Below are 57,671 nucleotides of genomic sequence, written 5' to 3'. Positions count from 1 at the left end.
GCATATTAGTGATACTAGCTACACTTTATCCTTTTAATTTTTCCTTTAACAGTAATTTGTCTTGGCAACAACTTATTGAGAGTTTCAACAATACCAGTCTATTCCAAGACCAGGTAAACAATGTTTTGTTATTTATGCCTGTTGGTTTCACGGTAACTAATGTGTTACAAAAAACCAGGATGAAACCAATAGTCAAAATTTTTATAGTTATCCTAGCTAGTGCAGGCTTATCATTTACAGTTGAATTATTGCAAGTATTCCTACCTTCCAGACAACCTACCCCTGAAGATATTCTTAACAACACTATTGGGGGATGTTTTGGTTTTCTCAGCTTTTATACTTATAATTCTCGAACCATAACACACCAAAATATTAGAGTTAGGCATTCTGCTCAAAAAATAACAGCTTTCTTTGCGGGATACATATTTCTAACATTCATTCTGGCAATATTATGGCAAAATACAACTAATTTGAGTACCTGGAGTTTAAATTATCATCTACTACTTGGCAATGAGCAAATAGGTGATCGACCTTGGCAAGGATATATTTACAAAGTTGACATTGCTGATAAATCTGTAACAGAAAAAGAAGTGTCACAGATATTTACAGATGAAACATACTTTACTAATATTGGAGATTCTCTGCTAGCTTCTTATCAATTAAATAATGAATGTTGCTATCAAGATCAGACAGGGAAACTTTCGAGACTAGTATGGCGGGGAAAACCTACGGAAACTCAATTCGGTGAGGGCGTATTTTTCAATTCCACTAACTGGCTAGAATCATCTGCGGCTGTCACATCTTTGAACAAAAAAATCAGTGAAACCTCAGAATTTACCATCAGTACCACTGTTGCTAGTGGTAACACAAACCAAACGGGACCAGCTCGTATTGTCTCAATTTCCAGGAATAGCGTTCGGCGTAATTTTACACTAGGACAACAGGGAAGTGACTTAGACTTGCGGATACGAACACCAATTACAGGTAAAAACGGTTCGGAGTTCAAACTGAATGTTCCTGGTATTTTTGCGGACACTAATCCTCATCACATAGTCGTCACTTATTCCAAAGCAACTGTTCAAGTCTATGTAGACAAATTACAGAATTATTACTCTTTTAATTTACTAGAGTTGATGCCAAAAGAGCATAAAATATTCTACTACGCACTAACTTTTATTCCTCTAGGATTTTGCTTAGCCCTCGTAACTACTTTGGCAAAAAGAAGAGTAATTTTTTATCGGTTATTACTGCTGAATGGAATAATATTACCTTCAGTGATCCTCGAAAGTGTTTTGGTCAGTGAAAGCGGTAAGAGTATCAGCTTGAACAGTATTATACTAAGTGTGTTTTTTACAACTGTGACGATGCTGTTATTTAAAGTGCGCTCTGCTTAGTTAAGTCATGCCATATTCTAGGGCAAGTTCTAGCTCCACTCATTTTGTCGGTTGGGATGCTCAAAGTTTTTTTCGGTTGAGTACTTGACGAACGTAATCATAGTTGATATCATGTAAAGATTAATCGGGGCGTAGCGCAGCTTGGTAGCGCGCCACTTTGGGGTAGTGGAGGTCGTGGGTTCAAATCCCGCCGCTCCGATTTGTAAAACCTTGTTTTATTAGGGGGGTAAGAGCGATAGCTGAAGTTCTTATCCAAGATATAGACACTAAGTTGCTTCAGGATCTGGAAAAGCAAGCGTTGCTGAATGGGCGCTCGTCACTAGCTAAAATATTTATCCACATAGACTAAATCATCTTGATTATTCAGAGCAAAAGCATTAAGCATGCCAGAACCACCGGCACTCGGTGTGCGAAATGTTTTCATGCGGCTTAGTTTATTAATAGTTGCTCTTGTCGCACAAGTAAACTATGACATTTGAAAAAATTAGTCAACTAAAAGGAGTCCACCTACCAAATGGCTGGTGGACTGGACACCTCAGATATTAAATAACTATCAATTATTAATTATTTAAAAAGAAAGAACCCAGAACAGTATTATTCTAAATTCTGACAACTGAGTTCTTCTAATTAATATCATTTTCAATGTCCTTGAACTGATCCACTCCTGATTCAGGAGCAGCTTGTGCAGCTTTAGGAATAGGAATCACCGGATTATTAATAGCAACCATTAACGGTGAGGTAGTAGCAGGCGTAGATGCTGTTTGTGCCTGTTTTACTGATTGTTTATCAGCTATTTGCAGTTCTGGAGTAGGTAGTAAACCAGATACGGCACTAATCACACAAGCAGCAACGGCTGCACCGCCACATAACCATTTCAGTTGCGCACGACGATGCAAACGAGTCAAAACTTGTTCGACTGTTTTTTCTACTGGCACAGTTTCTGGCACGGGAATATTCCGCACACTATGCCTCAGTTTTAATAATCTGGCATACAAGTGTTTCGCGGTTGGATCAGTTGCCAACCATTCTTCCACTTGTTTACGTTCGGCAGCAGTCACCTCACCGTCGAGGTATGCACTTAATAACTCGAAGCGATCGCGCTTCACCATATCCATAGCACCCGTTAATTCATTGGTATGCCTATCATTCCCCGAAGGCAATTCTAGATTGTCTTGCGAGTGGGAATAGTCTTGAGACTGTGAATCAGTAGTCATCTTAACATTATTACCAATTCCTACACGGGTTATAAAGAGTAAATGACCTTGAGAATTTGATTAACTTTTCTCTGATGGCAGAAATTAGCCAGATTTTTTGATAATTCTTAATGAATTATTAAATTCTGCCATTTACCTTCCCAGAAGTACTGTAATTTTAAATATCTAGATAATTTTGCAGTTGAGCTTGCAACCTAGACCTTGCCCTAGCGATTCTGGACTTTACAGTTCCAAGAGAGACGCCAGTGATTTCGGCAATTTCTTCATATGCCAAGCCTTCGATCTCCCGCAGAACAATGGTAGTGCGAAAAACTTCAGGTAGGTCAGCGATCGCCAGACGCAATTGCTCATAAAATTCTCTAGTTGTCAGTTCTTCCTCAGGTCCTGGTGTATCGCCAGCAATTTCCCAATCCATCTCACCATCATCAACAGAACGGGGAGCATCTAGCGATAAAGGACTGACTACGCGCTTGCGTTTACGTAACTCATCATAAAACAAGTTAGTAGCAATGCGACTTAACCAACCCCGGAACTTAGCTGGTTCTTGTAATCGGTTAATATTCCGATATACTCGAATCCAAACCTCTTGAGCTAAATCTGCTCTATCCGCCCAATCAGGAGCAAGATGGTACAAAACTCGATCAACTTGAGATTGATAGCGGCGTAAAAGTTCCGCAAACGCAGCACGATCAGGGCGCAATCCTGCTTGACAGCGCAATATTAAGTCGTGATTGGTGAGTTTGTCAACTTGCACCAATGCTTCTGGGAGCCTCGTATCAACCGTTGACCAGGATACACTAATTGATTGACTCATAGATCGTACTGGGTTTATGTCTTCCCTATCTATTAGACCTGCTAATAGCCCAGAAGTTCCCATAATGAGTGCCGGATTTATGACTGGAACATCCCAACTCTACTTTTGCATCGTCACCACAATTTGTGTGTTCGTCTTTGTCTGTGGTTGGTCGCTGGGGCGAACCTGCAAAAATAAATTCAGGGAAAATGTAATTGTCACCGCTAGCAATATTTTTTCTAACATAGTTCTTCTCTCACCCACACTAAAGCATGATTGATTGCACTACTTGTAAAGTTCCGTAATGTAGATGACTAAAGTTGAATTTTTTATGTATGCAGTCGAACTACAAAACTCACCTAGAGAAGTCAAGGCAATTTTTCATCGCTATAGCCCTAGTTTGCCCGGTGTTCAGAAAAATTTCATGAGGGAATTGATAAAAGTTTGTGAATTTTTCATGACTGGACTTGTCGCTCTAATTACCGTCATAAGTTGCTATTCAAGCGGTAGCAAGAGAAAATGGTAAATACAATTGGCGCAGAAAAGCTGTGTATGCTAGAGAGAAAAAAAGATGGCAATGAACACTAATGAATTGGTAAAGAGGATTGTAATGTTGCTCTGTTTTAGTACAGCAATCTTATCTTTAGCTGTGAATTGGAGTATCAATAATAATGTGACTAATTCTGACAAATCCAGAACAAGAGGGAGCGCACAAGCAAGACAGGCGGTAGCAAAACCGAAATCATCTCCTCCATTGTCTTTTTTAAACTTCTCCGCTACACAAGCATCGAATCGCCAAGCAACTGACGAAACAAAACTCGTTGTCGATTTGAGCGATCGCCGCGTTTATGTTTACCATTCGGGTGAGGTGATTGCCAGTTACCCAACAGGTATAGGTAAAAAAGGATGGGAGACACCAACAGGTTCGTTCCAAATCATCAATAAACAACTTCATCCGATTTGGCGTCATCCCATTACTGGTAAAGTGTTTGAAGCAGGAGCCGATAGTCCATTAGGCGACCGATGGATTGGTTTTTGGTCAGATGGACACAGTCAAATTGGCTTTCATGGCACACCAGATGATGACTTAGTTGGTACTGCTGTATCTCATGGTTGTTTGAGAATGCGTAATCCTGACGTTCGTTTATTATACAAACAAGTAAAATTAGGCACAGCAGTAGAAGTTCGTTCCTAAGTAGAGACGAGATAGATCGCTTATCTAATGTGTTTTTTGCTCAAATTGGGGTGCGTAAGTTTCCAACAAAGCACTAACTTGACGCAGTACTTCATTACCAGTAGTTTTGCCCACAACAGGTTTTCTGTCATCATTAGGGCGATTCAGACTGCGAGAGATCGCTTCTGATACTTGCTGGGAAATCAGTTCTTGAAGTTCTGCTTTACCGTGTTGACGTTGGAAATTCGCACCTTCTTCGGTAGTTGCATACAAAGGAGGCAAGCGATTAAGGGCGTAAGCCGCAATATCACCCACATCTAGAGAACTTTCGCTGGTAGCTTCAATTTCTGCTACGCGGGCGATCGCTTCTGTTAGTACAAGTTCTTCCATGACATTAATAAACTGTTTGCGTGGTACCGCCACCACTTCACCAGTTAATAGAGATCCCATCAGCCGATCCAACGCCATATACTCTTCAATCGACAGTTCACTGGCGTTGTCACAAATTCGCCCAACTTCTGCTTCCATTACTGGTGTAAGATAACCATCCTGGAGTGCTTGTTCTACAATTTTTTCGATACTCATAACGCTCATTAATATTCAGCCATCCAACCAAGGTAGGGACGGTACCAATCCAATTTATTTTGCCCAAAACCTCGTAACTAACAAACAAGTTACGTATAAAGACAATTATTTTTGCCTCTACTAATTAACTGCTTTGTCTCGCCAAGGTATTGGATCGACAGATTTGCCATTGACATATAGACCCCAGTGCAAATGGGGACCAGTTGAAGCGCCCGTTGAACCTACCGCGCCAATTAATTGACCTGGTTTGACGATATCGCCTTCTTTGACATTTATGCGACTTAAGTGCATAAAAATACTAGTCACTCCTTGACCGTGGTCAACGCCAACTACGTTACCGTGAACCCGGAATCCTTGAGACACCCTTCCCACCAAAGCGACTTTTCCTGCTGCTGGTGCAACTACAGGCGAACCCGCTGCACCTGCGTAGTCAACGCCACGATGGTAGTAGTCTTTAGCAAATTTACCATTATAGTAGCGACGTACACCATAATTTGTGGACAATCGTCCAGCATTTGGCTTGATAAAAGAACCATTCCAATATTTTTCTGGTGTTTGCAGCGCTTTGAGAGCACCTACTCGTTGAAGTTCATACTCTGTTGCCTTCAGCCCTGCTTTTCCAGGTGGTAGATTAATGCGTTGTACGGGGAATTTGCGATCGCGCACTTGTACCGACAAATTTTGCTCCTGACCATTCCCGGTAACGCGGATTGTTCTGGTTCCGGCATTTTCCAAGGGTGTGGTGGGGATCAAGGCTCGATACTGATTCGGCGCAATTTCAAACGCTGGGTATGTATTTTCACCAGTAGCTACTGTCACATTGTTACTATTTGTTGAGTTCTCAAGATTAACTACAACCGATAGTGTATCACCTAATCGCGGCGATGGGGGACTTACATTTACTTGTAAAGCATTTACAGGTAAAACTAAAGCGAGAGGAACAGCGAACATTCCCGCTACCAAACTTGTTGCACGTTTAATTTTTACAGAGGGGACACCGTTTGGGAGCAATTTCTTCCCTGAATTACTAGCGCGATCTTTAACAGTCATAGAAAGTTACGAAAAATCCAATCCTTATGATGAGAAACAGACTAGCTTATGATTATTACTAGTTCCCACCTTCGAGTAGTGTTTTTAAAATGATGCTCACGGATTGTGGATGGCAACCAAATTTTGCTCTTGCCAGCGTTGATAGGCTTGTTCGTCACCACCAAAAGAGTCAAGTGATACTTGACGCTCAGGCATTGGCTTAAGCGGTGCATTAATAGGCGAGTATTTGCACATACAAATCACGATCATGTCAAATTCACCCATTGGAACATCAGGCGTGTAAGTTTCCACTTTCGTCACTTCCCAATCACTCTTGCGGTAGTGAGTTGTGCTTGCTGGATACCGCGAGTCGGCAAGCTGTTCTACTCGGATAAATTCTGGTAAGCGATAGCCCGGTTCGGGCAATGCCCCATCTGAACAATCATAATGTTCAGCTAGGTTTTTGGTCAAAGAACCCGTGTGAGCGTACTTTCGCTCATGAGCGCCAGGTTGGCGTTTCTCGGCACGGAAAACAATCCACTTACGCATCGTCTTTTTCCTCATCGGTATCATAGTAAGATTTTGGGAATTCGGTTTTCCCATCAAACACGCAATCAAATGGCAACGTGCTGTCGCCCGTTTCTTCTACATCAACTAGTCGCCAGTTATACTTTTGAGCCATTTCTTCACAGCAATCAGTGTCAACTACTGCATGGCGGGATTTATCTTCTTCCTCGTCATATCTTGGCTTTGGCATTATTTATATTTATATTTATTAAGCAGAATATTTGAGCAATAAGTAACAAATTAATCGTCGAAACTTACTCCAAAATCCACGTCCAGTACTTCTTCAATTTTGCGAAGTGTTTCTTCGGCGATCGCCTCTTCACGCCCGTTCACGATCTGATACCAGTAAGTTCGACTAAATCCAACTGCTTCACATATTTCTGAAATTGCTTTGCCAGAATTTTTTTGAGCTTGAGCAATTTGTTTCGGAAGCAGGGGCGTTTCAATCTCTTTGCGCTCAATTCTTCTAACTTTCACAGCCATATTTAACTCACCTCCATAACTCTACTATAAGTGCAAAGTAACTACTTTACAAGTGCAAAGTAAGCACTTATATTAGAAAGCGCCTCCGTCTCGTCAACTAAAGCGTCAACAATGGAAGTTTACTCTGACTAAACGGCTTTATGAGCAGCGGCTCTGAGCGAGAGGAGGTTCTTAATCTCTTCCGATTCATTGACTGGGTAATGACACTTCCAACTGAGTTAGAACGAGATTTTAAACAAGAGTTAAATAACTACGAGGAGTCAAGGCGTATGCCTTACATTACAAGTATAGAGCGAAGTGGTATTAGGCAAGGACTGTTAAAAGGCATTGAACTGGGTTTAAAGCTGAAATTTGGTTCGGAGGGGTTAGGTATATTGCCAGAAATCTCTGTTATTGAAGATATCAATTTATTACAAGCAATTCTGGAAGGGTTAAGCCTGATACCGGAAATCTCATATATTCAGGATTTGGAGCAATTGAGAGCGATTCTGGCAGGGCTGGAAACAGTGAGTACGGTTGAGGAGTTACGTCAAATTGATCAGAACACGACTGTGTAGCTTGACAAAATGGAAGAAATGGTATAAGAAACTGTAGGAGCAAACTAACCAAATAGCGATCGCCTCGCATCGGCAGATTCAGTGTCAAAGACACTTTGATTAGAAGCGGCATTGGAGCGATCACACATCAAACCTACTTTTTTCATCGCACTTAGGGAACTCCAAAAAATAAATTATCCAGTTATTGTAGGGTGCGTTAGCGCAGAGAGTACGGCACCATCTTCTGACAACGCGGGAGTGCGTTACGGTGTTCCACCTAACGCACCCTACAAACTTGGGTATTTTTTTAATTGGAAGTCCCTTATTCGCTATTCTTTATTTTTTCTACCAAACATGCGTAGATAAAAGTTACACAGCCTTGACGACTAGAAGTTTCTGCTCGACAAATAAAGTTCACCTGCGCAAACTGGAAAAAGTAGGGTAACTACACAGAATTTAGTATTATATTTTACATTTGACTTTTGATTGCCACTCCCCATCACCCCATCTTCCCATCATTGCTCGCTGCGTAGCTTCTTCATTTCCTCAGGTGTGAAGGGATTCTTACCTGCACGTAGGGCATTAACCCAACCTTGACGTTGTGATTTCTGTTGAGCATCACCAGTTGATTCTATAAATGCTTGAAAGTCTTCAATTGCTCCCTTGGTGTCGCCAGTTAGCGCCCTAGCAAAACCACGGCTATCCCGATTATTTCCATCTGTTGGAGCTTTGGCAACTGCTTTTTCACAGGCAAACATTACATTAGCGGCATCGCCATGCCTGCTACCATGCCAACAGAGGCTGTTCCAAGAATCAGCAGAGATTTCCAGTTTTGGGTCTAGCTTCTGAGCCTCTGCATAAGTTGCAATAGCTTTTTTGACATTACCCTGAACTGCAAGAAACACTCCTTCGGTAACTAGAGCTTTTGCTGCAAGGTGGTTTGCTACTGCTTCTGGGTTATTGTCTAAGGCTTGTGCATCTAGAGCAAGGTCTAAGTTGGGAGCCAGTTGCTGTGCTTTTTTGAACTTAGCAACTGCGCCCTCAATATCGCCTTGTCTCGCCAGTTCTTTGCCTTGAAAAGTAAATGCGATCGCTGCTTTTGCCTCAGGATTAAGTTCTAATTCGGGGTTCCATTCCTGTGCTTTTTTGAACTTAGCAACTGCGCCTTCAAAATCACCGTTGCTGGCTAACTCCTCACCTTGGGCAACCAAAGTTTGAGCTGCTGCAATCAGATTAGACTGGTTTTGACATTGCTGTAGTTGTTCTAGAGTCTGAGGATCGTTAGGAAGGTCAGATTTAAGCCAATCGCACCCGCTCGCCAGTAGTTCATCTAGATCCAAACTATTCAGAATAACTGTGCCGTCATTCTTGCCCAAGGCTAGCATCTTGCCGTCCGGGCTGAAACTCATGCTAGTAAAGACTAAATCACTTTGACTCTTGAAGGTCTTGAGTTCCCTGCCGTCGTCAATGCTCCAAAGTTTAACGGTTCCGTCTGAACTATGTGAGGCAATGGTTGTGCCATCGGGGCTAAATCTCACGCTAGAAACCCAATCGTTATGTCCTTTGAGAGTTTTGATTTCTCTGCCATCAGTGCTCCAGAGTTTCACTGTGTTGCCAAAGCTAGCTAAGGCAATGGTTCTACCATCGGGGCTAAAACTCACGCTACTGACATGACTATCACGTCCCATCCTAAAAGTTTTGAGCAAAGTACCTTCCAAGCTCCAGAGCTTCACTGTATAGTCCCAACTAGCCGATGCCAGTATCTTGCCGTCTGGGTTGAAACTCACGCTACTGACTATTGCGTTGTGCCCCTTGAGACTTTTCAGTTCTTTGCCGTCAGTACTCCAAAGTTTGATTGTACCATCTTGAGTGCCTAATGCTAGAATTTTGCCGTCTGGGCTAAAATCCAGGTCTTGCACAGATCTTTGTGCATAAGTGCCATGTCCCTTGAAAGTTGTTAACAAGCGACCGTCAGTACTCCAGAGTTTTATTGGACCGTCATTACTAGCTAATGCCAGCATCTTGCCGTCCGGGCTGAAACTGATGACATTCACATAATTGCCGCCGTGACTTAAGGTTTTAAGCAAGATACCGTTGCGGCTCCAGAGTTTCACAGTTTTGTCATTATTAACAGTAGCAATTATCTTGCCATCGAGACTAAAACTCACTTTCTCTACACCATTAGGTCCTCTAGTTTGCTTCGCCTTAAGGATTTTAGGCTCCAAACCGTCAAGCTTCCAGAGTTTCACAGTGTTGTCTTTAGCTGCCGTAACCAGCATCTTGCCGTCGGGACTGAACCTTATGCTAGTGACATTGTGATTCGCCTTAAGAGTTCTGAACTTAGCGTTATCAAGGCTCCAAAGCTTCACCGTGTTCTTATCATTTACTGTAGCTAAGATCTTGCCATCGGGGCTAAAACTTATACTACCAAACATGCGACCATCATTCCAATCTGCTCTCAAGGTTTTAAGTAAGATACCGTTGTGGCTCCAAAGTTTAACGGTACTCAAATTGGCTCTCAAACTGGCTATAGCTAGCATCTTGCCGTCCGGGCTGAAACTTACACCAGTGGTCCATTCCTTGAACCTAGCGCCTTTTTGTTCATCAACTTTGATCCCTTCAACAACTTTGAGCAAAACCCCGTTAATGTTCCACACTGCCATACTCCCATCAGAACCAATTGCAGCCAGCATTTTGCCGTCGGGGCTAAAACTTAGAGTGGTTTCTGTACTATAAACTCTACCGTAGCCCTGTCCTTTGAAGGTTCTGAGTACGCGACCATCAAGACTCCAAAGTTTCACTGTGCCGTTATCACTAGCCGAGGCAAGCATCTTACCGTTGGGGCTGAAACTTACCCTAGTGTCTTCATCTATGATTTCCTCGCCCTTTCCTTTAAACGTTCTTAGCAAGCGACCATCAAGATCCCAGAGTTTTATTGTACTCCTATAACTGGCTGTAGCCAATATCTTACCGTCGGGGCTGAAACTCACGTCAGCGAAGTTACGATCGTTAGGCTTCCGAATTGTTCTGACTTTCCTACCATCACGGCTCCAAATTTGAATGGTATCTAGACTGGCTGTAGCCAGCATCTTACCATCAGGGCTGAAAGTCGCACTATGCCCCTGCAAACGAATACGCTCTTTGATTCCGTAAACCGCCTGTTGCAACGCCAGCACAATTCGCATTCGAGTATCAGCATTTACCCCTGATGCCCGTTTCAATTGATATCCTGCCTGTATACTTTTGATCAACGCCTCAAACTCTTGATTTGAGTTAAACAGTGCTTCTGAAGTTGCACTTAGGTTACTCAACTCCGCATTGGTTCGACCTATTTCGGCTCGCCGCCATTGCCAAACAGCTCCCAGAGCTAGCATCGAGACTACTGCCAAGCCACTAGCAAGGGCTAATATAGTACGCTTCCTTCGGTATTCCTGCTGCTTGCGCTCTCTATCCCGTAGTTCCAAGCTCAGTTGGATGAAAGCTCGCTCCAACGCGCTTACTTCGAGCGATCGCGACTGTAACCAACCCTCAGCCTCTGCCAACGGCGTGCCTCGCAACAATGCGCCATCATCCCTACCGCTAGCCTCCCATTGACGTATCACCACCCGCAACCGCTCTTGCCAAGTACGGAAGCTGCGGTCAACATCTAGCCACAGGCGCAGGCGTTCCCATCCCCCAATCAAAGCTTCATGCACAATCTCGACGGTTTCTTCTCCCGTTCCCCCGTCACTGCTGCTGACTACTAAACGAGCATTTGCCAAGCGCGTTACTAAATCCCAGTTTTCTTCTCCCACCTCTATGCGAGTAGCCAAACGACGGGTGTCCTCCGTGTTATCACCTGGACGCACCAACTGGATGAACAGCCGCCGCACCCGTTCCTTTTCTTCCTCGTTCAGCTTGCCATACGCCTCTTCAGCATAACGAGCCAATGCTGCTTCTACACCGCCAATTTCCTCGTAAGCGGCATGAGTCAACTGGGCATCTCGCTGTTTTGTCCATAGTTCATGCAGGGCAAACTCTAATAACGGCAAATCCCCTGGTTCTGCACTAACTGCATCCAAAATACGTTCCGTCAGCCCTTGCTCAATCCTCACCCCCAACATCGTCGCTGGCTGTTCTACTGCTGCTTGCAGTTCTTCCTGGTTCATGGGACCTAGTTTCAGGTCAGCATACTGCAACGCATCAGCAAAGGGGCGGTAAGAAAGAGCTTGTCCTAAAAAATCTGCCCTTAGAGTGATGACGAGAGTGAAATCAGGCGATTTACTAGCAGCTTTCAGTAATCTATCTAAGAAGACTTGGCGCTCTTGTGGATCTCGAACTAGGGTGTAAAGTTCTTCAAACTGGTCGGCTACTAGCAGCACATGCTTGCTTTGGTCTTGATCCCCCCTAGCCCCCGATCCCCCCGCCTTCGGCGACCCCCTTAACAAGGGGGTAAAGGAGGGGACAAAGCCCCCCTTTTTCAGGGGGGTTGGGGGGATCTTCTCGTCCCGGTATCGCACAATCTCATCTACCACATCCCGCAAGGCATCCTCTTCCTGCCGCAAATCAGCAGCCAGGTTTCTAACTTCCCGCAGGCGATCGCTTAAACTCATTTGGGATGAGTTCTGGGCAACAAGTGCCGCAGCTAGGGCATGGAAAGGTCGATCACCAGGACGGAAAGAAACGATATGCCAGGAACCTTGCTGACGTAGGCGGGGGATAAGACCGGCAAAGACTACTGAAGATTTGCCACTGCCAGAAGGACCAATGACAGCAACTAAGGGCTTTTTTTGCACAGCATCCGTCAAGATATCTGTGAAAATTTCCCGTCCAAAGAAGAACGGTGCATCCTCCTCGCGGAAGGCGAATAAACCACGATACGGGCAAATTTCGGTGGGACGACGACCTAAGGAAAACCAAGTTGGTGGTACTGTGGCGGGATTTTGAAAAATCACTGGCAACCAAGACGCACAGGGAAATTCATTCTCTAAACCATGCAGCTTTAACCGTGCTTCCCGCTCTGCCAAATAAAAAGATTTGCCCTCGGCAAAAGCTGTGATAAAATAAGATAAGAAATGCTGTGCCACCTTATCTGGCACTGGTTCCCGCATGACAATCATTTGCGGGATGTGCAGCGCTTGTAACTCGAACGCCAATCCCAAGCCATCACAAGAGTTAAAAATCGCCAGTTGCAAACCTTGAGCCACGGCATTTCGCAGGGCATACTTGAGTTCTGCAATGGTTAAGCTATCGGTTTGATTAATGTAAATCCGCCCCTTCTCACCCTCAGTTTTGCTATGACCTGCAAAAAATAGGATATCCCAAGGTTGGTTCCACAACTGGTCGTTGATGTCTTGGCGTTGCGGCTCTACCAAAAAGGTTGTTTCAGCGTCTGGTAAATTTTCTAACAACTGTCGGTCTTTTTGGACATTAATACCAGCACTATTGCCTAGAATCGCTAGAATTTTGACTTTATCTCGGTAAGTAGGTGTTTTCGCTTCTTTTGGTAGGTTGAAATCTGGTGTACTCAATGCCACTTCAGCTTTGGGGTACTCTTCAACCAAATCCCACAAATGCCAAGGAAGTTTCAACAGCAGTACACTTGAAGTACGAATTAGTATCCGCACCTCATCATCAGGGTTTAATTGTTGCAGCCATTTTTCCCGGATAGGGCGAAAGGACTCGGATAGTAGCCAAGAATTGAAGTGCGATCGCAACTCATTAGCTGATTTTTGGCAATCCTCACGCCACTGGGTAATCGAAGCACCGTAAACAATTTTACCTGCTTTGATGCGGGTATTCCTGATACTGCGATAGTTTGACCGCCACTGTTCAATTACTGTGTGTAAGTCTACACAATGCGGGAGTTGACCGATGATTTCCGTGCTGGGGCGAGTGCCTTCTTCGCCAATTTCTAGCATTACGCGCACACCCTGTTCTAAATCGCCATCTAGCTTCAAGACAACTAACTTCCTCATTGCCACCTCAACGCGCTAGATGATAAAGTTCTCTACAACGCTGACATCCCCCATTACCAGCTTAACGCTGAAACGTTCTCCCTCTTCGCCACTGAAGTGCAATTGCATATTCTCATTGGTTCTTCTCGCTATAGCTTGCATCACACTTATCCCTTCTTCATCAAGCACCATCACAAGGAGATTGTGTGGTAGATAGGTTTTACCACTTGGAGGATGTGCTTCCACCACAATGTCCATTTCTTGCTGATTTTTTGGTCTAACCTCCACGACTAGAAGTACCGTTTGAACTGTTAGTTCCGTCCCCAATTCAATCAGTTTACCTCGTCTGACAAAAGCTTCTGTAGCGCTTCTTAGACTTAAAGCTGGATTGGCTTCTTGCATATCAAAAAAAGTTTCAATTTCCAGCCAACCAACCTCAAAAATATTTTCTAACCATTGTTTCAAATTCACCAAATTCTTGCTAGGTGTTTTCTGTAGAGACGCGAAATTTCGCGTCTCTAAATTTCGCGTCTCTACATGAGCAAGATATTCTAAATGCTCAAGTAAATCTTCCACAGGTTGCAATTGACTGATGGGTATCAAATCAGATGATGCCTGCTTAACAAATCCTAGCAGTGTTGCTTCTCGAAATGATTCACTAATCTGCACAGCCACATAGCCGATTCTGTTTGACTGTACTTCTGGCGGTACGTAGATAAACTGTGTTTCTGCTAACACCGGACGACATTCTAACTTGCCCAAATTTTTTATTTGCAAATCAGCTACATCCATGAGTGTTTGCTGAAGTGGGTTCCAACTATCACTAGCTTCTAGTTCTGTGTCAAAATCCATATACTCTAAATAGGAATTCACGAAAGACACAGATAAGATATTGAGGCGGACTTGTTCGCCTTTTTCTGGTGCGGCTTGTTGTTTAGACCACTGTTCGGCTAACTTACGTGCCTCTCTTAGTAGAGGACCTGTAAAGGTGAAAAGAGTTGTAATATTACTCATAATTTTTACTCTAATTAAATTACACAAAACCTACAAATACTCTCTGAATATAGGAGCAAAATTTTGTAAACATCGCTGATAAAAAGTACTTAATGATGGAATGCTAATACCCCATTCTGCTGAGATATCTTTCCAGGTAATTCCCAAAATCCTTTTAATAGCTATTGCTTGAAAATTAGCCTCTGGATAACCTTTTATATGTTTGAGCGCAAAAATTCCTTCTGGATCATCTTCTATAAATTTTAGGACTTCTTTAAAGAGCGATATATCTTCGGATGAAGGTAGGTTTTCCAGGTGAGAGTCTTCTAGCTTAATTTCATTTCCTCTGCCAATGATTTTGCGAACAGCCTCTGGGAAAAATCGTTGAGTTAGTAGCATATTTACCCAGGTCATAACTGTACCGCGTTCTGGGTTATATTTATTAATATTGTTACAGATATACAGAAATAAGTTTTGTACAGCTTCGTCATAAACATCTTCGTCTAGTGATTTAGATTGACCGCTGTATGGGCGGTAAAGTTTAGGTGACTTCCATATTGCATCCACCAGTTTGGACAAAGCTACCCGTCGAGACTTCGTTGGCTGGGGTTGTTGTTGGGCTGCTGTTGCTAACTCTTTAAGCTGTTTGTCTAGTTGACATGTGTCCTCTGCGTGCATAAAGGATCTCAAATTCTATAGAGTGAGAATTGCAAAGCTCTGTTTGTTTATCTGGTGTAGAGCGCGAAAATTATTCAAATCTTTTTTTTATTTACAGAACTTTACAAAGTCTCTGCCCTGAGAACACTGTCCTCTGGGTCAGTACATGATATCATGTTATGTTAATCACTTATGATTAACTTAGGTTGGCGTAGGCTGTCGCAACCCAACACAAACCCGGATTTTTGTTGGGTTTCACTTCGTTCAACCCAACCTATATACGCTAATTTAGTGGTAACTGTCAACCACGCTGTTAAATCCTGTCAAAAGTTTTTTCCTCACCTGAAGAGCTTCCCACAGCTATAAAAAACTTTGTATCCTGAGTCTAGAAGTCTTAATATTTTTTTAAAAGCTTGTGCAAGAAGATTTTAGGCTGATAGTCGATTTAGTTTCAGTTTTAGCTGTTGCCGCCTGTGGAGGGTTAGTAGCAGCACTTTTACGACAACCTGTTTTACTAGGATACCTGATTGGCGGCATAATTATTGGACCTGCCGGATTGGGGCTAATCAAAGAATTAATACAGGTAGAAACTTTGGCTCAGTTTGGAGTCGCCTTTTTGTTATTTGCTTTAGGAGTCGAGTTTTCTTTTAACGAACTTAAAAAAGTCCAAGGGATCGCTCTCGGCGGCGGATTAGCCCAGATTACCTTAACTATTCTAGCTACAGTTTTGCTATGTGGGGTAACAGGAGCTTGGGGAACCTTACCAGCTAAAGGCGTGTTTCTCGGTGGAATTCTCTCATTATCTTCCACAGCAGTTGTCCTCAAGTGCTTGATGGAGCGTAACGAAACAGAAACGCCCCACGGTAAGGTAATGCTGGGAATTTTAGTCGTGCAAGATTTAGCACTGGGATTCATGTTAGCAGTCTTACCTGCTCTTCACCAACCAGGGGAAGCAATTGGCATTGCAGTACTTACAGCCCTGTTGCGGATTTGCTTATTTGCTGCTGGTGCGGTTGCTGCCGGGATTTGGCTGATCCCGCCTTTGTTGCGATTGCTTGCCCGTACTGAAAGCCGAGAGTTATTTTTATTAGGAGTAGTAGCTTTGTGTTTAGGTATTGCTCTACTCACAGAACATTTAGGACTTTCGATTGAAATGGGGGCGTTTGTCGCTGGCTTAATGATTTCGGAGGTTGAATACGCCGATCAAACTTTAACTTACGTAGAGCCACTGCGAGATATTTTTGCCAGTTTGTTTTTTGCATCCATTGGAATGTTAATTGACCCGGTATTTTTATGGAATAATTTAGAATTAATTTTGGGATTAGTGGCTTTGGTATTTATTGGTAAGTTTTTGATTATTACGCCACTCGTAAAGTTATTTCGTTACCCGTTGAAAACAGCTTTAATTGTTGGGTTTGGACTAGCTCAGATTGGAGAATTTTCCTTTGTTTTAGCCAGTGAAGGACAAGCTCTGGGATTGGTTTCCCGGCAAATATATTTACTAATTTTAGGAACTACAGCGGTAACATTAGTAATTACACCATTTGTGTTACGTTTAATTCCCATCGTATTTAATTGGGTAGAATCAATTCCTTGGCTCAAACCATATTTAAGTGATGAAGGTAAACCTTTAGCGGTGTCGGATGAACTACCAATCAAAGAGCATATAGTGGTTTGTGGTTATGGGCGAGTAGGACGCAATTTAGTTAAATTATTGCAGCAACACGATTTACCTGTTGTAGTTATTGACCAATCGGAAAGTATAATTCAACAGTTACGAGAAGCTAAAGTGCCTTACGTGTATGGCAATTGTGTGAGTTTTCACGTTTTAGAAACTGCGGGAGTAAGTAATGCAAAAGGCATGGCTATTGCACTTCCCGATCCGATGAGTACCCGTCTTTGTCTCAAACGTGCTTTGGAGTTGTTGCCAGAATTAAATGTAGTGGTACGTGCCACCCACGATAAAAGTATAGAAGTACTCTACCAACTGGGAGCGCGGGAAGTAGTGCAACCAGAGTTTGAAGCTAGTTTAGAAATGGCAACTTACATATTAACAGATGTCGGTTTCTCCCCAATGGTAGTGCAAAAGGATATGCAGGAAATCCGCAATCGTCATTACCTGGATTTGCGCCCAGAAAGAACGGCAACGGAAGTTTCCCGTGATGTGCGTCAACTTAGCCAAGATATGAATAGCCGTTGGTATCCTCTGCCCACTAATTCACCATTGGTTGGCATGACTTTAGAGGAAGCCGATATGCGCTACCTCACAGGAGTAAGTTTAATGGCTATTTGCCGTGCTAGCGGTGAAGAAATAGATTACCCCGATGCTAGTACCAATTTAGAAGAAGGCGATCGCTTATTAGTCGTAGGATCGGATGATGAACTAGCAGCCTTAGCTGAATTTGCCCTGGGTAAAGCTAGTGTTCCTGGAGAACACAGTGCTTGTCAGTGGGTAACAATCAGCGCTGATTGTTCTTTTGTTGGTAAAACCCTTGCTAATTTAGATATCCCTCACCAATACGGAGTACAAGTGCAGGCGATGCGACGCGATGGCAAGTTTATTCGCCTTCCCGATCACAGTATGAACTTACAAGCCCGCGACCAAGTGTTATTATGCGGTAGTTTACCTTCTTTATATCAAGTAGAACAGTTACTTGCCCCAGGAGCGCAAGTACCATTATCTATTCCGGTAGTTAAAGCAGGTGAAGCCGAAGCTCTCAAAGAGTTTCTGCCCTCAGATATTTTGCGAGATTAGATATCGACCAAATTTAAACGTGCATTATTCACAATCCTGGTAGAGACGTTTCATGGAACGTCTCTACATGATTATTGACTGCTCTACTTGGTATAAGCGATCGCTTGTTTCCACACTGTCGTCTGCTGGTTATTTTCATCTACCATACAAATACAGTTTTGGTCTTGCCAGATTACTCTTCCTGTTAGTTTATCGCCTGTTAGTAATTTGATTTCTACAGGCGTTGCTTGTTTAATGAGATTTTGTAGTTGGCGAATACTGGGCAGTGAAGTGTCAAATTCCGTAATCATAGTTATTAGTGATAAATCATCGTAGAGACGCCCCGCCGAGGCGTCTGTACTAGGATAAAACACAAGTATATTTCATCAAATTTAGATATGGCAATCGAATTTACTAAGTATCACGGTTTGGGAAATGATTTCATCCTGATTGACAATCGCGCCCAATCCCAACCAGTAATTACACCAGAGCAAGCAATTCAGTTGTGCGATCGCCACTTTGGCATTGGTGCGAATGGTGTAATTTTTGCCTTACCCGGAGAAAACGGCACTGACTACACCATGAGAATTTTTAACTCAGATGGTTCAGAACCAGAAATGTGTGGTAATGGGATTCGCTGTTTGGCGGTTTTTTTAGCTGACTTAGAAGGTAATGCTAAAAAAAGCAACCAATATCGTATTCATACACTGGGTGGTGTGATGACACCCGAACTGATGGCGGATGGTCAAGTTAGAGTGGATATGGGTATCCCCAAACTATTGAGTAGTGAAATTCCTACTACCCTTGTTGATAGTAACGAAAAAGCTATCTCTGAGCCTTTAGAAGTAGCTGACGAATTATGGAGTGTCACCTGTGTCAGCATGGGCAACCCCCACTGCATTACTTTTGTCGAAGACGTAGCGGCAATTCCTCTAGAAAAAATAGGTCCCCAATTTGAGCATCATCCTGCTTTTCCCCAACGTATAAATACCGAATTTATTCAAGTTGTGCGCCCTGACTACGTAAAAATGCGAGTATGGGAACGTGGTGCTGGTATCACTTTAGCTTGTGGTACTGGTGCTTGTGCGGCATTAGTGGCAGGTGTATTGACGGAAAGATGCGATCGCAGTGCTACTGTAGAACTTCCTGGTGGTTCTTTACAGATAGAATGGTCAGAATTAGACCAGCGAGTTTACATGACAGGACCTGCTGAACGAGTTTTTACTGGCAAAATCGGCTAGTCAATGGCCAATTTTCTGAAACGCCCCCAGGCTATAAACCTGGGGCTACAAAAACAGCGACACCCTTATAGGGTGTTGCATTTTGGCGGAGGTATTGTTAGACAATAAAATTATTAGCGTTATTCAACTGTGCAACGGAAACATTCTCTACTCTAATAAATGGTCGAGCAGGAAGAGAGCCACCAGGACCATCACTGTCGATGAGAATCTCAGTATCTCTTCCTCTTGCGCCAAAGGAGATGTAGCCATCGGCGATCGCATTAGTTCCGTTGTAGCCACCTGGAACAACGCTATCAAGCAATGCACTAAAGTCAAACTTGTCAGCACCTACTGTAAAGTCTAGGATGTTGTCGCCTTCATTAATGCTATTGCCAGGACCACTTAAACTGGTGTAGACAATTACGTCATTACCACCGCCAGTAGTGATATCATCATTACCACCAAAGCCAGTAATTCTGTCACCAAAAGCAGTTCCCACTATGGTGTCCCGACCAGTTGTGCCATTAATCACATTGACGAGATCAAACCGAGCTAAAACGGGGTCATGGTCACTGTCTTGGACGGCAAATTCTGAGTTAATGTGAACTACATCAAACCCATTCAGTTTAGTCAGCAAATTCCTACTAACTAAAATGTGATCTAGTGTTTGGGCATTACCTTCAAAGTTGTAAGTGTAACGCTCGTTCTGGGGTAGCGTTTCAATCAGAGTTGTCAGTCCAGCACCTTCTAAAATACTTAGGGGGTTAGAGAATTCAAAGTCATTCAAGTCACCCGCCACTACCACGTTGGCGTTGGGATTAATCGCGAGAATACTCTGAACAAAGTCTCTCACCTCAGTGGCTTGTTGGTTACGTTGCGCCTCGCTGCTCAGCGTTGGCGGTTGAAACCTTCCAAATAGGGGTTGGTCGCCGCCTTTAGAATTGAAGTGGTTGCCAACCACAAACACAGTTTGACCGTTGAAAATAAATTCACCAACTAGAGGCTTGCGACTGTTAGCGAAAGCATCACCATTGGAAAGATCGGTATCGATGATTCGACCGGGGCTAGCAGAAAGTTGGGGAACACCACCCACGTTATTGACTGTGGTGTCGGTGGTGGAAGTGCCACCTGGGCGATCTACAAACTGTACCCGGCTGGGATTATACAAGAAACCGACGCGAATATTACCACCAGGTTCACCACCATCTTGGTCGTCTACTGGGTTAATTTGACGGAATTGATATGTAGGACCACCAGCAGAGGCGATCGCACTAATCAATGTTTGGTAGGTTGTGCTGGCATCTACCACACTATCATTAGTCGGTCCATTGTTGTCCTGAATTTCTTCTATGTTGATGATATCAGGGGATCTTAGATTATTAACAATCCTGCTGGCGAGGTTGTTGAATTTAGTCGCACCATCACCAGGGTCAAGGTTTTCCACGTTGAAGGTAGCAACTGTGAGTTGGTTAGCGATGGGAGTCACATTGGTAACTTCCCGCTGCAAACCACCGGAGGTAACGCTGGGCAGAGCTTGAGTATTCAACAATTTGAAATTACTGAAGCTATAGTCGATTACCCCAACAATTGCCCCGTTAAACCTATCTCCCACATTCACCTGTGGTTCACTGCTAATAATCGCATCATCAACAATGATTCGTTCTGGGTTGAAATCACCAGGTTGAATCACAATCCCACCACGAGCAGTGCGGAGACTAGCATTTGCACCATTGTCTGCCAACACTGGGATTTCGCCAAAATCATTTGTTGGTCCCACCGCCACAGCATTGTTGACTTGTACTAGCATTCCTTCTAGGCTTTCGTAGAAGTCGATGCCGTCTTGAACTGGGTCAAACACAGTACCAGCATTTTCCACATTGCCACCCGCTGCATCGTTACTAATTACTTGGGTGGGAATTGCTCGTCCGCCGTTACCAAGAATAATGGGAGTTGGCAGAGGATTGCCAGTTGACACCGTGGTAATTGATGGGCTGCCAATCTGAGTGATGGTGAGGTTATTAGTACCACCGGAACCACCAGGGCGGAACTCCGAAACTGTACCGCTAACTAAAACCGAGCTACCGACACTTACTGTTGGTGCAGAGGATGTGAAGACAAAAATGCCCTCGGAAGTAGCATCATTAGTATCGGGGTTGGGGTCTTGCAGGTAGAAGCCGTTGGCGGTTAACGCCGTTACGATCCCGGGAACGTTATTTACCGTCTGACCATTTAGAGGAGAGATGTGAGCAGCACCTTGAATTTCACGAATACGAACTGAAGGAGGTGGAACAGTTGGTGGGGTAACTCCTCCGGTCGAAATACTAAAGTCATCGATTCCTAAGCCGTGGTCATTACCAGCATCATTTATGTCTCGCCAGCGAAGCCAGATCTCTTGACCGGGAGTAAGGTTTAGACTACTTAAAGTAGAGGACAAAGTAGTGCGGTTAGCTGTTGCATTACCATCTAAGGCTCCTGCTGTTGCTGTAGCAATCGGTCCGGTAAAGTCTAGAGCATTGAAGTCCGTCCAAGTACCTGAAGTTAAATTAGTTGCACCAATTTGATATTGAAAATCTAATTTTTGAGCTGTGGTATTGCCGCCATTTCTCCACTGCTCACCTACGTAGCTGATGTTGAGTGTACTAATTGTGCTAGTTGTGTTGTTGACAAAGCGAGCGCCATAATAAATAGTTTCAGTGCTACCAGATGCCACAGACCCCAAAGCTCGCTCGTTGCTAGAAGCAGCCCCTAAGCTATAGAGCGCTCCTGTATTGCTTGAGCCAGTTCCAGCATTATATGTTATTTTGTTGGAGTACCAGCCAACAATAGTGGAGTTATCAGTCCACGTATTATTAGAGCCTGAATTGAGTAAAGAATCAAAGTTTTGGGAATAAAAACTGCTCAAATTAATTGCGGGCATAGAAGCATCTTGGTTGTTGTAATTACAAATCCTTTGAATTATTGAAGCTAAGCATTACTTTTTAGTATTAATGCTTAAACAAGATTACGTATTGCATCAATTATGTTATTCATTAAAGATAAATAATAGGTTAAGTTTGCTTTAAAAATAGACATTATATCGAGATGTGATATTGACGTGAGATCAGCATAGCTGCATCAGTCGATTTTTTTGACACCTAATTAAAGAAGAACTCAGTTGTTAGAACCCAGTAGGTCTTTATCAGAATTTAGTTGGGGATTTAAACTAAACCCAAAATTAATTCTGAGTTCTGAGTTCTTATTCATTTAGTGCAGGTGTTTAAAAATGAAAAAGTGTAATTATCTGGTTAAGTTAGCGATTTGTTTAGTGTTAGTGCTGACAACTACTTTCTGCGTGAATCCGCATAAAGCCGAAGCGCAAGCGATCGCCGATTGTCAAAAAATTGTGGCAGGTACGTACCTGACAACAACAAACTCAGATGTTTTCGGTTCGTTTCGTGGAATTTCCACTTATACCCAACAAGGCAACGTTTTTTTCAGTGCCTCCAACCAAGGTGGCAGTTCGGCTAACCCACCCTACGGTATTATACAAGGTAGTTGGAAGTGTACCTCAGATAGAGAGATTACTGGCGTAGGAGTCAACTTCAATTACCCAACAGAGAAATTCCCGAACTCTATTGGTAGAAGTGATTTTCGTGCGACATTTAATCCTCAAGCTGAAACAGTGCAAGCAACAGTAACAGTTCGTAGGTTCGATCTAAACGCAAATCCGCTCAAAGATGATGGTCTGGTATTAGGAACGTTCACTTTTACAGGACAGCGTGTGAAACCTGACGTCATTGATAAAACAGACATTTCCTAAAAATAATGTAGAGACGTTTCATGGAACGTCTCTACAAGGATTGGTTGTGCACATTTAATTTCTGGAAAGCTTTTGTTGCAGGTAAAGTAGATGCAGTCAGTGTTTTTACACTGTTTACAACAAAAGCTTTATCACGTTCTGGCAGTAAAGAATTATTCAGATTACCATCTCCTATCGACCTTTTATCAAGTCCGGCTCAGCATTTATAATACTGGTGGTTGATTCATCCGTTCGGGTGAATGCGAAGGGAACAAATGCCATCTACTCTGAAAGAAGGGGCTATTGTGTGGGAAGTTGGTTGTTGTCGTTCGCGAAAGCAACTGACTACCAATTGCCTTGAGTAAAACATAAGTTGAAAGTGAATTGCGTGGCTGAAACTGTGAAAGCGCTGGATAAATCGGATTCTCAACAAGGAACATTACCTTTGTTAGACAAAATTGCTGCCAACATTCCGGGAATGATTTTCCAATTCCTTCAGCGTCAGGATGGCTCCCACTCTCTGCTTTATGCTAGTTCTGGCAGTAGAGAATTATATGAATTAGAACCAGAGGTTGTGCAAAGAGACTTTAGCGAGGGTATATATAAATTTATTCATCCCCAAGATCGAAAATCTTTTGAAGAGTCTGTTGCTACTTCTTATCATACTCTTGGACCTTGGCATTGGGAAGGTAGAATTATCACTCCCAGCGGCAAACTTAAATGGATTCAAGGATCTTCTCGCCCAGAACAACAAGCAAATGGGGACATTATCTGGGATGGTTTTGTCTGGGATATTACTGTTCGTAAACAGGCAGAAGAACAACAGCGCTGTCTGGCAGAAAAGTTTTCCAAGGCGTTTCGTTGTAGTCCGAATGCAATTACTATTAGTACGCTTCATGAAGGACGCATTATCGAAGTTAACAATAGTTTTGTTAAACTTTCTGGTTATGAGCGTGAAGAAGTGATAGGTCGTAGTGTTTTAGAGTTAAATATATGGGTAAACAAGAGCGATCGCGCTGTGATGTTGCAGCAGTTGCTGTCTACCAAAGCTGTTCACAACTTGGAATTTGAATTTCGCAAAAAGTCTGGCGAGATACGTATAGGGCTGTTTTCCGCTGAAATAATTCATTTGAATAGTGTTCCTTGTTTGCTTGCAGTCAGTCATGACATTACCGAGCGCAAGCATACGGAAGAATTAGTACGCTTAAGCGCCAAACGCGATCGCCTACTTGCAGAAACTTTAACGCGAATTCGCTCTTCACTCAACCTAGACCAAATTCTGCAAACTACAGTTAACGAAGTCAGACAATTTTTGCAAGCAGACCGAGTCTTTATTGCGGTGAGTGATGCTGAGGTAAAATCTAAAATTATCGCTGAATCAGTAGTTACGCAATATCCATCAGTTTTAGGGTGGCAAGCTGATGATGATTTACTCAATGAATGGAAAAAACAATTTGCAAATAGTCGTGTACGTATCATTAATGATATCACCCAGACAGCAGAATCTCCAAAGATAATAGCACTGTATCAACAATTTCAAATCAAAGCTAGCTTGGCAGTTCCAATTGTATTGAACGCGGAATTATTTGGCGCATTGATTGCTAATTGTAGCAGTCCACGTCATTGGCATTCTATGGAAATTGACTTACTACAGCGAATGTCAGAACAGTTGGCGATCGCTATTCAACAAGCCCAACTTTACCAGCAACTAGCACAACTAAATTCTAATTTAGAACGCCAAGTTGAAGAACGTACTGCACAACTACAGCAGAAAATGCAGGAACTTCAAGAACTCAACCGAGTCAAAGATGTAGTTTTACACACAGTTTCCCACGATTTGCGCACTTCGGTCATGGGTAACTTGATGGTACTGAATAATCTGTTGAACAAACAAGTAGGCTCGCCTCCCCCACTCATCTCGATACCTCGCTCAATTATTGAACGGATGATTCAAGGTAACGATCGCCAATTGGCGATGATCGACTCTTTGCTAGAAATTCATTCTAGTGAAGAACAAGGGATCGTCTTGAATTGTGAGATTGTGAACTTAAGCGCACTGTTAGCAAAAATTATCCAAGATTTGCAACCTGTGTTTAGACAACATCAAGTAACTGTAAAGAACTTGATTTCATCTGATTTACCGTTGGTGATTGCCGATCCGGCACTATTGCGAAAAGTTTTTATTAATTTATTTACTCATGGGTGGCAAAAAAATCCACCAGGCTTAAATTTTACTTTAAAAGCTACGGTGGAAACAGGTAAGATTCGGATTTATATTCAAAATAATGGTGTGGGGATGAGCAAGCAAGAGTGCGATCGCTTATTCGATTTATACATTCGTGAACCCCAAGCCACATGTTCAACAGATATTGGCTTAAAAATGTTTCTCAGTCGGCAAATTATTCAGGCACATAATGGTGAAATTGGCGTCTTTAGTGACCGTAAGCGCGGGTTAACCTTCTGGTTAACATTACCTATAGCTACTCAATTATCGTAATCTGTTGCGGCAAAATTGTATATAAAGGTGAATACCAATCTTGGAGGCAAACGCCTGAATTGCTATGCTCAGATTTGGTCAAAGGTTGATCGTAACTGTATTACAAAGAGTGCGGCACATAAGTGCTACATTCACCGATGATGGAATTACTCCAGAATACAGAACTTGGCGCGATCGCTTTCTGTGGCAAAGATTACATCTGTGGTTATGGCTAGCACTAATGTGCCTGTTAACCTTTACCATTAGGAACATCTACGATCTTTACTTTCCCCTCAAAGAATTCACCGATTTACCCAGGGAACTCAAAAATCAAGCTTTAGTCATATATCCTGTGATGTATGGGTGTATACTTACGTGCTTAGCCATCCATAAAACAAAGTTTGGGCGTCGTCATCCGGGAGTACTGTTTCTGGGTTTATCTTGGTCAATTACTTTAGTAGAGCAGATTTTTGCTACTATTAACGGTTTTGCCATCCCAGATCTCATCGCTTGGAGTTTAGTTTTCCTCAGTCAAGCAACATTTATCCCAGTTCGCTGGACTCTACACCTAACATCACAGTTGGTTGTACTGATCTATTATTTTGGCGTCAATACAGTTCTCGGTCTAAATTTACCAGTACCTGGTAAATCTTTGTATAATGCTACCATAATTTTGTTTTTATTTTGGTTCTGTTTTATTTGTGACTTTGCCGTTTACTTGTATGATCGCCTACAACGCTCTGAGTTTTACGCTCGGCGGGAAAGGGAGCAAGCACAGGAAGCACTACGGATATTTTTCCATGCAGTCTCTCATGATTTACGCAACCCAGTATTAGGTACTTTGATGGTTTTGAAGAATTTGCTATCTCGCCCAGAGGAAAAAATATTGGTTTCTCGTGGGATTTTAGAGCGGATGGAGCAAAGTAGCGATCGTCAACTTAGTTTAATTAACTCTTTAATGGAAGCTCATCTGAGCGAGGTGCAAGGAATTGTTTTACAACGCCAACCGATACAACTAAATACGGTAGTGGAAGCGGCTATTGCTGACTTGAAACAAATGCTAGTAGAAAATCAAGTAACTTTAACGAATTCAGTTACTACCGATTTACCTACAATAAATGCTGATAGCACACAACTGTGGCGAGTATTTTCTAATTTAATTGTCAATGCTGTAAAACATAATCCGCCTGGTTTAAGTATCACCATCAATGCTCAACTTGAGGGCGAGCAGATCTATTGTACTGTTGCTGATAATGGTGTAGGTATAAGTCAAAAACAGAGCGAACACTTGTTCGATCTTTACTTTCGAGGTGGAAACCTGCGTAACTCCGTAAGTTTGGGATTGGGTTTATATTTGTGTAAGCAAATTATCACCGCACACGGCGGCGAAATTGGTGTGAAAAGCGCCCCAAACGCAGGAGCAACATTTTGGCTTACATTACCTTTATATAATGCAAAATACAAGTAAGCCATCTCATAATTTTTCAAGAGCCTCTGTTATGAATAAACAATTTGTACTAAATTGTTTCGGGAGCGACACCAAGCGATCGCAGTTGCGCTTTTAATTGCTCCACCTGTGATTCGGCGTTTCTAGCTCTCTCCTCTGCCTGTTGTCGTGCTGATGTTTCTTGTTGTATTAACTGAATTAACTCAAAAGGAGCTAATAACTTCTCGCCTGTATAACCCCTGAGCATAGTAGAGAAATTGATTTGTTAACACGATTGCCGCTCTACTTTCTAAATATTGGCGTAGAGCGACAACTGTATTGATGATTGCATCAAGATGTACAGAAGTTTCTGCCAATGGTTCTCCATCTAAACTTGGGTAAAAGATTTCGTCTGACTTAACTTGAGGTAGGAGAGAAGTCATAATCAGCCAACCATTCCAGATGTGTTCAACTTGATTTTACCGTCAAAACTTCTGCCCTGTATAAATGGAGCGAACTTCGCCATTGCGCCGGATGATGGCTTCACCTTTAGATACTTCTACTAATGTCCAACCGCTTGCGCCGATACTTTCACCGACAACAACGCGGTGTGATATACCATCAATTTTAAATAGAGCGGCTGATTTGTCTCCCAACTCTAGCAATCCTTCTAAAACATAGTTAGGCAGAGAAACTGAGGAGGCAGGTGAGACAGCTACCACTTGCTGTTGAATTTCTGCTGGTGGTTTTGATGGTGCTACTGGTGGTGCGGAGATTGGTTTGGGTACTGCCTTAACTGTCACAGGTTTTGTTTGTAAAGGTACAGGTTTTATTTCGGAATTTACTGAAGGTAGCTTTTGTACATTTACGGGTTTAGCTGGTTTTGGTGCAGTGTAGGCATTTTGTACTACTTTGGGTTTAGTCGGCGCAGTCTTGTTGTGTGTTGGTACAGGTGGTAGTGTGAGTGTGCTAATTAGGGGTGGGGGTGTGTAGCGCATTGGCTGCGGCGCTTGATAGACGGGAATGTAGATTCTTCTTTCGACAACCGTTGTTGAGCGGCTTGGTGCTGGCTGTGTATTGTTTGCTGTTAGAGGGGGTGGTAGATTTCCGTTGGCGCGGGAGCTCACATAAGCCAATGCTGTTTGGTTAGTTGAGGCAACGCGAGAGAGTAATGTTTTGGCAGATTTTTGATTGTTGCTAGCTTGTTGTCTATCAATTGCTGCCAATGCCCCTAACACGTAGTCTACTAAATCTGACGAGGGATCTGTTTTTGTTTGTGGTATCCTCTGCGGCTTTGACACACTTAGCTGATACGATTGAGTAATGATTTGGTTGAGCAGCCCAGTGTTCATCACCCAAACAACAGCAGCAACTACTAAGCCCAAACCGAATCCTTCTGCTAGCAGTTTGCCTAAAGTCTGCCACCATTTTTGCCGCTTTTCTGTATATTTACTATATTTATTAGTATCAACTAATACTGTATTTTGTTGCTGATGCTGAGAGGGAGTTTGTATTTTTTGGATAATTGTCTCTGGTAAGACAATTTGTGGCCTGGAAACCGAGCTACCTAAGTATTCTAAAGCCACTGTTGGCTTGTTATGCGACATTAACACTGACTCCATTGCTGTGAGTCGGCGACTATGCTGTAACCTTTGGTAGTTCACATCACTACCATCCAAAATTTGGTCGATGTCAGCGAAAAGTTCATCCATTAAACCTTCAGCATAGGTATCTACTGACCAAGGTTCATTGGCGATTAAATCCTCTGTGGGTTCTAAAACAATCAGGTTGGTGCTAGCGTCTTTTGACATAGGGATTTTTAGTGACGGCATCACAAGGCAGTATTTGCTTGTGATGCTGATAGGTAAGATTTAACGGGTAAATTGTTAAGAGTGATGAAATTTACCTTTTAATACGGAAACTGTTGATGATGCCAGTTTTAATTAATGTCACCGATCATACAAGTCTCTTGGTATTTCACCTTATTACTATACTCGCACTTTGTAAATTTTAGTTCTTTCTTGTGCCGTAAACGCTGACTGAGTATTTGTTTTACGTATTTCTAAATAAATTAGTAAGGCGTTAACGTCGGCTGGGTTTACCCCACCAATCCGGGCAGCTTGTCCGATTGTCAGTGGTTTTACCTTACTTAACTTTTCCCGTGCTTCTTTAGATAAGGTATTGATCGCGTTGTAATCTAAATCGGGTGGCAGTTGGCGGTGTGCTTGACGTGCAATCTGATCGATCTGATTCTGCTGACGTTGCAAATACCCAGAATACTTAATATCAATTTCGACGCCTTCTTTTTCGCTGCGCTCTAGCTCTGGATTTCCTAGTCCGTACTGTTGGAGATCAACATAATGGAATCCCGGACGCCGGAGTAAGTCAGCTAGGGTAATTGAGTTTTTGATTGCTTGATTTGTGTTGGTGGCGATCGCTACTCCAACGGACGAATGTTCTTTTACCCTTGTCGCGCAAAGTCGTTCTTTTTCTTTTGCAATTTGTTCTTGTTTGCGAATAAACAATGAGTAGCGGCGATCGTCAATCAAGCCAATTTCCCGCCCTAAAGGAGTCAAGCGCTGATCGGCATTATCTGATCGCAGTATTAACCGATACTCCGATCTGCTAGTAAGCATTCGATAAGGCTCCCGTAGGTCTTTTGTACACAAATCGTCTACGAGCGTACCGATGTAACTTTGCTCACGGGGAAAAACAATCATAGACTGATGCTTCACAAAGCGAGCTGCGTTAATTCCCGCCACAATACCTTGAGCTGCGGCTTCTTCATAACCAGTTGTACCGTTAATTTGCCCAGCACAAAACAAACCTTCAATTTTCTTAGTCATCAAGGTAGGATAACACTGAGTTGCAGGCAAATAATCATACTCAACTGCATAAGCTGGACGGAGCATAATGCAGTTTTCCATTCCTGGCAAACTCCGCAACAACTGCAGTTGTAAATTTTCTGGCAACCCAGTGGAAAATCCTTGGATATAAAGTTCTGGGATATCTCTTCCTTCTGGCTCAATAAAAATTTGGTGGCTTTCCTTATCAGCAAAGCGCACAATCTTGTCTTCAATACTAGGACAATAACGCGGTCCTTTTGCCTCTACCCAACCACCATATACTGGAGACAAATGTAAATTTTCCCGAATGAGACGATGAGTTTCGGGTGTAGTGCGAGTCATGTGACAAGGTATTTGTTCCCTTTCCACCCACACTTCGGGGTCAAAGCTAAACCAGCGTACCTCTTCATCCCCTGGCTGGAGAGTCATTTTACTATAATCCACAGAGCGCTTATCTACTCGTGCTGGAGTTCCAGTCTTGAGTCGTCCTGTTTCAAATCCCAAACGGTGGAGAGTTTCGGTCAAACCTTCGGCAGCAAATTCCCCAGCACGTCCCGCCGCCATCGACTTATTTCCTACCCAAATTCGTCCGCCTAAAAACGTACCAGTTGTCAAGATTACGGCTTTACAAGCAAAAGCCACGCCAAAGTAAGTATGGACACCGATAATTTCATCATTAGCACCCAATATCAAATCTGTAACCATGCCTTCGCGCACAGTCAAGTTCTGCTGATTTTCCACAATACCCTTCATCACCGCCGCATATTCCCGCTTATCAGTTTGGGCGCGTAATGCCCATACTGCAGGTCCCCGCGAAGAGTTGAGAATCCGTTTTTGTAAGTAAGTACGGTCTGTGACTTTACCTATTTCTCCCCCCAGTGCATCTACTTCATGAGTCAACTGGGATTTGGCAGGACCACCTACTGCCGGATTACACGGTTGCCAAGCAATTTTATCTAAATTGAGTGTCAGGAGCAAGGTACGACAGCCGAGACGTGCGCTAGCAAGAGCTGCTTCACAACCGGAGTGACCTGCACCTACAACGATCGCATCAAAAGTATCTTGAAATTCAATTGGTGAATGCAGGGTCATGATTCAAACTCAGCACAAAGGATTTATTTTCAATTTTAACCTTTATGTTCAGGATTCAGTGTTTCCCGTAAATTTTTTAATTTACCAAAGCCATACACTGAAGTGTATGACTCCTAGCTTAAGTTAGTTTTAACTAACTAAAATATACTAGTTGTAGTCCGTTTTAACGGACTTTAGCTATTAGCCCAGCAATTCATTGCTGGGTAGATTGACATTTTAAAGTGTTCTACCAATGAAAAGAATTATTAAACAGATTATTTTCATTACGCTTTTTTTCTTAATGGTATTTACCATAGTTGCTAGTAATGATACTCACCGCCAAGCGGTTGTAAATCGCTCTATTGCTGCTACAAATAAAGAACTCAATAATTTTTCTATAAATAATACCAATCAGCCAATATTAGCCCCGAATACATCTCCATCTACTTCCAGTTTTATATTAACTGATCAACAGCGTTTTTTAACGACAATTACCAACAAGTTACTCAGTATTCCTCAACCGGGAACATATGAATATATTCTACTCCGGGCTTATGGTGCTGCATTTGTCAATCCACAAACTACTGTTAAGTTGCCGCCAAAAGTTAGATTTACGTCTGAGCAAGAAACTAAACAATTTCAAGCTATGTTAACAATGGGTAAAGTTAACAAAACTAATAACTGTTATTTACAAAAATCAGCAGCAGATGCGTTCAATTTAGCGCAAGCACAAGTAAAAATTCCGCTAAAATCAGGTATCGGTGCTAGTGATTGTACTCGCACTTTTGCCGCTAATTTAAGATTTTGGCGCAAATATGCTAACGATACAATTTTGGCAAAAGTACAACAAGGTAAGGAAACACGAATTCTCGGTACTGTTGCACCACCAGGAGCTTCTCAACATCTTTGGGGATTGGCGATCGATTTACGTGTCACAAACGATGGGCAAATACAAGCTTTGAATCAAAATGGCTGGTTTCGTACTGTAGAAAATGATGTTTTACATTGGACTTATTTAGGTTATCCTGTAGAAAAGTTAACTGAGTTTGGTTTTCAAAATAAAGTAGTCGAGGGAGTTACTTACTGGTTAACACCACTTTAGGTGTTAAATAATACTTTATAAGTGAAAAAGATTAGACACCTAGAGCAAGCACTGAGATATACGTTAAAACTATAGTCAAGCATCAAGCAATTAGAGTGTTAATTAATTGATTTTTTTAAGTTACACTAAAATTAATATGTATTTATTCTTATTGATTTATGACGTTTTATTACATTAGAATGACAGAAATAACCTTTTTTTAACCTAAGATACTTAAAAATTCCAGTTTTTTGTGGAAAAACAAGAAATTTGCTCAGCTTATTGTTTTAATTTTTTGGGAAAATATCCTCATCAAAGTAGAATTTACCTGGCTATCTTAGTTCAAGATGGGATAAACATTTATACTAAAGTACGTAGTTGTGCTTTAGACCGCTAAAGCGCAACTACGTACCTAAATTTTAGGAAGTACCATTGGTTTTTGGGCAATGGGGTACTGACAATTTTCACAAAATCTTTCACCAGTCAAAATTGGCTGTATACCATTTATAAGCCTAACTACCGCTGATAAAATCGCTTCCAATTTATCAGGCATCTACCACTAAAAATGATTAAATTTTACGAATTGGTTTACAAAACCATTAAGGATGGCTAGATGGTTGATAAAAACGATCCTCAGAAAAATATTACAAACAGTAAATTCAAAATTTCGTCGAAAACGGAAACAGAAATACTTGCTCAAAGTGAGTCTCAGCAATTAAATAGTAACAGTGGTGTCAATTATAGAGTAAACCGATGGGGTTTACGCAGCAAGGCGATCGCCTGCGCCATGATCATGGTAACTTTACCAATATTAACAGTGGGAAGCCTTGCCTATTTTGTCGTCAACCAATCTACCACAAAACAAATTACCCAATCTAAGTCGAAATCTTCTGCAATTGCCACTCAAAGACAATTATTGCTGACAATACAAATTGGCACGTTCATCATAGCATTACTATGTGGCGGGATGGCGGCAATTATTGCTAACCGTTTGTTGCAACCAATCATGGTAACAGCTATAGCAGCAAGAAAACTGCGTCAAGGCAATCTTGATACCAGACTGTTGATAGAAGGTAAAGACGAACTCGCCGATTTGGGTGATAGTATTAACTATATGGCAGAGCAACTGCAAGAACTACAACAAAAACAAGCAGTTGAAGCCGATCAACTAAAATTGTTGAGTAATATCTTACTATTGATTCGCTCCTCGCTCAATTCTGAAGATTTATTTAATATTACAGTTAAACAAGCAAGACTTGCCCTGAGAACTGACAGAATTGTTATTTATCAATTCAATGCCAATGGTGGCAGAGAAGTCATAGCCGAATCGGTTGCTTTAGGTTTACCTGTGGCGCTAGGGAAGATAATTGAAGATGCTCAGATCGATCCAGACATGATAGAAGCATACAAAAAAGGTCATGTGTTGGCTATCAATAACGTTAATGAAGCAGGCTTTACTTCTGAACAACAGAGGTTGATGGAAAAACTACAAATCAAAGCTAAATTGGTAACGCCAATTCTTAAAGATCATCAAATATTCGGATTTTTAATTGCTCATCACTGCTTTTCGCCTCATATTTGGCAGCCCTATGAAATTAATTTCCTACAGCAATTAGCAACTCAAGTCGGACTAACATTAGAACGTGTCAGTCTACTAGAAGCAACACAAAAGCTCAAAGATTTTATCAGCCATATAGAAGGAAGTTTTAATAGAGAAGATGTCTACAATTTAGCAGTGGAAAAAATTCGGCAAGCTATCAAGGCAGAACGAGCAGTTATTTATAAATTTGATGATGGGAACTGGTTTGGCAGGGTGATTGCTGAATCAGTAATTGGTGGTTGGCAAACCATGGTAGGGGCAGAATTTCACGATCCATGTTTCCAAAACTATGTAGAAAAGTATCGCCAAGGACGTGTTCAGGCAATTAATAATATTTATCAAGCAGGTTTGTCGCACTGTTACATCCAACAACTTGAACTTTTTGCTGTTCAAGCTAATTTGGTAGCACCAATCGTACTCAGTGACAAACTACTAGGCTTATTAATTGTTCATCAATGTTCTCAACCGCGTATTTGGCAGCAGTCGGAAATTTATTTGTGTGAGCAATTTGCTAAAATTGTCGGATTGGCAATAGAACGAACTAATTTTAAAGAGCAAATCGAAAAAGAACGCTTTGTCACAGATGAGCAAAATCAACAACAAGAAAAATTACAAATACAACTACTACAACTACTTGATAATATTGAAGGAGCATCCAGAGGAGACTTGACAGTGCGTGGCGAGGTAACATATGGGGAAATCGGTACGATCGCCGTCTTTTTTAACTCCATCATGGAAAATTTGCGCTCGATGATTAACGAGGTAAAACTGGGGGCAACTCAATTAGATGAAGCGATTGCTCAAAACTCAGAAGCGATCGGTCAACTAGCAACTAAAGCACTTCAACAAACCGATCAAATTAATCATATTATCAGCTCTATTGAGAAAATTAGAGTTACCATCAACGAAGTTGCAAAAAATGCCAGAAAAGCAGTACTAGTTGCACAGACTGCTTCTCATTCTGCCAACGTTGGCAGTGCAGCAATAGATCTCACAGTCGAAAATATGATCAATTGGCAAGAAACAGTTGGGGAAACTAATGAAAAAGTCAAGCGTCTTGAGGAATCTTCACAAAAAATTGGGCGTGTATTGGTGTTGATTCAACAAATTGCCATGCAAAGCAACTTACTCGCTATTAATACAGGAATAGAAGCGGCGCGTGCTCAAGAAAATCCAGCTTTGGTAGTAATTGCTGAAGAAGTTTCTACACTCGCAGCAAAGTGTAGCGAAGTGACACAAGAAATTGAAGGAATTACAAATAACATTCAACTTCATACCAACGTTGCACTCCAGGCTGTAGACTTGGACACAGATTTATTAACTGAAGGAACCCGTTTTGCACAACATGCTCAGCAAAGTTTAAGTCAAATTTTCTCAGACTTTCAACAAATAGATGAATTAGTACAGTCAATTGCTGTTACTTCATTAGCAAACGTGCAGACTTCTCAAGCACTTATTAACATCATCCGAGAAATTGCTCAAGCCTGTGAAGAAACTAGTTCTGCATCTTGGCAAGTTTCCACATCTGTCGAAAAAACAGTGGAAATTTCCCAGAAATTGCAAACGAGTATCAATACATTCAAAATCGAATAGAAGGCAGAGGGCAGAGGGCAGAGGGCAGAGGGCAGAAGAATAAAATATTCTAACTTGTGACTCCTGAGTCCTTGCCCCATTGAATACCTTGCGCCTTGTTACTACAATAAAATTAAATACCAGCAGATCAGGAGTTCTGGCAGTGGGCTTATTTGATGATGTGAGTCGGTTTCTGGAAAACCGTTTAGAAGAGTTCTTGCGTAATAATCCGCACTTGGAGTTAGAAGCGCTGTTGGAGCAACTGCGAGAGCAGGAAGAAGATACTCTCAAACTTATAGCAGATTTACAACTACAAGAGAAGCGATCGCAAGAGGATATTCTCTCCACTGCACAAGAAATTCAAAGATGGCATATCCGTGTGGAAAAAGCGAAAGCTGCTGGTAGACAAGATTTAGCAGCAGCAGCTTCTGAGCGCGAAGCCGCACTGCTACGCGAAGGAAACCAACGCTGGGGACAAATGCAAGGAATCAAAGAACGCATCTCCCAAGCAAAAGAACTAATCCGCAAAATTCAACAACGGCGACAAGAAGTGCAAGCCAAAGCAACTGAAGCACAAACAGCCCGCTCCAAAGCTCAAGCCCAACAGCGTCTAGAAACCGCAGGCTGGTCAAATCAAACTAGCAGCTACTCTAAAAGTTATGATGATTTAGAAGAGAAATTCCGTCGTTGGGAAACCGATGACGAATTACAAAGGATGAAGCGCAACATGGGGCAGAGCTAGTAAAGCTGTTTTGAACAATTTGAGGAAAATTTAATTATGAAAACCGAAATCAATAGAGTAGAGTTAATTAAGGATATCAACGTACTACTACACAGCGCTTACGACAGCACATTAGAAGAAATTTTTGCACGCTTAAAAAAAATTGATGATGAAGAGGATGAAGAAGACCTTAGAGACATTAAAGAAGCTAGAGAAGATATAACGATTAACGGAACTGTATCTTGGGAAGAGATTAAAAATGAGATGAAAAAGGATGTGGCGTGACATACAGAGTTGAATTCTCTAGGAAAGCAACTAAACAATTCAAAAAGTTATCGCCCCAGTTTCAATACCGAATACAAAATAAAATTGATGAACTGGCAGTAGAACCACGTCAGTCGCGGAGTTAAAAAATTACAAGGTGATGATAACTCATATCGTATTCGAGTAGGTGATTATCGCGTTATTTATCAAATAGAAGATGATGTTTTATTAGTGACTGTGATTAAGGTAAAACACCGAAACGAAGTTTATAAAGATGATAGTTGATCAAGAAAAACTACTACTGCGAACTTTTTGTATTGACGGGAACAGAAGGTGATGAGTCTAATTTAGGTAATTCTACTGTTTCATCAGTTACATTGCTGATGTAATAGCCAAAAAACTTGTCATAATTTGAAGCTACAGCCAAAAACGCTCCACCCAGAATGTAAATGGGTAGAGGAAACCGAAAATCTTGCAACCAATCAAAAAATTCCGCTAGGGCAAACAGTACTAAAAAGCAGGCAAGCCAAACCTTCATCCTTCCATCCCCTGGACAAACTTCTCCATTATATAGTAGCGCAAACTCAACAAGCCCGGTAACTCTTATGTAACCGGGCTTGTTGTTTCTTTGGAATGATTTGAGAATGTTATATTCCGATCTGCGATTTGGGCAATATGTAGGTAGGGAACTACCTATAAGTATATCCAATATGTAAAAACTGAATGACGTAATAGATACAAACTTAGTTTACAGTTTACAGGTAATCAAATATTCCTTAATGATTTAAAGTTATTAAATATGCAAGAACATCATCAATTTCCTACCGAAATTAGTCATCTATTTACAGATTTAGATCTAGCCGAAACAATTTTAGTTATAGATGATAGTCTAGTAAATTTAAGTTTATTGTCCTCTATTTTATCTAGTGCTGGTTATAAAGTTTTAATTGAAACAAATAGTAAAAATGCTATTAATGAAGTTAAAACCAACATTGTAGATTTAATATTATTAGACGTTGTTATGCCAAAAATAGATGGATTTGAAATATGTAAACTTTTAAAATCTGCTCCAGAAACTAGAGATATTCCGATTATTTTTATGACTGCTCTTACAGATATGGAACAAAAAGTAAAAGGATTTAATTTAGGAGCAGTAGATTATATTACTAAGCCATTTCAAAAAGAAGAAGTATTAGCCCGCATTCAAGTACAATTGAAACTGCGGCGATTAAATTTAGAGCTAGGTGAGCAAAAGCAACAACTAGAACAACGAGTGCAGGAACGAACTGGTGAACTGTTTCAAGCTCTCGAAGCATTAAAGAAAACTCAACTACAATTGGTACAAAGTGAGAAAATTTCTTCTTTAGGGCAGTTAGTGGCTGGAATTGCTCATGAAGTTAATAATCCGCTTAATTTTATTTCTAGTAATTTACATCATGCTACAAATTACGTTCAAGATTTGATTAATTTAGTGCAACTATACCAAAAAAAATATCCTCATCCAGGAGCAGAGATAGAAGAGCAAATTTTAGCAATGGACATAGAGCATGTGCAGGAAGATTTGCCCAAGCTAATTTCGTCTATGAAATTAGGTAGCGATCGCCTCAGAGAAATCATTCAATCTTTACGTAATTTTTCCCGTGCAGATAGAGTACAAAAAAAAGCTGTGAATATTCATAACGGCTTAGAAACAACTTTAATGATTTTGCAATATCGTCTGAAAGCCGTTCCTAAACGTCCTGCTATCAAAGTAATCAAAGATTATGGTAATTTGCCTTTGATTAAATGCTATCCAGGGCAACTCAATCAAGTGTTTATGAATCTGTTAGCTAATGCTATTGATGCCATAGAAGAGTCATTCGTCAATTCTCAACCAATGACAAATGACAAAGAACAAATGACTATCCCGACCATACGCATTTACACGGTTGCAGACAACGAAAAAGTGACAATTCGGATTGCCGATAATGGACTCGGAATGTCAGAATCAGTACAAAGTCAAATATTCAATCCTTTCTTCACCACTAAGCCAGAAGGTAAAGGCACGGGTTTAGGATTATCAATTAGCCACCAAATTGTAGTAGAGGAACATGGAGGGGAGTTGAACTGTAATTCTGTACTGGGAGAAGGATGTGAGTTTACAATTCAAATTCCCATCAGAGAATAATTTTCGGACTATGCTTTGCAAGTGCGTTCGCCTCTAAGTAATGTAAATTATCAACTCAAATGTGGGAACTATTTAAATAGAAAGCTTCCCAGATGTCACAATGCGATTAAAACCAGACTCGTTTTCAGGTAATAGGTATAAAAAAAATACCACTACGCCTAATCCTTGTCCTTCCCTTTGTACTGCAAATCTTTGCCGCCGTGGGGCTGACTGGATACCTATCATTACGCAATGGGCAGAAAACTGTCAACAACCTCGCTTCCCGTCTACGTAGCGAGGTTTGCTTGCGTATCGATCAACACCTAAATAGTTATCTCGAAACGGCTCGTCATTTGGCTCAAATCAATGGAGATGCGATCGACTTGGGATTGTTAGATCCAAAAGACTTAGAAAAGCTGGGGCATTACTTCTGGAAGCAAATGCGGTTGTATGACGTTGGTTATATTAGCTTTGGTAGCAGTGCAGGTGAATTTGCTGGCTCTGGCTATGGATACAATTTTGAGGGTACTCGCCTCATTGTTAATGATGTTTCTCTAAAGCGCTATGGTAACAATGATAGCTACAACTACCAAACAGATGACCAAGGAAATCGGCTCAAGCTGATTGATACTTTTCCCAATTACCAATTTCAAAAAGAGGCTTGGTATACACAGACAATTGAAGCAGGTAAACCGATTTGGAGTCCAATTTATCAGTGGGAAATACCGCCCTATCCTTTAGCAATCTCCGCCAACCGCCCTGTGTACGATCACAACAAAAATTTGCTTGGTGTCGTCGGTATCGATCAACGCTTGACACAAATTAGTGATTTCTTGCGGAAGTTAAAAGTTAGTCCCAACAGCAAAACCTTTATATTGGAACGCGATGGACTAATAGTTGCTACTTCTAGTACCGAGCAGCCCTTCACTATAGTGAATGGGAAACCGAAACGACTCAGTGTTTCAGAAAGTCGCGATCCTTTAATTCAGGCGACAGCACAATATTTGAAAAATCACTTTAATGGATTGAGTCAAATTAAAAATAACCACCAGCTTGACTTTCAGCTTAAAGGTGAGCGGCAGTTTGTTCAAGTCACACCTTGGCGCGATGAATGGGGTTTAGATTGGTTGGTAGTCGTTGCTGTGCCAGAATCTGACTTCATGGCACAAATTAATGCCAACACCCGTACCACAATTCTTCTGTGTCTCGGCGCTCTTGTTCTTGCTACGGTACTGGGAATATATACATCACGTTGGATTACCCAGCCTATACTGCGGATCGGTATTGCTAGTGAGGCGATAGCATCTGGAAAATTAAACCAAAAAGTCCAAGCATCCAGCGTCAACGAATTAGGAGTTCTCGCTCAATCATTCAACCGCATGGCTATTCAGTTACGAGAATCTTTTAATGCTTTGGAAAAAACCAATCAAGAACTAGAAATCCGAGTCGAAGAACGTACAGCAGAACTAAAAGAAGCTAAAAAAGTTGCTGATACTGCCAATCATGCTAAGAGCGAATTTTTAGCAAACATGAGCCATGAACTAAGAACACCACTCAACGGCATTTTAGGTTATGCTCAAATCCTGCAACGCTCTCAAAGCATAGCAGAAAAAGAACGTAATGGCATCAACATTATTTATCAATGTGGTTCTCACTTATTAACCTTAATCAACGATATTTTAGATCTCTCTAAAATTGAAGCACAGAAAATGGAACTCTACCCGACAGATTTTCATTTTCCTACCTTCCTTCAAGGAGTTGTAGAAATTTGTCGCATCCGGGTAGAACAAAAAGGTATTACTTTTACGTACCAAGCAAACTCACTTCCCCAAGGCATTCATGCTGACGAAAAACGCCTACGACAAGTATTAATTAACCTACTCGGTAACGCCATCAAATTTACTGACACTGGAGGGGTGACTTTTAAAGTAGAGGTAATAGGGAATAGGGCATGGGGCATGGGGCAAAGGGAAATTAGTGATGCCCATTGCCCATTGCCCATTGCCCATTGCCCATTGCACAAAATTCGCTTCCAAATTGAAGACACTGGTGTGGGAATGAGCTCGGAATCTTTAACTCATGCAGGTTTTGATGTGGCTGTAGCTACAAGTGGCGAAAATGCGCTCAAGCAAAGCACTTATGCTCCTCCAGATATAATTTTACTAGATATTCAAATGCCTGGTATCGATGGCTTTGAAACCTGTAAGAAAATAAAGGATAATCCACAATTGTATGACATTCCTATAATTTTTATGACTGCTCTAAATGAAACAGCAGATAAGATCAAAGGTTTTAATCTGGGAGCAGTAGATTATATCACTAAGCCCTTTCAAGAAGAAGAAGTGTTAGCTCGCGTCCGGTTGCAGTTAAAACTACGAAATTTAACCAAGAAACTAGAAGAACAAAATGTTAAACTAAAGCACAGAGAAGAAGAGTTAGAGCTACGAGTACACGAGAGAACAGCGCAACTATCTAAATCCCTACACGATTTGCAACAGACTCAAATTCAACTAGTACAGAGTGAAAAGATGTCTACTCTTGGGCAATTGGTAGCCGGTGTTGCTCATGAAATTAGTAATCCGCTCACTTCTATTTCTGGTAATATTAAACACATAGAAGAATATATTCACAATTTACTAGAACATTTACAACTATACCAACAACACACTTCTAATCCTGCACCAGTAGTTGAGGCTCATGCAGCAGAAATTGACTTAGATTTTCTTACGGAAGACTTACTAAAAATAATTAATTCTGTTAAAGTTGGTACAATTAGGATAGGTGATATTAGTGATTCTCTACGAACTTTCTCCCGTGCAGATACTACTTCTAAAGTGCTAGCTAATATTCATGAGGGAATTGATAGCACCTTAATGATTTTACAACATCGCCTCAAAGCCAATAATACTCGTCCGGCAATTAAAGTTATCAAGGAATATGGAAATATTCCTCTAGTCAAATGCTATTTAGGACAACTCAATCAGGTATTTATGAATATCTTAGCAAATGCGATTGACGCTTTAGAAGAATCTAATCAAGGACACAGTTTTACTGATATTGAAAAACTACCTAATATGATTACTATTACAACCGAATTATCTCCAGATGGTCAAATGGTTATAATTAAGATTAAAGATAATGGCAAAGGTATGTCATCAGAGGTTAAATCACATATATTTGAACATTTATATACTACGAAAACAGTAGGTAAAGGTACAGGTTTAGGTTTATCTATCAGTCATCAAATAGTAGTAGAAAAACATGGAGGTTATTTGAATTGTGAATCAGTTGTAGGATTCGGAACAGAATTAGCGATCGCCATCCCCATTTAACTAAATCAAAAGTAGTCCCAAATTCATTGAAGGAGTCGTTTACGAAATCCTCTTTACGCTCTAACTACGCCAGTATACTTTCAACCAAAGGATAGCTCTGTCAATCAGTTGTAGAGACGTTTTATGGAACGTCTCTACATTTTAATTGGTATCCGGTTTTTCCAATTTAAATTAGATGTGTCACAGCTTAGTAACCACCTCGGGAGTATCCTCCTCTATCTCTATCTCTATCTCTATTACCGCCGCCCCATCTACCGCCGCCAGATGAAGAACCTCTGTTGTCAGTCTTAGGTTTAGCTTTGTTAACTTTGAGGTTGCGCCCCATCCACTCAGCGCCATCTAGAGACTCGATCGCTGCAGTTTCTTCTGCTTCCGTTTCCATTTCTACAAAGGCGAAACCGCGCATCCGCCCACTTTCGCGATCCATAGGTACTTGAACGCTTTTAACAGTTCCATATTCTAAAAACACACGTTTAAGGTCTTCTTCTCCAACTTGGTAAGATAAATTACCAATGTAAATTGACATAGAACATCTCCAGAGTCATAGGACGTTGAGATTTAGATCCGGAGAAGTCTGTAATGATAGACATAGATAAAAACAAACTGCACAACCGAATTTAATCTTTCCCGCTTATTCTAACACATATTTGTTCTGATTATTTTTAAGATTCTTTACTTTAGAACACAATGCCATACCTGGTTTACTTCTTAAATCAAAACAAAAATGAATGGTCTACCATCTATGCTACGCCTACTAGCAGATGCTCAATTACAAGGACTTTTAAACATAGCACTCACTAAAATTATTGCCGTTGTAGAAGTTTTAGATTCTTTAGATTAAGCATATATTCGTAATTGTTTTCATCAAATAATCCATCAGATATATCAATGTACGTCTCTACAACATAGATATCATTTTCAAACCTGTTTCTGTACATACACCAGACAATGGTTGATCCCACGGTTCAACAGGTAACTGGGGCAAATAGGCAAAATCAAACACAATACCGATGGTAGGTTTTGATGCCCATTCAGGTAAACTCAGCAAGCGATCGTAATATCCCCCGCCGTAACCTAAGCGATAACCTTGATAGTCGCAAGCAACACTAGGGACGAGAATCAAATCGACAAAGGCAGAATCTATAGTAGGCGCATCGGGATGGGGTTCAGTTATACCGTAAGCCCCAGTTATTACAGAATCGTTGGTTTTCCAAAGATGCCAATGTAGCGATTTACCCACGCAACGAGGAAATCCCCAAAAGTAATGGGTTTGTCTAAACAAGTTAGTTAAATCAGGTTCTTGGCGAAAGCTGAAATAAGCAAGTATTGTTTTTGCTGAGGTAAATAGGGGAGAGGATAGAAGGTGTGTGCTGAGGCGCGCGCTCTTTTCCCTCCACTGTGCTACTGTCATTGATTGACGGGTTTTGAGCAGCGATTTGCGTAGTTCTGCTTTTTCCCATATCCGTCTACTCTCATGGTAACTAGCCATCTACTAATTTCCAAAAGTCATCATGCTTAATCCCGCCAGTTTCTTGGATACTTTGCTCAGCCGTCTCCAACAATTGATTGAATTGAGAATTATGTGCTAAGCTCAGGCGTTCTAATTCCTCTGCGTCCACAACCACATTAATTGCAGCTACTGGGCGACCATTTTCTATAATTAGAATCGGCTCACTTTGAGATTGTTTCAAGTATTCACTAAAATTTGCCTTGATTTCATCTATTGTTACAGTTTTCATAATTCAAATTCCTCGCCGCCTATAAATAAGGTATTACCATCTTTGACACCAATAGCTAGAATATAAACTTGTTTTTCTGATAACTCAGTTCGATAAAACACCCGAAATCGATTATTGGAACCAAAGCGTAATTCCCAAGTAAAGCCTAATTCCGATGGTCGTAGCAATGGTTTTCGGTTACGTGTCTCAACTTCTGGTTCATAGCTTAGCTGCTCCTCAATTATACTACGGATCTGTGAATGATATTTGCGCTCAATTGCCAAGAGATGCTGCACTACTTCAGAAGCATAGATTAGTTCAAAGGGTTGCTGTGGTGTCATGCCTTACAAGCATAATTGTACTGCTAAAAACAATAAGTAGGGGAATTTGCCCTACCAACTGAAAGATATTTTCCCTGTTTTTGTGCAAATAGCTTGTAAAAGTTTTTCCCACGGTTCAATCGGTAACTGAGGTAAATAGGCACAAGAGCGATCGCTCTTTTCTCTCCACTGTGCTACTGTCATTAATTGACGGGTTTTGAGCAGCGATTTGCGTAGTTCTACTTTTTCCATTCCAAAATCATGCCTGAGGATAAGCCTAAAACCGAAGACTCCATTGATAAAGTTACTCTGCCAGATATTCTGCCCAATTTACCTATTCTTTCCAGCAAGCCGCAAGCGTGGAATGGCATTATCATAGAACATCATCGTCAACCCTCCTTTGAAATTCCTGAACATTGCCTGCCACAACACCTAATTGCCATTCAAGTTGGTTCTCCTATCAAGGTAGAAAATGTGGTGAATGGACGATTTCAAAGCGGGTACTCAGTCAGTGGTGATTTGAGTGTAATACCAGCTCATCTGCCAAACTGGGAGCGCTGGTACGGAATAGCTGAATATATTGCTCTGCGTTTAGAGCCGGAATTAGTTGTAAAAGCCACAGAGCAATCCCTAGAAGCTAACCATGTTGAGATTATTCCACACTTAAGAATCCGCGATCCACTCATCCAACAGATGGGGTTAGCACTGTTGGCAGAGGTTAAAGATGGGGTAGCCATGAGTCGTCTCTACGTGGAATCGATGGCAACCACGCTAGCTGTTCATCTCCTTAGACATTATTCAGCATTACCAACTATTAAAAAATACACTGATGGTCTACCGCCGTCCAAGTTACGCCTAGCAATTGAGTATATAAACGATAATTTATCACGAGATTTAACCTTAGCTGAACTTGCTGCCGTGGTCAAGTTAAGCCCAAATTACTTTATCAGTTTGTTCAAACGATCAACTGGTTTGTCTCCCCATCAGTACGTACTCAAGTGCAGAATTGAGTGGGCTAAGGCATTACTAGCTGAGAATAAATTATCAATTATTGAGGTTTGCGATCGCGTGGGTTTCCAGAACCATAGCCACTTTACCACAGTGTTTCGGAGGTTAATGGGAACAACGCCAAGAGCGTATCGAGAACAAACCAAATTTTAGACCTACATTTTTCGTAAGATTACAACATTTAGCGTAAGAACTGAAAAGACAGCCTTGACAAATTTCTGTAATATGGCAAACAGTAGAGACGTTCCGGCGGAACGTCTCGACAGATAATGCGCAATTAAATTCGGTCGATGTCTATTGTTCTATTTCCTCCTTTGATTTGAGAGTACACCGCTGGAAACTTGCCATGAGCAGCACAAAAAATCCGAATCAACAATCAGACGAAAGTAGTAAAAGAAAAAATTCCCCAATTACGCGGCGCGAAATTATTGGTGCAGGAGTAGTGGGATTAGCAGCAGCCACAACAACTAAAAGTGCTTTTGCCAACACTCAAAAACCAGTAGAACCAGAAACTGCTAAAGCAAATCCTAACGGCAGATTCAAAGACAAAGTTGTACTGATTACCGGAGCTACATCTGGTATCGGTAAAGCTACTGCTTACGCTTTTACCAAAGAAGGAGCCAAAGTGTTTTTCTGTGGTCGTCGGACAAATTTAGGTGAAGCGAATGTGCGCGAAATTCAAGCCTTTGGTGGTGAAGCGACTTATATGCAAGCAGATGTGAGAAAAGAAGGCGATGTCAGAAATTTCATTAATGGCTGTGTTCAGAAATACCGCCGTATAGACATTGCCTTCAACAACGCTGGGATCGAAGCTCCACCAAAAAGTATCGCAGAATTGTCATTGGAGGAGTGGAACAACGTTATAGCAACAAATGCGACAGGCGTTTTTCTGTCGATGAAGTATGAGATTCCCGTTATGAGTAGGCTGGGTGGTGGTATAATTGTAAACACAGCTTCTGTTGGTGGACATCAAGGCTTTCCAAATATTGCGCCTTACGGGGCAAGTAAGGCTGGAATCATGTCTTTAACAAGAACTGGGGCAATGGAACTTACAAGCAAAAATATCCGTGTCAACTCCTTTTCCCCTGGCGCTGTTGACACGCCCATGTTGCGCCGCGCACTAAGTTCTTGGGGTACTACGATAGAAACTACTGCTAAAGAGTATCCAATCAACAGGTTAGCAACGGCAGAAGAAATGGCACGAGTTGTCATGTGGCTATCTTCTGAAGATGCCACGATTATGGTTGGCACTGATATTGATGCCACAGGTGGTTATATAACTAAGTAGTTAAATGAAACAGATCCCCGACTTCTTAAAGAAGTCGGGGATCTCGATCATGCAGCGTTTTTGCGCCACCACTCAATTGTGTTTTTCAAACCTTGCTTGAAATCTACTTGAGCGGTAAAACCAAAGGCCTGCTTTGCCCGTTCGGTATCCAAACAACGGCGGGGTTGTCCATTGGGTTTGTCGGTTTCCCAAACAATTTCGCCATCAAACTCCATTAACTCGCAGATGAGATTAATCAAATCGTGGATGGAGATTTCATAGCCTGTTCCCAAGTTCACTGGTTCGGGATCGTTGTATAATTGAGTACCCATAACAATGCCTCGTGCGGCATCTTCGGAATACAAGAACTCACGGGTAGGACTGCCATCACCCCAAACTGGGAGTTTCTTTTCTCCCTTCAGTTGTGCTTCCTGAACTTTACGAATCAAAGCGGGGATGACATGGGAACTTCTGGGATCGAAGTTGTCTTCTGGTCCGTATAAGTTTACTGGTAATAAATAAATACCGTTGAAACCGTACTGCTGGCGATAAGCTTGGAGTTGGACGAGAAGGGCTTTTTTGGCGATGCCATAAGGGGCGTTGGTTTCTTCTGGGTAGCCATTCCAAAGGTCATCTTCTTTGAATGGAACTGGGGTAAATTTGGGGTAGGCACAGATAGTGCCAACACAGACAAATTTTTCTACTCCAGCTTGATAAGCTGCATGAATCAGCTGTGTCCCCATCATCAAATTGTCGTAGAACAATTCGGCTGGTTTTTCTCGATTTAGACCAATGCCACCAACGTGAGCTGCTAGGTGGATGATAATATCTTGTTGGTCAACTGCACGTTGGCAATTTTCCATGACGCACAAATTGCAGTCACGCGATCGCACTACTGTTATTTTCTCTTGCTCTGCGCCTGCTAGTGTCAGTTGGTTGATCACCTGACGTCCCAGGAAACCAGCCCCACCGGTAACTAGGATGCGTTTGCTCTTTAGTTCTAAGGCGTTCATATTTTTGTCAAAGTTTGTAGATCAGAAGTGGAGTACGCCCAGTTCTTGCCGAATCATGGCATTATCCTTAATTACTTTTGCCACTTTTCCATTTGGTGAAGTCAGTCCTATCGCTTGTAAGTCCGCTTCTACCATCAGGGCGACTAATTGCTCAAATGTGACTGAAGGTTTCCAGCCTAACTTTTGCTGTGCCTTTGTAGAGTCCCCGATTAATAAATCTACCTCAGCCGGACGGAGATAGCGCTCATCAAACTCCACAAAATCTTGCCAATTGAGGTTGACATAATCAAACGCTAGTTCTAAAAACTCGCGTACTGAGTGAGTTTCACCTGTAGCAACAACGTAATCGTCTGGCTCAGATTGTTGTAGCATCAACCACATCGCTTTGACGTAATCTTTGGCATAGCCCCAATCACGTTTAGCATCAAGATTACCCATGTAGAGCTTTGCCTGTTTCCCGGCAACAATTCTGGCAACTGCCCTAGTAACTTTGCGTGTGACAAACGTTTCACCCCGTCGCGGTGATTCATGGTTAAACAGTATACCATTACAAGCAAACATTCCGTAAGATTCGCGGTAATTTACTGTTTGCCAGTGGGCATAAACCTTCGCACAGGCATAGGGGCTACGGGGGTAAAAAGGCGTTGTTTCCTTTTGGGGAACTTCTTGTACCAAACCATACATTTCTGAAGAGCCAGCTTGGTAGAATCTTACTTGGATGCCAGTGCGATGTTGGTAATCACGGATTGCTTCTAATAAACGTAGGGTTCCCATTCCTACTGCATCGACTGTATATTCTGGAGAATCAAAGCTTACTCTTACATGAGATTGAGCGCCCAGATTGTAAATTTCTACTGGCTGAACTTCTTCTAAGATGCGGCGCAATGTGGTTCCGTCTGTTAAGTCACCGTAATGAAGTTTTAGCCTTGCTCCCTCTTTGTGAGGATCTTCGTATATGTGATCGATGCGATCAGTGTTGAAGGTAGAAGTTCGGCGAATTATACCATGAACCTCATAACCTTGCTTGAGTAAAAACTCACTTAGATAAGAACCATCTTGACCAGTAATACCAGTAATTAGGGCTCGCTTAGAATGCGTCATGCTCAATTATCCCTTGTCTGTTATGATCACATTTATACAGGATGACTTGGTACAATCTAGCAGCTATTTGCTAAATTGCCCAATGGTAAACACACGGTTATCACTTACAACTTTACTAGATTTTGTAAGTGGATATGCTGATAGAAAGGGATGTTTATAGTAAACTCCTCTTATTTAAGTATTTTGGACTGGCAAGATATAAAGTTTTTAATCTTTACAAATAATAATTCAATATATTTGTGTTCTTTGTCAAGTTTTAATTTAGGCGATCGCTCTTGAAGGCTCTGATTTAAAAGATTTCAACTTATTTTACTTTTTCTGTTACTTAAATCAAATTTATTTTTTTCTAACCTAAGAACAGACGCCCCAACGGGGCGTCTCTACAGATTAATATGCGCCGTTATCTTTGGGAATCATCACAACACCTATTGTTTTGACGATTATCCATAAATCCAGTAAAAAATTTCTGAATTTGACATAATGCAGGTCTATTTGTACTCGGCGAGGATATGGAATGTCGTTACGTCCAGACACTTGCCATAACCCAGTGATTCCTGGGCGAATAGTTAGAATGTCGTCAATATAACAACCATACTTCGGTAGTTCTTCAGCTACCAAAGGTCGCGGACCGACAACACTCATGTCTCCTTTTAACACATTCCAAAATTGAGGAAACTCATCCAAGCTAGTGATGCGCAAAAATCGACCTATAGTTGTAATTCTAGGATCTTTTTTGAGCTTAAAATTATGCTCGAATTCTTGCCGCAGAGCAGGCTCTCTTTCCATCAAAAGCATGAGAACTTCGTCGGCATTTCTAACCATTGTCCGGAATTTAATACAATTAAAGGGTTTGTAATTTTTACCGACTCTTTCTTGGATATAAAAAATTGGACCCTCTGAGCTAAAAGCAATTAGGAGAGCCAAAATTAAATAAACCGGAGAAAACAAGATTAGTACCAACAGTGAAAACACAATATCGAACAGTCGTTTGGCAAACTCTCCGTGTAAAGCCCGAAAAGACAAACTGGCTTTATATCTAGGCGTCTTTTTCGGTTGACCACGTTTTAAGAAAGTACGCGTAGACACGCTCTTCGCTTGCCGTAGGCTTCGCTTGCCGGAGAGGAGTGAGCTCTGGGCAGTCATCATACTCCTTAACAATCCACACCACACATAGTCCCAATCTTAAAGCTAAAAGGAGGTTCTTCTGGAGGCAAATTTCCAAAAGCCGGAAAAACTCACGAAAATAACAAGACTATCAATTGGGAGACAGTCTTTTGCTACATGTAGTATTGACAAATTCCAGGTAGTGCTGCATGAATATTTGCGGGGAAAATCGGGCAGCGTGCTTGAGGGCATTCTCAGGATTAAACTTTCCTTGCAGCGCTTCAAAGTTTTCTACCGCTGCTACCAAAGCTGCTTCTGTTTGTTGGTGGAATAATATTCCTGTTCCTGTATCTGGGCAACAGCGAATATCCCGCACTGTTTCCAATGCACCACCACCACCATAGGCAATTACAGGAGTACCGCAAGCCTGTGCCTCCACAGGGGCAATGCCAAAATCTTCACAAGCTGCATATACAAACCCTTTAGCATACGCCATATATTTTTTTACTACATCATCTGGTTGCCATCCCATTATTTTTATATTAGAATTTGCTAGTTGACGAATTTTTTTCATTTCAGGTCCAGTACCTATTACTACTAAAGGTCGTTGCAATTCATTAAAAGCCTTGACTATTAAAGATACTTGCTTGTAACTCACTAACCGGGAAACAGTTAGGTAAAAGTCCTCTTTATCAGCCAAAAAAGAAAAACCCTCGGTATTAACTGGCGGATAGATGACTGTTGCTTCTCGACGGTAGCAACGCCAAATACGACGAGCTGTATATTGGGAATTGGCAATAAAGTGATCGACACGATTTGCCGTCAATACATCCCATTGACGCAAACGATGCAATAAGTACTTTGTCGCCCATCCAGATAAACCACTACCCACTTTGCTTTGCCTTAAATAATCAAAGGTTAATTCCCACAGATAGCGCATTGGGCTGTGACAGTAACAAATGTGTAACTGATCGCCAGTGGTCAAGACTCCTTTGGCAACAGCATGAGATGATGACAGAATTACGTCATATTGACGTAAATCCAGTTGTTCAATTGCCAGTGGTAACAAAGGGAGGTATTTTTGTACACCGTTGCGAGCAAAAGGTAGGTGCTGGAGAAACGTCGTGCCAATCTGACGTTTGTATAAATAACTCGACGGATTGCTGGATTCAAAATCGATCAGGGCGTACAAGTCAGCATCAATGTGATTCAGAATTTCCCGAACAACGAGTTCTGAACCACCAGTTGCTTTAGGTGTAAGCCATTCATGTACCAGAGCATATTTCAAGGGCACAGCTAACTTTAGTTGGTAGAGAACACATTGGCATAGGATCGGTTAACTCTGAAAAGTTTCCCATTTTATTTAATTTGTGGGAAACGCCCCACATTGACACAACAGACGTAATCTCAGTAAAAGAGGTTCCTAACTGATGCCGCAACCTGATAACCTCAAATTGGGGATTGTTAATTGCTAATTGTTAATTGTTAATTGTTAATTGTAACAATTAGCCGTTAGCCATGCCCTAAGGGAGCAACGGAGATAGGAAACTCTTAATTTATGCGAATTTTAGTTATGGGTGGTACCCGGTTCATTGGTGTCTACCTGACTCAAATACTGGTAGCACAAGGACATGATGTAGTACTTTTCAACCGTGGGAATCGACCAACTCCTGTGGAAGGTGTAAAAACAATTACAGGCGATCGCACGGACACTGCGACTTTAAAAGAAAAATTATCATCAGAAAGTTTTCATGCCATTTTTGATAATAATGGGCGAGAACTTACTGATACTCAACCACTATGCGAAATTTTTCCAGACCATGTGCAACATTTTGTCTACATGAGTTCTGCTGGAGTATACCTCAAATCTGACCAAATGCCTCATGTTGAAGGGGATACTGTTGATCCCAAAAGTCGTCATAAGGGTAAGCATGATACGGAAGCTTATCTTGAGCAACAAGGATTACCTTTTACTTCCATTCGTCCTACATACATTTACGGTCCGCAAAACTACAATGATTTGGAAGCTTGGTTTTTTGACCGCATTGTACGCGCTCGCCCTATTCCTATCCCTGGTAATGGATTACACATTACCCAGTTAGGTCATGTTAAAGATTTAGCTCGGGCAATGAGTAAGGTTTTAGGTAATGCTTTGGCAGTAAAACAAATTTACAACGTGTCAGGCGATCGCTTTGTCACATTTGATGGTTTAGCCCACGCTTGCGCTGCTGCTGCAGGCAAATCACCCGATGAAATCAAAATAGTGCATTACGATCCGAAAAAATTTGATTTCGGCAAGCGCAAAGCTTTCCCCTTACGCACTCAACACTTTTTTGCTTCTATAAATAAAGCCATGACAGAATTAGGCTGGCAACCTGAGTTTGATCTCATTTCTGGGCTAAAAGACTCATTTGAAAATGATTACCTTGTATCGGGCAGAGATAAATCAGACGTTGATTTCTCTGTAGATGAAGAGATTTTAAAATCTTTGTAAATTTTCCGTGTAGAGACGTTACATTTAACGTCTCTACTAATTTGATGATGGCTTGACAAGCACCTTTTTCGCTGAACTTATTAACGCTAGAGACTGAGGAAAAGGTAGAGTAGCGATAGTAAAAATTTTCAATAAAATTTTCAATGTAGTGCGCTGCCAAAGCACAGAAGGGTTGTTTTTGAAGACACTCCAGAAATATCGCAAGGCAGTAATAGCATTTTGCTGATTATTAGGTGACTCTAGTGATTTAATGATCAGGTAATAATAAAAATTAGCAAGGGTCTTCTTCTTCAAATACTGTAAAGATGTAGGAGCTTGATAAAAAGTTTTTTCAATCATGCGCAAGGAGGCTATTTCCATTTTCAAAATATTAGCAGTCGCTGAATTAGCAGATATGCGATATAAAATTTGGGGAAATGGAACAACTACAAAATGATAACGAGCCGCCAGACGTAACCACATATCCCAATCTTCAGCATGTGTTAATTCCTGATCAAAACCACCTACTTCGGTTAAAGCCTGCTTGCGGATGAGAGGATTAGAACCGCTTTCTAAAAGATTGTAAAGCAAAAACTCTTCATATAAATCTCCATTCATATTTCTGTGTTGACCAGAACGAATAAATTCTCCCCTTTCATCAATGTAATTTACCCAGCTATAAGCAACTGCCGCAGAATGATTTGCTTGCAATGCCTTCAATTGTGCTTCTAGCTTATCTGGAGTCCACAAATCATCAGCATCTATAAAGGATATGTATTCGCCAGCAGCTTGGGCAATTCCTCGGTTGCGACTGACGGATACACCAGCATTAGTATAATTAAATACTCTTAACCTGGAATCTTTTATACTAGAAACGATATTTAAAGTCGAGTCTTTTGAACCGTCATTGATCACTAATACTTCAAAGTCAGTCCATGTTTGATTTAAAACCGATTCGATTGTTTCTCGAATAGTTTTTTCACCATTGTAGACGGGGATAATTACAGATATCAATGGCATATTATTGCTGCATTTAAGTAGTAAAGATTATTTACCCTTCTGTAAACTCATCAACGAATTCACAGATTAATTGCTACATGTTGGTTAAACACCAATAAAAAACTCAATACCCAGCACAATATCCACATTGAATAATGTGGAATTAATGTCTAGGTGGTATTTTACCTACAGTATTATATGTGCTAAAGCTTACATTAGCAAAAAAATAGGCAAAAATTCATACTTAAATGATCATGCGCATCCGGAAGTTTTAAAGTCGCAGCAAGGCAAGAGAATAGGGAGGCAAGGAAAGAGGTTTGTTTTTTAACCCTATCGCCGCCAATTTGCTAGTCCTAGTACCATTACCATCAAGGTAGAATACCGACACGTTGCTATTGGTAGTTAAATTTTTTGCCTCTAGGCGAACTTGGGTACGATCGCTCGATTTATTAATCAGCAAGAGCGATCGCTTCCCATTTTTCTGACGAACTGCCATCGCTTCAATCAAAGGATGAGTACTTGATGCATACATTACTCTTCCTGTCAAGTACTTAATTCCCCAGGAAAAGACAATGGCAACTTGTCGTAAATGATTTTGTGGATCAATCATACCGTAAATACCATCCTTAAGATGCCAGGAAGTCGCCATATCAATTCCCGCATCAGCCAGATGTTTCAACACGGAAGCAAACCAAACTGCTCCAATGTGGGTATTTTGACGATTTTCTCCAGAATCCCAAGAATAGTTAATATTATATTCCCCCAACAACAAAGGCACTTTTCGGTGCGGAATATATTGCCGAGCTAATTTGCGAAACTCATAAACCTGATGGGCATAATCAGATGTACGGGACATTAACTTTTGTGTAGGCTCTTGAGCATCACCACTAGCGTAACTATGCCAGGAAATAAAATCTACATTTGCTCTACAGGCTCGGAGAAAAGGCGCGAGTTTACCTGTATCACCCCAGTTTAAGGCAGGACCGCCCACTTTAATCTGGGGGTTTACTGCCTTCATTGCTTTTGCGACTTTATTATAGATTTGCCAAAGCTCGTCTAACTTACCTGCTTTTTGGTAAAGCATATCTTTTTCATTAAAAGGTTCCCAGTAAGTAACTTGTCGCAAACCTAAACGGCGAGTGATGATTTTTACTAGTTCAGCACAAAATGCGGCATAATTATCATGTTCTGAACCGTCAAGTATACCGTTTTGATTCTTCATCCATATAGGCCAACCAGGAATATTTTGGATGATGATTGGTCGTTGAGGATAAGAGACATTATAACCTGCTTTGATTTTTGCCTCATCCCAAGTTTTTTTTTGAGGATTAGTCCAGCGCTCGCACAATCCAGCATGATGAACTCTAATTAAACCAACACCTAATCCAGCGAGACGCTTTTGATATATCTTATCAGCAGCGCGATCGGGAATAGTTATTTCATAATCATTGGAGCCAAAGGTAAAAGAAGTAGTTTGAGCTTGTGACCTTGTCCAATCTATGGTAATCTTGGCAGTATTTGAAGCCGCTGTAGAGAAGCCCATTTCTATCAGCTTCAAAGAGGCAAAGCTAGATACTGCTAACTTAATTGTGTCCCGCCGACGCATAGAGATTACTCTAATACAGAAGTATTTAAACGATTTGGATATGTTTTAGTTTTTGTTTCCTCACCATTAACTACCAAAGCCAACATTTGGGCTTTGTGCTGAATCAATTGTTCAATACTTTCATTCACTGAATGACTGTGGCTCACACCAGGGCGAACAACAAATAACACGTTATTAGCGTGAGCAGCCATCATGGCTGTTTCACTAGTTAAACTGACAGGAGCGCTGTCAATCAGAACATAATCATAGTTATTTGTAGACTCTGCTGTAGCTAATAGTTGTTCAAAACGTCCTCGTCTCAAAAGTTGTACTTTTGTGCCTTGTTGAGGCATAGGTAACAAATCAAGATTTGGTTGTATTGGCATTAATTGTAAGTTTGGGATTGATTCAACAGAGAAACCCAAGCGCTTGCTTAATTGTGCCTGTCGTACATCTCCATCTACTAACAGTACCCGAAAACCCAAATCTACTAAAGCTATAGCTAATCCTATAGTAACAGTGGTTTTTCCTTCTCCCATCATGGCACTGGTAATTAACAGGCGATGGTTTTCTAGTGGTTGTAAGCTAATTGTTGATGCTAACCGTTGAAACTCGATTTCTCTTTCTTGACCTAGTTGACTAGGAATTGTAGAATTCTTGAGCTTGGGAATTCGTGCCACAAAGCGGAATTTTACTGCTTCTAAATCTTTTGGACTTAATAGTGGATTGCGCTTTTCTAAGAGTAACAATAGAGCAATGCTACCAATAATGGATGCGAGAACAGCATTGATTAAAGCTAAAGACATTTTGGGACTGGTAGGTTTTGGTTCTACCCTGGGAGGATCGAATACCTGTACATTAGGATAAGCATTAAAGGCATCAATATTGTTCTGCTGCACTTGAGCTACCAAGCCTTTATAAACACCTTCGGCAACATCAACTTGTCGCTGTAAGTCTGTAAGTTTCTGCTGACTTGCTGGTAGAGACTTTAAAGTAGCGTTAAGTTGTAGAATCTGATTATCCAGTTTTTCTGCTTGTTGTTTTTGGGCAGTGGCTTCGCTATCTGCTAAGATCAATTGTTGGATGAGAGTGGAACGTCCTTGTGCATCAGTAGTTACTGTAGTGTCTATTCGATTACCATTACCTGCACTATTGATATACTCCTGAAGTAAGCTTTGCAATTGTTGACTTTGAGTAATCAGGCTTTGAACCTGTGGGTGATTTTCTGTCAAAGTGGCACGCTTTTGCACCAAAGCAGCTTCCACTTCAGCTAATTTGTTGCGTACAAATTGGTAGTCTTGATTTTCACCTAAACTCAAAGATTGTACTGCCTGAGTTGGCATAAGATTCAAGCGTTGTGATATTATTTGAGCGCGATTTTGACTTGCAGCAGCTTGTGCTAAAGCAGTGGCTCTAGCAGTAGTTAAAGTATTAATTGTGCTGACAATTCCTTTCGTTTGTTCTTCAACGTTTGCTAAACCAGTAGATTGCCTAAAACCTGCTAGTCTAGTTTGTGCTTCAGTTAATCTTTCTTTGGCAAGACGTAGTTCTTTTTGGGAAAACTGTAACCGTGCTTCGGAGTTTGCTTGTCGTAGTTCGTTCAAGCGTTTTTGATAAGCGCTGGTGAGTGTTAGAGCACGCGATCGCGCTATTTCTGGTGAGGAACCACTCACACTCACTGATATAATTGTAGACTGCTCTTGGGGTGATACCTTAAATAGTCCTTTATAGCTAGCAATTCCCTTAAATTGGCTTTTCTCTAAATCGGAAGCTAGCACCTGTTCTATTAAAGCATCACTAGTAAGAATTGATGCTTGTATCTTCAAAGGATTAACCTGAGCAGAAAAACCGGGATCGCTGTTTCTAATTGAACCAAGAGTTCCTAAACTGGCATCTAAATTACTAGTAGAATCAGGCAGAATAAACTGTGTAGTAGCAGTCCATACTTTTTGGGAATATTTTACAGATGCAACTGCGCCTGTCATCAATATGACATTTAAGCCTAGTAGATATTGCCAATGTCTTGCCGTAATTGCAAGTAGTCTATTCATGTTATTTCCCTTATCAAATCACAAAATTGATTATGTAAAATTGCTGTCTGCTAATGTATGAAAATCTCCGCAAGCCTAGAACTTCAGTACATGGAAACATGGAAACATAGACCTAGCGTTCGTGTATAGAATGAAATAGCCCTATATTGATATACATAAAACCCTTTTGCCTTTCTTGCTAATAGTACTGATAAAGCTAAAAAAAGTAGGAAATATTTACTTAATACAAGTAACATCCCAAATAACCGTGAATGTTTAAAGCTTTCATTAACATCACTAAAAATTTGCAAATAGGTGATTTGTCATCTACCGAAAGAGTGATTTATTGGGGAATAATTTTAACACCAGTTTGGTGGCTTTTAGGCATACAACCGCTGTTATATCCAGCAGTGGTGATTACTTTATTAGCAGTTGCCTTCAGTCTCGATCGCGTGATTAAATCCTCACTACCAGCTTGTATTTGGGCTTGGTTAATCATGGCACTGGTAATGCTTTGGACTGCAATACTTGGACTTTACAGCATGGGTTTCCCCTTACAAGAAACCGCTGCGGGTTTAGTCACCTTCTTAAAAAGTTACTTCTTCATTTTTGCCTCCTTAGCCTTACCATTTTGGACAAAAGTACGAGTATTTGTAATCACTCGTGCAGTTGCTTGGATGGCAACTAGCTATTTAATCAATACTGGTATTCAAATGCTTTTACTTGTAATTGGGATTCGCAATGCAGTTTATACACCTGTACTTGCACGCTTAATTCCTGGAGATAAATCCAGTTTGCAAATCGTGCTTGCTAGTATACAGTCATTTTTTGGTATCCCTTTACCAAGAACAGTACTTTACACTCCAGATCCACCAATTTTAGGAATTTCTTCTGTATTATGTTTTCTCATTTGTCTTAATGAAAAAAATCATCGCTTGCGTAACTGGGCATTAGCTGGTTCATTGTGTGGTTTACTAGTTAGTTTTAGTCGTCTAGCTTGGATGTGCTTACCACTAGCGCTTTTAATTGTTGCCTGTTTTCAAAGTTCCAAAATGCGTCAAACTTATCTTTGGTTAGCATCTTTGACATTTTTAATCTGTTCATTTCTAGGGCTATCAGTAGGACAATTATTAGATAAACCACTGGAAATATTTGATAGTGCTCGCTCTAGTTCATCAGCAGAAAGAGCATTAGTTGTGAGCAAAACCCTTGAAGCTTGGCAAGAAAAACTTTGGTTGGGCTGGGGAGTAATACAAGGTAAAGCTCACTTATATGAAGATGTTTATATCAGTCTTGGTTCTTTTTCAACATATGCTGCAGTACTTTATTTACATGGAATAGTCGGGATGGTTTGTTTTGTGTTAGCATTGCTACTGACACTATTCTTTTTCTATACGCCCGCCGTGCAGGGTAACACTTTAAGTA

General features: G+C 41.3%; 50 protein-coding genes and 1 tRNA gene (2 of these 51 only partly in view). 22 read left to right on the top strand and 29 right to left on the bottom strand.

Annotated features, from left to right (window positions below; translation table 11 throughout):
• Positions 1 to 1,394 carry the 3' portion of a VanZ family protein gene (locus ICL16_RS29535; RefSeq protein ID WP_190835134.1) on the top strand. It extends 88 nt beyond the left edge of the window, so 1,394 of the gene's 1,482 nt are visible here — the last part of the coding sequence; the start codon falls outside the window, past its left edge; it ends in the stop codon at positions 1,392 to 1,394.
• A 125-nt stretch (positions 1,395 to 1,519) separates the two neighbouring features.
• Positions 1,520 to 1,593, top strand: a tRNA-Pro gene (locus tag ICL16_RS29530).
• A gap of 424 nt (positions 1,594 to 2,017) precedes the next feature.
• On the opposite strand, the gene ICL16_RS29525 is transcribed toward ICL16_RS29530, so the two are convergent.
• The 3 genes from ICL16_RS29525 to ICL16_RS46970 all read right to left on the bottom strand — a co-directional run bounded on the left by ICL16_RS29525 (position 2,018) and on the right by ICL16_RS46970 (position 3,647).
• Positions 2,018 to 2,608, bottom strand: a complete 591-nt coding sequence (locus tag ICL16_RS29525) for an anti-sigma factor family protein (protein WP_190835133.1) — start codon at positions 2,606 to 2,608, stop codon at positions 2,018 to 2,020.
• 157 nt (positions 2,609 to 2,765) lie between these two features.
• A complete protein-coding gene (locus ICL16_RS29520) occupies positions 2,766 to 3,422 on the bottom strand; it encodes a sigma-70 family RNA polymerase sigma factor (protein ID WP_190835132.1) in 657 nt (218 codons plus the stop codon).
• A 99-nt stretch (positions 3,423 to 3,521) separates the two neighbouring features.
• Entirely contained in the window at positions 3,522 to 3,647 is a 126-nt protein-coding gene (locus ICL16_RS46970; RefSeq protein WP_273039684.1) for a hypothetical protein, read from the bottom strand.
• A 64-nt stretch (positions 3,648 to 3,711) separates the two neighbouring features.
• Between ICL16_RS46970 and ICL16_RS46185 the strand changes: the two genes are divergently transcribed.
• A complete protein-coding gene (locus tag ICL16_RS46185) occupies positions 3,712 to 3,927 on the top strand; it encodes a hypothetical protein (protein ID WP_238361005.1) in 216 nt (71 codons plus the stop codon).
• A gap of 45 nt (positions 3,928 to 3,972) precedes the next feature.
• Positions 3,973 to 4,596 carry a L,D-transpeptidase gene (locus ICL16_RS29515; protein ID WP_190835131.1) on the top strand — a complete coding sequence of 208 codons (624 nt, stop codon included), beginning with the start codon at positions 3,973 to 3,975 and terminating at the stop codon, positions 4,594 to 4,596.
• 24 nt (positions 4,597 to 4,620) lie between these two features.
• Here the strand turns inward: ICL16_RS29515 and ICL16_RS29510 are convergent, their stop codons facing one another.
• The 5 genes from ICL16_RS29510 to ICL16_RS29490 all read right to left on the bottom strand — a co-directional run bounded on the left by ICL16_RS29510 (position 4,621) and on the right by ICL16_RS29490 (position 7,239).
• Positions 4,621 to 5,169 carry a late competence development ComFB family protein gene (locus ICL16_RS29510; protein WP_190835130.1) on the bottom strand — a complete coding sequence of 183 codons (549 nt, stop codon included), beginning with the start codon at positions 5,167 to 5,169 and terminating at the stop codon, positions 4,621 to 4,623.
• A 111-nt stretch (positions 5,170 to 5,280) separates the two neighbouring features.
• The gene (locus ICL16_RS29505) at positions 5,281 to 6,210 is read right to left on the bottom strand and encodes a M23 family metallopeptidase (protein ID WP_190835129.1); all 930 of its coding nucleotides are present in this window, start codon (positions 6,208 to 6,210) and stop codon (positions 5,281 to 5,283) included.
• A 96-nt stretch (positions 6,211 to 6,306) separates the two neighbouring features.
• A complete protein-coding gene (locus ICL16_RS29500; protein WP_190835128.1) occupies positions 6,307 to 6,738 on the bottom strand; it encodes a hypothetical protein in 432 nt (143 codons plus the stop codon).
• Positions 6,731 to 6,946 carry a hypothetical protein gene (locus ICL16_RS29495; RefSeq protein WP_190835127.1) on the bottom strand — a complete coding sequence of 72 codons (216 nt, stop codon included), beginning with the start codon at positions 6,944 to 6,946 and terminating at the stop codon, positions 6,731 to 6,733. The genes ICL16_RS29500 and ICL16_RS29495 overlap by 8 nt, the downstream gene beginning before the upstream one ends.
• 50 nt (positions 6,947 to 6,996) lie before the next feature.
• On the bottom strand, positions 6,997 to 7,239 hold the full coding sequence (locus tag ICL16_RS29490; RefSeq protein ID WP_202895771.1) for a helix-turn-helix domain-containing protein: 243 nt from the start codon (positions 7,237 to 7,239) through the stop codon (positions 6,997 to 6,999).
• A gap of 200 nt (positions 7,240 to 7,439) precedes the next feature.
• Between ICL16_RS29490 and ICL16_RS29485 the strand changes: the two genes are divergently transcribed.
• The gene (locus ICL16_RS29485; RefSeq protein WP_190835188.1) at positions 7,440 to 7,796 is read left to right on the top strand and encodes a hypothetical protein; all 357 of its coding nucleotides are present in this window, start codon (positions 7,440 to 7,442) and stop codon (positions 7,794 to 7,796) included.
• A gap of 494 nt (positions 7,797 to 8,290) precedes the next feature.
• Here the strand turns inward: ICL16_RS29485 and ICL16_RS29480 are convergent, their stop codons facing one another.
• From ICL16_RS29480 to ICL16_RS29470, 3 genes are read right to left on the bottom strand one after another with little or no spacing between them, the layout of a single operon-like run.
• Positions 8,291 to 13,732 (bottom strand): nSTAND1 domain-containing NTPase, encoded by a 5,442-nt coding sequence (locus ICL16_RS29480; protein ID WP_190835126.1) that lies wholly within the window; start codon positions 13,730 to 13,732, stop codon positions 8,291 to 8,293.
• A 15-nt stretch (positions 13,733 to 13,747) separates the two neighbouring features.
• Complete coding sequence (locus ICL16_RS29475; RefSeq protein WP_190835125.1) at positions 13,748 to 14,725, bottom strand: DUF1822 family protein; 978 nt, start codon at positions 14,723 to 14,725, stop codon at positions 13,748 to 13,750.
• Positions 14,726 to 14,755: 30 nt separating this feature from the next.
• On the bottom strand, positions 14,756 to 15,382 hold the full coding sequence (locus ICL16_RS29470; protein ID WP_190835124.1) for a sigma-70 family RNA polymerase sigma factor: 627 nt from the start codon (positions 15,380 to 15,382) through the stop codon (positions 14,756 to 14,758).
• 394 nt (positions 15,383 to 15,776) lie between these two features.
• Here ICL16_RS29470 and ICL16_RS29465 point away from each other — a divergent pair, with 394 nt between their 5' ends.
• Positions 15,777 to 18,116, top strand: a complete 2,340-nt coding sequence (locus ICL16_RS29465; protein WP_190835123.1) for a cation:proton antiporter domain-containing protein — start codon at positions 15,777 to 15,779, stop codon at positions 18,114 to 18,116.
• An 83-nt stretch (positions 18,117 to 18,199) separates the two neighbouring features.
• Here the strand turns inward: ICL16_RS29465 and ICL16_RS29460 are convergent, their stop codons facing one another.
• On the bottom strand, positions 18,200 to 18,406 hold the full coding sequence (locus tag ICL16_RS29460; protein ID WP_190835187.1) for an Hfq-related RNA-binding protein: 207 nt from the start codon (positions 18,404 to 18,406) through the stop codon (positions 18,200 to 18,202).
• A gap of 87 nt (positions 18,407 to 18,493) precedes the next feature.
• Between ICL16_RS29460 and dapF the strand changes: the two genes are divergently transcribed.
• Positions 18,494 to 19,336, top strand: a complete 843-nt coding sequence (gene dapF / locus ICL16_RS29455; RefSeq protein WP_190835122.1) for a diaminopimelate epimerase — start codon at positions 18,494 to 18,496, stop codon at positions 19,334 to 19,336.
• A 97-nt stretch (positions 19,337 to 19,433) separates the two neighbouring features.
• Here dapF and ICL16_RS29450 read toward each other — a convergent pair whose 3' ends face one another.
• Complete coding sequence (locus tag ICL16_RS29450; protein WP_238361004.1) at positions 19,434 to 22,232, bottom strand: endonuclease/exonuclease/phosphatase family protein; 2,799 nt, start codon at positions 22,230 to 22,232, stop codon at positions 19,434 to 19,436.
• 345 nt (positions 22,233 to 22,577) lie between these two features.
• Between ICL16_RS29450 and ICL16_RS29445 the strand changes: the two genes are divergently transcribed.
• From ICL16_RS29445 to ICL16_RS29430, 4 genes are all read left to right on the top strand, one after another.
• A complete protein-coding gene (locus ICL16_RS29445; protein WP_190835121.1) occupies positions 22,578 to 23,114 on the top strand; it encodes a hypothetical protein in 537 nt (178 codons plus the stop codon).
• Positions 23,115 to 23,134: 20 nt separating this feature from the next.
• Positions 23,135 to 23,323, top strand: a complete 189-nt coding sequence (locus ICL16_RS29440; protein ID WP_190835193.1) for a hypothetical protein — start codon at positions 23,135 to 23,137, stop codon at positions 23,321 to 23,323.
• A 158-nt stretch (positions 23,324 to 23,481) separates the two neighbouring features.
• A complete protein-coding gene (locus ICL16_RS29435) occupies positions 23,482 to 25,590 on the top strand; it encodes a PAS domain-containing sensor histidine kinase (protein WP_337907148.1) in 2,109 nt (702 codons plus the stop codon).
• A gap of 64 nt (positions 25,591 to 25,654) precedes the next feature.
• Positions 25,655 to 27,037 (top strand): sensor histidine kinase, encoded by a 1,383-nt coding sequence (locus ICL16_RS29430; protein ID WP_190835120.1) that lies wholly within the window; start codon positions 25,655 to 25,657, stop codon positions 27,035 to 27,037.
• 49 nt (positions 27,038 to 27,086) lie between these two features.
• Here ICL16_RS29430 and ICL16_RS47450 read toward each other — a convergent pair whose 3' ends face one another.
• The 3 genes from ICL16_RS47450 to mnmG all read right to left on the bottom strand — a co-directional run bounded on the left by ICL16_RS47450 (position 27,087) and on the right by mnmG (position 30,933).
• Complete coding sequence (locus ICL16_RS47450; protein ID WP_337907147.1) at positions 27,087 to 27,263, bottom strand: hypothetical protein; 177 nt, start codon at positions 27,261 to 27,263, stop codon at positions 27,087 to 27,089.
• Positions 27,264 to 27,480: 217 nt separating this feature from the next.
• Positions 27,481 to 28,806, bottom strand: coding sequence for a hypothetical protein (locus ICL16_RS29420; RefSeq protein WP_190835119.1), 1,326 nt, complete (start codon positions 28,804 to 28,806; stop codon positions 27,481 to 27,483).
• Between the two features lie 177 nt (positions 28,807 to 28,983).
• On the bottom strand, positions 28,984 to 30,933 hold the full coding sequence (mnmG, locus tag ICL16_RS29415; protein WP_190835118.1) for a tRNA uridine-5-carboxymethylaminomethyl(34) synthesis enzyme MnmG: 1,950 nt from the start codon (positions 30,931 to 30,933) through the stop codon (positions 28,984 to 28,986).
• 232 nt (positions 30,934 to 31,165) lie between these two features.
• On the opposite strand from mnmG, the gene ICL16_RS29410 reads away from it, so the two are divergent.
• From ICL16_RS29410 to ICL16_RS47445, 5 genes are all read left to right on the top strand, one after another.
• Entirely contained in the window at positions 31,166 to 32,014 is an 849-nt protein-coding gene (locus ICL16_RS29410) for a D-alanyl-D-alanine carboxypeptidase family protein (protein WP_190835117.1), read from the top strand.
• 592 nt (positions 32,015 to 32,606) lie between these two features.
• Positions 32,607 to 35,186, top strand: coding sequence for a GAF domain-containing protein (locus ICL16_RS29405; protein WP_190835116.1), 2,580 nt, complete (start codon positions 32,607 to 32,609; stop codon positions 35,184 to 35,186).
• Positions 35,187 to 35,328: 142 nt separating this feature from the next.
• Entirely contained in the window at positions 35,329 to 35,907 is a 579-nt protein-coding gene (locus ICL16_RS29400) for a TIGR04376 family protein (protein WP_190835115.1), read from the top strand.
• A 36-nt stretch (positions 35,908 to 35,943) separates the two neighbouring features.
• Positions 35,944 to 36,171, top strand: coding sequence for a hypothetical protein (locus ICL16_RS29395; protein ID WP_190835114.1), 228 nt, complete (start codon positions 35,944 to 35,946; stop codon positions 36,169 to 36,171).
• Positions 36,172 to 36,327: 156 nt separating this feature from the next.
• The gene (locus ICL16_RS47445; RefSeq protein WP_337907151.1) at positions 36,328 to 36,435 is read left to right on the top strand and encodes a type II toxin-antitoxin system RelE family toxin; all 108 of its coding nucleotides are present in this window, start codon (positions 36,328 to 36,330) and stop codon (positions 36,433 to 36,435) included.
• Between the two features lie 13 nt (positions 36,436 to 36,448).
• Here ICL16_RS47445 and ICL16_RS29385 read toward each other — a convergent pair whose 3' ends face one another.
• Entirely contained in the window at positions 36,449 to 36,688 is a 240-nt protein-coding gene (locus ICL16_RS29385) for a hypothetical protein (RefSeq protein WP_190835113.1), read from the bottom strand.
• 261 nt (positions 36,689 to 36,949) lie between these two features.
• Here ICL16_RS29385 and ICL16_RS29380 point away from each other — a divergent pair, with 261 nt between their 5' ends.
• A complete protein-coding gene (locus ICL16_RS29380) occupies positions 36,950 to 38,317 on the top strand; it encodes a hybrid sensor histidine kinase/response regulator (protein WP_190835112.1) in 1,368 nt (455 codons plus the stop codon).
• A gap of 200 nt (positions 38,318 to 38,517) precedes the next feature.
• Entirely contained in the window at positions 38,518 to 41,628 is a 3,111-nt protein-coding gene (locus tag ICL16_RS47440; protein ID WP_337907146.1) for an ATP-binding protein, read from the top strand.
• A 187-nt stretch (positions 41,629 to 41,815) separates the two neighbouring features.
• Here the strand turns inward: ICL16_RS47440 and ICL16_RS29370 are convergent, their stop codons facing one another.
• The 5 genes from ICL16_RS29370 to ICL16_RS47435 all read right to left on the bottom strand — a co-directional run bounded on the left by ICL16_RS29370 (position 41,816) and on the right by ICL16_RS47435 (position 43,918).
• Positions 41,816 to 42,154, bottom strand: a complete 339-nt coding sequence (locus ICL16_RS29370) for an RNA recognition motif domain-containing protein (protein WP_190835111.1) — start codon at positions 42,152 to 42,154, stop codon at positions 41,816 to 41,818.
• A gap of 372 nt (positions 42,155 to 42,526) precedes the next feature.
• A complete protein-coding gene (locus ICL16_RS29365; protein ID WP_190835110.1) occupies positions 42,527 to 43,117 on the bottom strand; it encodes a 5-formyltetrahydrofolate cyclo-ligase in 591 nt (196 codons plus the stop codon).
• Positions 43,110 to 43,367, bottom strand: coding sequence for a type II toxin-antitoxin system Phd/YefM family antitoxin (locus tag ICL16_RS29360; protein WP_190835109.1), 258 nt, complete (start codon positions 43,365 to 43,367; stop codon positions 43,110 to 43,112). Before ICL16_RS29360 ends, ICL16_RS29365 begins: the two co-directional genes overlap by 8 nt.
• Positions 43,364 to 43,687 (bottom strand): type II toxin-antitoxin system RelE family toxin, encoded by a 324-nt coding sequence (locus ICL16_RS29355; RefSeq protein WP_190835108.1) that lies wholly within the window; start codon positions 43,685 to 43,687, stop codon positions 43,364 to 43,366. The genes ICL16_RS29360 and ICL16_RS29355 overlap by 4 nt, the downstream gene beginning before the upstream one ends.
• Before the next feature lie 51 nt (positions 43,688 to 43,738).
• Positions 43,739 to 43,918: a hypothetical protein gene (locus ICL16_RS47435; RefSeq protein WP_337907145.1), complete on the bottom strand. Its 180-nt coding sequence runs from the start codon at positions 43,916 to 43,918 to the stop codon at positions 43,739 to 43,741.
• Positions 43,919 to 43,927: 9 nt separating this feature from the next.
• Here ICL16_RS47435 and ICL16_RS29345 point away from each other — a divergent pair, with 9 nt between their 5' ends.
• Complete coding sequence (locus tag ICL16_RS29345) at positions 43,928 to 44,827, top strand: AraC family transcriptional regulator (protein ID WP_190835107.1); 900 nt, start codon at positions 43,928 to 43,930, stop codon at positions 44,825 to 44,827.
• Positions 44,828 to 45,020: 193 nt separating this feature from the next.
• The gene (locus ICL16_RS29340; protein WP_190835106.1) at positions 45,021 to 45,962 is read left to right on the top strand and encodes an SDR family NAD(P)-dependent oxidoreductase; all 942 of its coding nucleotides are present in this window, start codon (positions 45,021 to 45,023) and stop codon (positions 45,960 to 45,962) included.
• A gap of 47 nt (positions 45,963 to 46,009) precedes the next feature.
• Here the strand turns inward: ICL16_RS29340 and ICL16_RS29335 are convergent, their stop codons facing one another.
• The 4 genes from ICL16_RS29335 to ICL16_RS29320 all read right to left on the bottom strand — a co-directional run bounded on the left by ICL16_RS29335 (position 46,010) and on the right by ICL16_RS29320 (position 50,453).
• Entirely contained in the window at positions 46,010 to 46,954 is a 945-nt protein-coding gene (locus tag ICL16_RS29335; protein WP_190835105.1) for a GDP-L-fucose synthase family protein, read from the bottom strand.
• Between the two features lie 21 nt (positions 46,955 to 46,975).
• Positions 46,976 to 48,055: a GDP-mannose 4,6-dehydratase gene (gene gmd, locus ICL16_RS29330; protein ID WP_190835104.1), complete on the bottom strand. Its 1,080-nt coding sequence runs from the start codon at positions 48,053 to 48,055 to the stop codon at positions 46,976 to 46,978.
• A gap of 387 nt (positions 48,056 to 48,442) precedes the next feature.
• Positions 48,443 to 49,198 (bottom strand): undecaprenyl-phosphate galactose phosphotransferase family protein, encoded by a 756-nt coding sequence (locus tag ICL16_RS29325; RefSeq protein WP_190835183.1) that lies wholly within the window; start codon positions 49,196 to 49,198, stop codon positions 48,443 to 48,445.
• 112 nt (positions 49,199 to 49,310) lie between these two features.
• Positions 49,311 to 50,453 carry a glycosyltransferase gene (locus ICL16_RS29320; RefSeq protein ID WP_190835103.1) on the bottom strand — a complete coding sequence of 381 codons (1,143 nt, stop codon included), beginning with the start codon at positions 50,451 to 50,453 and terminating at the stop codon, positions 49,311 to 49,313.
• Positions 50,454 to 50,717: 264 nt separating this feature from the next.
• Between ICL16_RS29320 and ICL16_RS29315 the strand changes: the two genes are divergently transcribed.
• Positions 50,718 to 51,653, top strand: coding sequence for an NAD-dependent epimerase/dehydratase family protein (locus tag ICL16_RS29315; RefSeq protein WP_190835102.1), 936 nt, complete (start codon positions 50,718 to 50,720; stop codon positions 51,651 to 51,653).
• A gap of 36 nt (positions 51,654 to 51,689) precedes the next feature.
• On the opposite strand, the gene ICL16_RS29310 is transcribed toward ICL16_RS29315, so the two are convergent.
• From ICL16_RS29310 to ICL16_RS29300, 3 genes are all read right to left on the bottom strand, one after another.
• Positions 51,690 to 52,652 carry a glycosyltransferase gene (locus ICL16_RS29310; protein ID WP_190835101.1) on the bottom strand — a complete coding sequence of 321 codons (963 nt, stop codon included), beginning with the start codon at positions 52,650 to 52,652 and terminating at the stop codon, positions 51,690 to 51,692.
• Positions 52,653 to 52,902: 250 nt separating this feature from the next.
• The gene (locus ICL16_RS29305) at positions 52,903 to 54,237 is read right to left on the bottom strand and encodes a GH39 family glycosyl hydrolase (protein WP_190835100.1); all 1,335 of its coding nucleotides are present in this window, start codon (positions 54,235 to 54,237) and stop codon (positions 52,903 to 52,905) included.
• A 5-nt stretch (positions 54,238 to 54,242) separates the two neighbouring features.
• Positions 54,243 to 56,267, bottom strand: a complete 2,025-nt coding sequence (locus ICL16_RS29300) for a GumC family protein (protein ID WP_190835099.1) — start codon at positions 56,265 to 56,267, stop codon at positions 54,243 to 54,245.
• A gap of 251 nt (positions 56,268 to 56,518) precedes the next feature.
• Here ICL16_RS29300 and ICL16_RS29295 point away from each other — a divergent pair, with 251 nt between their 5' ends.
• Positions 56,519 to 57,671, top strand: the 5' portion of a protein-coding gene (locus ICL16_RS29295) for an O-antigen ligase family protein (RefSeq protein WP_190835098.1). The gene runs 173 nt beyond the window's last position; only the first 1,153 of its 1,326 coding nucleotides appear in the window; it begins with the start codon at positions 56,519 to 56,521; its stop codon lies off the right edge, out of view.

The organism is Iningainema tapete BLCC-T55, from assembly GCF_014698965.1.
GTDB classification, from domain to species: Bacteria; Cyanobacteriota; Cyanobacteriia; order Cyanobacteriales; family Nostocaceae; genus Iningainema; species Iningainema tapete.
The sequence above is the reverse complement of the archived record's forward strand: the minus strand, read 5'-3'. Positions and strand labels throughout refer to the sequence as shown.

Coding starts and splice junctions, on each gene's coding strand:
- ICL16_RS29310 (WP_190835101.1), bottom strand. CDS start 52,652: ATGCCATTGATATCTGTAATTATCCCCGTCTACAATGGTGAAAAAACT.
- ICL16_RS29440 (WP_190835193.1), top strand. CDS start 23,135: ATGGAACGTCTCTACAAGGATTGGTTGTGCACATTTAATTTCTGGAAA.
- ICL16_RS29420 (WP_190835119.1), bottom strand. CDS start 28,806: ATGTCAAAAGACGCTAGCACCAACCTGATTGTTTTAGAACCCACAGAG.
- ICL16_RS29315 (WP_190835102.1), top strand. CDS start 50,718: ATGCGAATTTTAGTTATGGGTGGTACCCGGTTCATTGGTGTCTACCTG.
- ICL16_RS29395 (WP_190835114.1), top strand. CDS start 35,944: ATGAAAACCGAAATCAATAGAGTAGAGTTAATTAAGGATATCAACGTA.
- ICL16_RS29355 (WP_190835108.1), bottom strand. CDS start 43,687: ATGACACCACAGCAACCCTTTGAACTAATCTATGCTTCTGAAGTAGTG.
- ICL16_RS29510 (WP_190835130.1), bottom strand. CDS start 5,169: ATGAGCGTTATGAGTATCGAAAAAATTGTAGAACAAGCACTCCAGGAT.
- ICL16_RS29520 (WP_190835132.1), bottom strand. CDS start 3,422: ATGAGTCAATCAATTAGTGTATCCTGGTCAACGGTTGATACGAGGCTC.
- ICL16_RS29490 (WP_202895771.1), bottom strand. CDS start 7,239: ATGGCTGTGAAAGTTAGAAGAATTGAGCGCAAAGAGATTGAAACGCCC.
- ICL16_RS29505 (WP_190835129.1), bottom strand. CDS start 6,210: ATGACTGTTAAAGATCGCGCTAGTAATTCAGGGAAGAAATTGCTCCCA.
- ICL16_RS29450 (WP_238361004.1), bottom strand. CDS start 22,232: ATGCCCGCAATTAATTTGAGCAGTTTTTATTCCCAAAACTTTGATTCT.
- ICL16_RS29470 (WP_190835124.1), bottom strand. CDS start 15,382: ATGCACGCAGAGGACACATGTCAACTAGACAAACAGCTTAAAGAGTTA.
- ICL16_RS29480 (WP_190835126.1), bottom strand. CDS start 13,732: ATGAGGAAGTTAGTTGTCTTGAAGCTAGATGGCGATTTAGAACAGGGT.
- mnmG (WP_190835118.1), bottom strand. CDS start 30,933: ATGACCCTGCATTCACCAATTGAATTTCAAGATACTTTTGATGCGATC.
- ICL16_RS29405 (WP_190835116.1), top strand. CDS start 32,607: ATGGTTGATAAAAACGATCCTCAGAAAAATATTACAAACAGTAAATTC.
- ICL16_RS29485 (WP_190835188.1), top strand. CDS start 7,440: ATGACACTTCCAACTGAGTTAGAACGAGATTTTAAACAAGAGTTAAAT.
- ICL16_RS29460 (WP_190835187.1), bottom strand. CDS start 18,406: ATGATTACGGAATTTGACACTTCACTGCCCAGTATTCGCCAACTACAA.
- ICL16_RS29500 (WP_190835128.1), bottom strand. CDS start 6,738: ATGCGTAAGTGGATTGTTTTCCGTGCCGAGAAACGCCAACCTGGCGCT.
- ICL16_RS29335 (WP_190835105.1), bottom strand. CDS start 46,954: ATGAACGCCTTAGAACTAAAGAGCAAACGCATCCTAGTTACCGGTGGG.
- ICL16_RS29430 (WP_190835120.1), top strand. CDS start 25,655: ATGCTCAGATTTGGTCAAAGGTTGATCGTAACTGTATTACAAAGAGTG.
- ICL16_RS29370 (WP_190835111.1), bottom strand. CDS start 42,154: ATGTCAATTTACATTGGTAATTTATCTTACCAAGTTGGAGAAGAAGAC.
- ICL16_RS29300 (WP_190835099.1), bottom strand. CDS start 56,267: ATGAATAGACTACTTGCAATTACGGCAAGACATTGGCAATATCTACTA.
- dapF (WP_190835122.1), top strand. CDS start 18,494: ATGGCAATCGAATTTACTAAGTATCACGGTTTGGGAAATGATTTCATC.
- ICL16_RS47450 (WP_337907147.1), bottom strand. CDS start 27,263: ATGCTCAGGGGTTATACAGGCGAGAAGTTATTAGCTCCTTTTGAGTTA.
- ICL16_RS29345 (WP_190835107.1), top strand. CDS start 43,928: ATGCCTGAGGATAAGCCTAAAACCGAAGACTCCATTGATAAAGTTACT.
- ICL16_RS46185 (WP_238361005.1), top strand. CDS start 3,712: ATGACTAAAGTTGAATTTTTTATGTATGCAGTCGAACTACAAAACTCA.
- ICL16_RS29385 (WP_190835113.1), bottom strand. CDS start 36,688: ATGAAGGTTTGGCTTGCCTGCTTTTTAGTACTGTTTGCCCTAGCGGAA.
- gmd (WP_190835104.1), bottom strand. CDS start 48,055: ATGACGCATTCTAAGCGAGCCCTAATTACTGGTATTACTGGTCAAGAT.
- ICL16_RS29360 (WP_190835109.1), bottom strand. CDS start 43,367: ATGAAAACTGTAACAATAGATGAAATCAAGGCAAATTTTAGTGAATAC.
- ICL16_RS29445 (WP_190835121.1), top strand. CDS start 22,578: ATGAAAAAGTGTAATTATCTGGTTAAGTTAGCGATTTGTTTAGTGTTA.
- ICL16_RS29365 (WP_190835110.1), bottom strand. CDS start 43,117: ATGGCTAGTTACCATGAGAGTAGACGGATATGGGAAAAAGCAGAACTA.
- ICL16_RS29410 (WP_190835117.1), top strand. CDS start 31,166: ATGAAAAGAATTATTAAACAGATTATTTTCATTACGCTTTTTTTCTTA.
- ICL16_RS47435 (WP_337907145.1), bottom strand. CDS start 43,918: ATGGAAAAAGTAGAACTACGCAAATCGCTGCTCAAAACCCGTCAATTA.
- ICL16_RS29380 (WP_190835112.1), top strand. CDS start 36,950: ATGCAAGAACATCATCAATTTCCTACCGAAATTAGTCATCTATTTACA.
- ICL16_RS29340 (WP_190835106.1), top strand. CDS start 45,021: ATGAGCAGCACAAAAAATCCGAATCAACAATCAGACGAAAGTAGTAAA.
- ICL16_RS29495 (WP_190835127.1), bottom strand. CDS start 6,946: ATGCCAAAGCCAAGATATGACGAGGAAGAAGATAAATCCCGCCATGCA.
- ICL16_RS29305 (WP_190835100.1), bottom strand. CDS start 54,237: ATGCGTCGGCGGGACACAATTAAGTTAGCAGTATCTAGCTTTGCCTCT.
- ICL16_RS29325 (WP_190835183.1), bottom strand. CDS start 49,198: ATGACTGCCCAGAGCTCACTCCTCTCCGGCAAGCGAAGCCTACGGCAA.
- ICL16_RS29525 (WP_190835133.1), bottom strand. CDS start 2,608: ATGACTACTGATTCACAGTCTCAAGACTATTCCCACTCGCAAGACAAT.
- ICL16_RS46970 (WP_273039684.1), bottom strand. CDS start 3,647: ATGTTAGAAAAAATATTGCTAGCGGTGACAATTACATTTTCCCTGAAT.
- ICL16_RS29475 (WP_190835125.1), bottom strand. CDS start 14,725: ATGAGTAATATTACAACTCTTTTCACCTTTACAGGTCCTCTACTAAGA.
- ICL16_RS29515 (WP_190835131.1), top strand. CDS start 3,973: ATGGCAATGAACACTAATGAATTGGTAAAGAGGATTGTAATGTTGCTC.